This window comes from Algicola sagamiensis DSM 14643 (genome assembly GCF_000374485.1).
GTDB lineage: Bacteria > Pseudomonadota > Gammaproteobacteria > Enterobacterales > Alteromonadaceae > Algicola > Algicola sagamiensis.
In genome coordinates this window covers 85,322-142,992 of record NZ_KB894491.1, presented here as the reverse complement: position 1 = coordinate 142,992, position 57,671 = coordinate 85,322, and the positions used below count along the sequence as shown (strand labels likewise).

Annotated in this window: 49 protein-coding genes and 1 tRNA gene (2 of these 50 running past the window's edge); 22 read left to right on the top strand and 28 right to left on the bottom strand. The window is 43.0% G+C overall.

Features of this window, described 5'->3' with window-relative positions; all coding sequences use genetic code 11:
* The 5 genes from C505_RS0100605 to C505_RS0100585 form a co-directional block, all read left to right on the top strand.
* A protein-coding gene (locus C505_RS0100605) for a CoA-acylating methylmalonate-semialdehyde dehydrogenase (RefSeq protein WP_026317628.1) crosses the window boundary here: on the top strand, positions 1-216 show its 3' portion. Its footprint begins 1,275 nt before the window's first position; 216 of the gene's 1,491 nt are visible here — the last part of the coding sequence; the start codon falls outside the window, past its left edge; the stop codon is at positions 214-216.
* Between the two features lie 10 nt (positions 217-226).
* Positions 227-1,384: an acyl-CoA dehydrogenase family protein gene (locus tag C505_RS0100600; RefSeq protein WP_026317627.1), complete on the top strand. Its 1,158-nt coding sequence runs from the start codon at positions 227-229 to the stop codon at positions 1,382-1,384.
* Between the two features lie 115 nt (positions 1,385-1,499).
* The gene (locus C505_RS0100595) at positions 1,500-2,636 is read left to right on the top strand and encodes an enoyl-CoA hydratase/isomerase family protein (protein ID WP_018690652.1); all 1,137 of its coding nucleotides are present in this window, start codon (positions 1,500-1,502) and stop codon (positions 2,634-2,636) included.
* A gap of 3 nt (positions 2,637-2,639) precedes the next feature.
* Entirely contained in the window at positions 2,640-3,524 is an 885-nt protein-coding gene (gene mmsB, locus C505_RS0100590; RefSeq protein WP_018690651.1) for a 3-hydroxyisobutyrate dehydrogenase, read from the top strand.
* 32 nt (positions 3,525-3,556) lie between these two features.
* Positions 3,557-4,318, top strand: a complete 762-nt coding sequence (locus C505_RS0100585) for an SDR family oxidoreductase (protein WP_018690650.1) — start codon at positions 3,557-3,559, stop codon at positions 4,316-4,318.
* Between the two features lie 173 nt (positions 4,319-4,491).
* Here C505_RS0100585 and C505_RS0100580 read toward each other — a convergent pair whose 3' ends face one another.
* The 3 genes from C505_RS0100580 to C505_RS0100570 form a co-directional block, all read right to left on the bottom strand.
* A complete protein-coding gene (locus C505_RS0100580; RefSeq protein ID WP_018690649.1) occupies positions 4,492-5,628 on the bottom strand; it encodes an RCC1 domain-containing protein in 1,137 nt (378 codons plus the stop codon).
* Positions 5,629-6,056: 428 nt separating this feature from the next.
* The gene (locus C505_RS0100575; protein WP_157368696.1) at positions 6,057-6,716 is read right to left on the bottom strand and encodes a hypothetical protein; all 660 of its coding nucleotides are present in this window, start codon (positions 6,714-6,716) and stop codon (positions 6,057-6,059) included.
* On the bottom strand, positions 6,713-7,717 hold the full coding sequence (locus tag C505_RS0100570; RefSeq protein ID WP_018690647.1) for a YHYH protein: 1,005 nt from the start codon (positions 7,715-7,717) through the stop codon (positions 6,713-6,715). Before C505_RS0100570 ends, C505_RS0100575 begins: the two co-directional genes overlap by 4 nt.
* Positions 7,718-7,938: 221 nt before the next feature.
* On the opposite strand from C505_RS0100570, the gene C505_RS23330 reads away from it, so the two are divergent.
* Positions 7,939-8,553, top strand: a complete 615-nt coding sequence (locus C505_RS23330; RefSeq protein ID WP_018690646.1) for a DUF2799 domain-containing protein — start codon at positions 7,939-7,941, stop codon at positions 8,551-8,553.
* Between the two features lie 144 nt (positions 8,554-8,697).
* Here the strand turns inward: C505_RS23330 and C505_RS0100560 are convergent, their stop codons facing one another.
* Both C505_RS0100560 and C505_RS0100555 read right to left on the bottom strand, forming a co-directional pair.
* Positions 8,698-10,329, bottom strand: coding sequence for a tetratricopeptide repeat-containing response regulator (locus tag C505_RS0100560; RefSeq protein ID WP_018690645.1), 1,632 nt, complete (start codon positions 10,327-10,329; stop codon positions 8,698-8,700).
* Between the two features lie 84 nt (positions 10,330-10,413).
* Positions 10,414-10,498 (bottom strand) — tRNA-Tyr (locus tag C505_RS0100555).
* 108 nt (positions 10,499-10,606) lie between these two features.
* On the opposite strand from C505_RS0100555, the gene C505_RS23325 reads away from it, so the two are divergent.
* Positions 10,607-11,140 carry a VC2046/SO_2500 family protein gene (locus C505_RS23325; protein ID WP_018690644.1) on the top strand — a complete coding sequence of 178 codons (534 nt, stop codon included), beginning with the start codon at positions 10,607-10,609 and terminating at the stop codon, positions 11,138-11,140.
* Here C505_RS23325 and C505_RS0100545 read toward each other — a convergent pair.
* Positions 11,121-11,579, bottom strand: coding sequence for a YchJ family protein (locus tag C505_RS0100545; RefSeq protein ID WP_018690643.1), 459 nt, complete (start codon positions 11,577-11,579; stop codon positions 11,121-11,123). The two genes, C505_RS23325 and C505_RS0100545, sit on opposite strands and share 20 nt — an antisense overlap.
* 286 nt (positions 11,580-11,865) lie before the next feature.
* On the opposite strand from C505_RS0100545, the gene C505_RS0100540 reads away from it, so the two are divergent.
* Both C505_RS0100540 and C505_RS23320 read left to right on the top strand, forming a co-directional pair.
* Positions 11,866-12,831 carry an LNS2 domain-containing protein gene (locus C505_RS0100540; protein ID WP_083938179.1) on the top strand — a complete coding sequence of 322 codons (966 nt, stop codon included), beginning with the start codon at positions 11,866-11,868 and terminating at the stop codon, positions 12,829-12,831.
* 118 nt (positions 12,832-12,949) lie between these two features.
* Entirely contained in the window at positions 12,950-13,531 is a 582-nt protein-coding gene (locus tag C505_RS23320; RefSeq protein WP_051090566.1) for a histidine phosphatase family protein, read from the top strand.
* 28 nt (positions 13,532-13,559) lie between these two features.
* Here the strand turns inward: C505_RS23320 and C505_RS0100530 are convergent, their stop codons facing one another.
* The 10 genes from C505_RS0100530 to C505_RS0100485 form a co-directional block, all read right to left on the bottom strand.
* Positions 13,560-14,285: a substrate-binding periplasmic protein gene (locus C505_RS0100530; protein WP_169336979.1), complete on the bottom strand. Its 726-nt coding sequence runs from the start codon at positions 14,283-14,285 to the stop codon at positions 13,560-13,562.
* Positions 14,286-14,391: 106 nt separating this feature from the next.
* Positions 14,392-14,682, bottom strand: coding sequence for a hypothetical protein (locus tag C505_RS0100525; protein ID WP_018690639.1), 291 nt, complete (start codon positions 14,680-14,682; stop codon positions 14,392-14,394).
* Positions 14,683-14,768: 86 nt separating this feature from the next.
* The gene (locus C505_RS0100520; protein WP_018690638.1) at positions 14,769-15,947 is read right to left on the bottom strand and encodes a glucodextranase DOMON-like domain-containing protein; all 1,179 of its coding nucleotides are present in this window, start codon (positions 15,945-15,947) and stop codon (positions 14,769-14,771) included.
* An 87-nt stretch (positions 15,948-16,034) separates the two neighbouring features.
* Positions 16,035-18,059, bottom strand: a complete 2,025-nt coding sequence (locus C505_RS0100515) for a hypothetical protein (RefSeq protein ID WP_018690637.1) — start codon at positions 18,057-18,059, stop codon at positions 16,035-16,037.
* A gap of 86 nt (positions 18,060-18,145) precedes the next feature.
* Positions 18,146-18,961, bottom strand: a complete 816-nt coding sequence (locus C505_RS0100510) for a glucodextranase DOMON-like domain-containing protein (protein ID WP_018690636.1) — start codon at positions 18,959-18,961, stop codon at positions 18,146-18,148.
* A 60-nt stretch (positions 18,962-19,021) separates the two neighbouring features.
* The gene (locus tag C505_RS0100505; protein WP_018690635.1) at positions 19,022-19,888 is read right to left on the bottom strand and encodes a sugar ABC transporter permease; all 867 of its coding nucleotides are present in this window, start codon (positions 19,886-19,888) and stop codon (positions 19,022-19,024) included.
* Complete coding sequence (locus tag C505_RS23315) at positions 19,885-21,801, bottom strand: carbohydrate ABC transporter permease (RefSeq protein ID WP_018690634.1); 1,917 nt, start codon at positions 21,799-21,801, stop codon at positions 19,885-19,887. Before C505_RS23315 ends, C505_RS0100505 begins: the two co-directional genes overlap by 4 nt.
* Positions 21,801-23,030, bottom strand: a complete 1,230-nt coding sequence (locus C505_RS0100495; RefSeq protein WP_018690633.1) for an extracellular solute-binding protein — start codon at positions 23,028-23,030, stop codon at positions 21,801-21,803. The genes C505_RS23315 and C505_RS0100495 overlap by 1 nt, the downstream gene beginning before the upstream one ends.
* Positions 23,031-23,046: 16 nt before the next feature.
* Complete coding sequence (locus tag C505_RS0100490) at positions 23,047-24,258, bottom strand: ABC transporter ATP-binding protein (protein ID WP_018690632.1); 1,212 nt, start codon at positions 24,256-24,258, stop codon at positions 23,047-23,049.
* Between the two features lie 5 nt (positions 24,259-24,263).
* Complete coding sequence (locus C505_RS0100485) at positions 24,264-25,760, bottom strand: alpha-amylase family glycosyl hydrolase (protein WP_018690631.1); 1,497 nt, start codon at positions 25,758-25,760, stop codon at positions 24,264-24,266.
* 514 nt (positions 25,761-26,274) lie between these two features.
* Here C505_RS0100485 and C505_RS23310 point away from each other — a divergent pair.
* On the top strand, positions 26,275-27,786 hold the full coding sequence (locus tag C505_RS23310; protein ID WP_018690630.1) for a helix-turn-helix domain-containing protein: 1,512 nt from the start codon (positions 26,275-26,277) through the stop codon (positions 27,784-27,786).
* On the opposite strand, the gene C505_RS20965 is transcribed toward C505_RS23310, so the two are convergent.
* Positions 27,783-28,715 (bottom strand): ABC transporter substrate-binding protein, encoded by a 933-nt coding sequence (locus C505_RS20965; RefSeq protein WP_018690629.1) that lies wholly within the window; start codon positions 28,713-28,715, stop codon positions 27,783-27,785. The genes C505_RS23310 and C505_RS20965 overlap by 4 nt on opposite strands.
* A gap of 280 nt (positions 28,716-28,995) precedes the next feature.
* Here C505_RS20965 and C505_RS23305 point away from each other — a divergent pair, with 280 nt between their 5' ends.
* Positions 28,996-31,200: an ABC transporter substrate-binding protein gene (locus C505_RS23305; protein WP_018690628.1), complete on the top strand. Its 2,205-nt coding sequence runs from the start codon at positions 28,996-28,998 to the stop codon at positions 31,198-31,200.
* A gap of 5 nt (positions 31,201-31,205) precedes the next feature.
* Here C505_RS23305 and C505_RS0100465 read toward each other — a convergent pair whose 3' ends face one another.
* Together C505_RS0100465 and C505_RS0100460 are read right to left on the bottom strand one after the other, a co-directional pair.
* Positions 31,206-32,144, bottom strand: a complete 939-nt coding sequence (locus C505_RS0100465; RefSeq protein WP_245556319.1) for an ABC transporter substrate-binding protein — start codon at positions 32,142-32,144, stop codon at positions 31,206-31,208.
* Between the two features lie 264 nt (positions 32,145-32,408).
* Positions 32,409-33,086 (bottom strand): hypothetical protein, encoded by a 678-nt coding sequence (locus C505_RS0100460; RefSeq protein WP_018690626.1) that lies wholly within the window; start codon positions 33,084-33,086, stop codon positions 32,409-32,411.
* A gap of 176 nt (positions 33,087-33,262) precedes the next feature.
* Between C505_RS0100460 and C505_RS0100455 the strand changes: the two genes are divergently transcribed.
* Both C505_RS0100455 and C505_RS0100450 read left to right on the top strand, forming a co-directional pair.
* A complete protein-coding gene (locus tag C505_RS0100455) occupies positions 33,263-35,293 on the top strand; it encodes a PAS domain-containing sensor histidine kinase (RefSeq protein ID WP_018690625.1) in 2,031 nt (676 codons plus the stop codon).
* Between the two features lie 93 nt (positions 35,294-35,386).
* On the top strand, positions 35,387-36,469 hold the full coding sequence (locus C505_RS0100450; RefSeq protein ID WP_018690624.1) for a patatin-like phospholipase domain-containing protein: 1,083 nt from the start codon (positions 35,387-35,389) through the stop codon (positions 36,467-36,469).
* On the opposite strand, the gene yfbR is transcribed toward C505_RS0100450, so the two are convergent.
* On the bottom strand, positions 36,458-37,051 hold the full coding sequence (yfbR, locus tag C505_RS0100445) for a 5'-deoxynucleotidase (RefSeq protein WP_018690623.1): 594 nt from the start codon (positions 37,049-37,051) through the stop codon (positions 36,458-36,460). The two genes, C505_RS0100450 and yfbR, sit on opposite strands and share 12 nt — an antisense overlap.
* 37 nt (positions 37,052-37,088) lie before the next feature.
* Positions 37,089-38,303, bottom strand: a complete 1,215-nt coding sequence (locus C505_RS0100440) for a pyridoxal phosphate-dependent aminotransferase (protein WP_018690622.1) — start codon at positions 38,301-38,303, stop codon at positions 37,089-37,091.
* A gap of 555 nt (positions 38,304-38,858) precedes the next feature.
* Here C505_RS0100440 and C505_RS0100435 point away from each other — a divergent pair.
* Entirely contained in the window at positions 38,859-39,635 is a 777-nt protein-coding gene (locus C505_RS0100435; RefSeq protein ID WP_169336977.1) for a glucosaminidase domain-containing protein, read from the top strand.
* Between the two features lie 483 nt (positions 39,636-40,118).
* Positions 40,119-41,105, top strand: a complete 987-nt coding sequence (locus C505_RS0100425; protein ID WP_157368693.1) for a hypothetical protein — start codon at positions 40,119-40,121, stop codon at positions 41,103-41,105.
* 143 nt (positions 41,106-41,248) lie between these two features.
* Here C505_RS0100425 and C505_RS0100420 read toward each other — a convergent pair whose 3' ends face one another.
* Together C505_RS0100420 and C505_RS0100415 are read right to left on the bottom strand one after the other, a co-directional pair.
* Complete coding sequence (locus C505_RS0100420) at positions 41,249-42,331, bottom strand: TRAP transporter substrate-binding protein (RefSeq protein WP_018690618.1); 1,083 nt, start codon at positions 42,329-42,331, stop codon at positions 41,249-41,251.
* Between the two features lie 66 nt (positions 42,332-42,397).
* Positions 42,398-43,552 carry a tetratricopeptide repeat protein gene (locus C505_RS0100415; RefSeq protein WP_018690617.1) on the bottom strand — a complete coding sequence of 385 codons (1,155 nt, stop codon included), beginning with the start codon at positions 43,550-43,552 and terminating at the stop codon, positions 42,398-42,400.
* A gap of 149 nt (positions 43,553-43,701) precedes the next feature.
* On the opposite strand from C505_RS0100415, the gene C505_RS0100410 reads away from it, so the two are divergent.
* The 7 genes from C505_RS0100410 (at position 43,702) to ruvB (ending at position 49,695) form a co-directional block, all read left to right on the top strand.
* Positions 43,702-44,028, top strand: a complete 327-nt coding sequence (locus C505_RS0100410; protein ID WP_018690616.1) for an ASCH domain-containing protein — start codon at positions 43,702-43,704, stop codon at positions 44,026-44,028.
* A 142-nt stretch (positions 44,029-44,170) separates the two neighbouring features.
* A complete protein-coding gene (locus C505_RS20955; protein WP_018690614.1) occupies positions 44,171-44,800 on the top strand; it encodes a DUF2987 domain-containing protein in 630 nt (209 codons plus the stop codon).
* A 112-nt stretch (positions 44,801-44,912) separates the two neighbouring features.
* Positions 44,913-46,688: an aspartate--tRNA ligase gene (aspS, locus tag C505_RS0100395; protein WP_018690613.1), complete on the top strand. Its 1,776-nt coding sequence runs from the start codon at positions 44,913-44,915 to the stop codon at positions 46,686-46,688.
* A 77-nt stretch (positions 46,689-46,765) separates the two neighbouring features.
* Positions 46,766-47,509, top strand: a complete 744-nt coding sequence (locus C505_RS0100390; protein WP_018690612.1) for a YebC/PmpR family DNA-binding transcriptional regulator — start codon at positions 46,766-46,768, stop codon at positions 47,507-47,509.
* Between the two features lie 5 nt (positions 47,510-47,514).
* Positions 47,515-48,039 (top strand): crossover junction endodeoxyribonuclease RuvC, encoded by a 525-nt coding sequence (gene ruvC / locus C505_RS0100385; protein WP_018690611.1) that lies wholly within the window; start codon positions 47,515-47,517, stop codon positions 48,037-48,039.
* 13 nt (positions 48,040-48,052) lie between these two features.
* Positions 48,053-48,676: a Holliday junction branch migration protein RuvA gene (gene ruvA, locus C505_RS0100380; RefSeq protein WP_018690610.1), complete on the top strand. Its 624-nt coding sequence runs from the start codon at positions 48,053-48,055 to the stop codon at positions 48,674-48,676.
* Between the two features lie 8 nt (positions 48,677-48,684).
* Positions 48,685-49,695: a Holliday junction branch migration DNA helicase RuvB gene (ruvB, locus tag C505_RS0100375; RefSeq protein ID WP_018690609.1), complete on the top strand. Its 1,011-nt coding sequence runs from the start codon at positions 48,685-48,687 to the stop codon at positions 49,693-49,695.
* A gap of 310 nt (positions 49,696-50,005) precedes the next feature.
* Here the strand turns inward: ruvB and C505_RS0100370 are convergent, their stop codons facing one another.
* The 5 genes from C505_RS0100370 to sppA all read right to left on the bottom strand — a co-directional run.
* Entirely contained in the window at positions 50,006-51,211 is a 1,206-nt protein-coding gene (locus C505_RS0100370) for a hypothetical protein (RefSeq protein WP_018690608.1), read from the bottom strand.
* A 259-nt stretch (positions 51,212-51,470) separates the two neighbouring features.
* Entirely contained in the window at positions 51,471-52,763 is a 1,293-nt protein-coding gene (locus C505_RS0100365; RefSeq protein WP_018690607.1) for a coiled-coil domain-containing protein, read from the bottom strand.
* 302 nt (positions 52,764-53,065) lie between these two features.
* Positions 53,066-55,657, bottom strand: coding sequence for a dermonecrotic toxin domain-containing protein (locus C505_RS24635; RefSeq protein ID WP_018690606.1), 2,592 nt, complete (start codon positions 55,655-55,657; stop codon positions 53,066-53,068).
* A 210-nt stretch (positions 55,658-55,867) separates the two neighbouring features.
* Positions 55,868-56,884, bottom strand: a complete 1,017-nt coding sequence (ansA, locus tag C505_RS0100350) for an asparaginase (protein WP_018690605.1) — start codon at positions 56,882-56,884, stop codon at positions 55,868-55,870.
* Positions 56,885-57,018: 134 nt separating this feature from the next.
* On the bottom strand, positions 57,019-57,671 hold the end of the coding sequence (sppA, locus tag C505_RS0100345; protein WP_018690604.1) for a signal peptide peptidase SppA. The gene runs 1,246 nt beyond the window's last position; only the last 653 of its 1,899 coding nucleotides appear in the window; its start codon lies beyond the right edge, outside the window — the gene reads right to left on this strand; the stop codon is at positions 57,019-57,021.

Genomic DNA, 57,671 nt, shown 5'->3' with positions numbered 1-57,671 from the left:
CATGAGGTTGAAGTTGGACAAGTGGGCATCAACATTCCAATCCCTGTGCCGTTACCTTTCTTCTCCTTTACAGGCTGGAAAGGATCTTTCTACGGTGATCAACATGCGTATGGTAAACAAGCCGTTCGATTTTATACAGAAACCAAAACGATTACTGCACGCTGGTTCGAGGATGATATTGCTCACGGACCTAATATGTCGATTCATTTGAAGTAAGGAAATGACGATGGATTTTAATTTAACTGAAGATCAGCGCGCCTTCGAGGAGACTGCGCGCCAGTTCTCTGAACAAGAATTAGCCCCATTTGCAGCAGAGTGGGACAAAAAGCACCATTTTCCAAAAGATGTCTTACAAAAAGCCGGGGAGTTGGGCTTTTGTGGGCTTTATGCGCCAGATGAGGTTGGAGGATTAGGCTTATCCAGACTGGATGCTACGGTTATCTTTGAACAATTGGCAATGGGATGTACGACAACCACTGCAATGCTGACGATTCACAATATGGTGGCATGGATGGTTGCGACCTGGGGGACGCCAGTCGTCAAGGAAGAATTTGGAGAGGCTTTAGCAACAGGGGAAAAGATAGGCTCGTATTGTTTGACTGAGCCAGGATCTGGCTCTGATGCAGCGGCACTTCGCACCACTGCAAAGAAAGAAGGTGATCACTATGTGATCAATGGCTCGAAAATGTTCATCTCTGGTGCGGGTGATACGGAAGTACTGGTGGTAATGGCGAGGACAGGCGAAGAAGGCCCCAAAGGTATTTCTGCCATTGTTGTTCCTGGTGATGCTGAAGGTGTTATCTATGGAAAACCGGAAGAAAAAATGGGATGGAATGCACAACCAACTCGTCTTATTACGTTTGAGAATGTGAAAGTTCCAACTTCTTTCCGACTGGCAGATGAAGGAGAAGGGTTTAAACTGGCGATGAAAGGATTAGATGGGGGCAGAATAAATATCGCAACCTGCTCCGTTGGCACGGCACAACAGGCCTTAAATCAATCCCTTCAATATATGCAGGAACGAGAGCAATTTGGGAAGCCACTTGCAGCTTTCCAAGCGCTCCAATTTAAATTAGCAGATATGGCAACAGAGCTGGTTGCCGCGAGACAAATGGTAAGGCTGGCCGCATTTAAACTGGATCAGATGGATCCGGAGGCAACAGCCTATTGCGCGATGACAAAGCGATTCGCAACTGATATTGGTTTTCAGGTTTGTAATGAAGCATTACAACTTCATGGCGGGTATGGATATATTCAGGAATATCCATTGGAACGTCATGTTCGTGATGTCCGAGTTCATCAAATCCTGGAAGGAACCAATGAAATTATGCGCCTGATCATTGCGCGTCGTTTATTACATGAAGCAGCAGGTGAAATCCGCTGAACATGCATCTATTTTCTCTTTACTTGGCTCGGCATGATTATGTCAGAGGATGCAAGTGAACGGTCATTTATTTTTTAAGTCTGAATGAGATGGATCGATAAGGTAAGGTATAACAATGACAGATGTGGTTTTATTTGAAGAAATCCAGACAGAACAAGGTAAAATCATCGGCTCAGCAACACTCAATTCAGAAAAAACGCTGAATGCGCTCAGCCTAGAGATGATCCAACAGCTCCACCCAAAGCTACTTGCATGGCAGGAAGACCCGAATGTTGTGATGGTACTCTTACAGGGTTCAGGTGAGAAAGCCTTTTGTGCTGGTGGAGACGTTGTTTCCTTGTATCAGGAAATGAAAACACACGAAGGTGCTTATTCGGAAAAAATCGAAACGTTTTTCACTCACGAATACCAACTGGATTACTTGATCCATACCTATGAAAAGCCCATCCTGCTTTTGGGGCATGGCATCGTCATGGGTGGTGGGTTAGGACTCATGGCAGGGGCGAGCCACCGTGTTGTTACCGAACGTTCTCGCATAGCGATGCCAGAAATTACCATTGGACTTTATCCAGATGTAGGCGGAAGTTGGTTCTTGAATAAAATGCCGACTGGATGCGGACTATTTCTAGGATTAACGGGCGCCCCGCTCAATGCATCAGACGCCAAGACATTAAAACTCGCTGATTTTTTTGTTCCTACATCAGAAAAAACAAACCTTGTTGAGTCTCTGAAAACGTTAAACTGGGGGGACACGATTGCGCTGAATCACCAGAAGTTATCCGATCGTTTACGTGAGATTGAGCAGAATAACTTACGTCAGTTACCTCGCGGAAATTTATCGCCACACATGAATATGATTGAATCGATCACGACATATGATCGACTTGCTGAAGTTGTGGATGCGATTTTATCGTATCAGACGGAAGATGAATGGTTTCTAGGCGCGCAGAAAACACTGCAACATGGTAGTCCGATCTCAGCACATATTCTTTATCGGCAAATGGAGTTTGGTGCAACGAAGACCTTGGCTGATTGTTTCAGAATGGAATTGGGCCTATCGGTCAATTGTGGAAAGTTTGGTGAATTTGCAGAGGGGGTTCGTGCGTTGCTCATCGATAAAGATCGAAATCCGACTTGGACTTATCGTACAGTCAATGATGTGGATCCAAAAGTGATCGATGAGTTTTTTGTCTCTCCATGGGATGAATCTTCTCACCCACTCAAGAAACTTGGCATTCGAGAGGAGAACTAAGTCATGGCGTCAATCTATTTTATTGGTCTAGGTCACATGGGTGCTCCAATGGCACAAAACCTGCTCAAAGCGGGTCATGATGTGACGGTTTTTGATTTGAATGTCAATGCCATGCAGCAGCTGGAAGACATGGGGGCAGCGACTGTTTCTTCGATTGAGCAAGGCGTAGAAGGCGTTGATTTTATCATTTCAATGCTCCCTGCTGGGAAGCACGTGAAAGCAGTGTATCTCGGTGAAGAAGGACTGGTTCATCATATTGATAAAAAATCGCTGGTCATTGATTGTTCTACAATCGCGAGTACAGATGCACAAGCGGTTGCGACTGTGTTGCAAGAAAATGGGATCCGTTTTATTGATGCACCCGTATCCGGTGGTGTTGCAGGTGCTGCTGCTGGCACACTTACATTTATTACAGGCGGAAAGTCGGCAGATGTTGATCAAGCGCAAGTAGTATTGAAAAGTATGGGGCATCATGTTTTTCATGCAGGTGATGTGGGTGCAGGCCAAATCGCAAAGATTTGTAATAATATGTTGCTGTCTGTGTTGATGATAGGGACTTCTGAGGCGCTGCAACTTGGTGCAGATCACGGCCTAGATCCGAAAGTCTTGTCAGAAATCATGCGCAATAGCTCCGGTGGAAACTGGACGTTAGAAAAGTACAATCCTTGCCCGGGCGTTATGCCTCAAGCCCCCTCTTCAAATGAATATCAGGGGGGATTTATGGTTGATTTGATGGCGAAGGATTTAGGGCTTGCAATGGAAACAGCGCTCAATAGTGGTTCAACGACGCCAATGGGGGCACTGGCTCGTAGCTTTTATACGCAGCATCAGCGCGCAGGTCAAGGTGAAAAAGACTTTTCAAGCATTTTCGAGCTATTTCAAAAATAGATTCTAAAAAGTTTTAAAAAGAGAATGAAAACATGCAAGTAAAGGATAAAGTGATCGTAATTACAGGTGCAGGGCAGGGATTAGGTCAGGTGATGGCCATCGATCTTGCGCGTGAAGGTGCCAAAATTGCGATGATTGATGTCAACGAAGAGGGGCTTCGCGCAACCAAAGAGTTGATAGATCATGCCGATGGACAAGCACGTTGTTATACCATGAATGTTACAGATGAAGCTGCTGTCGAGTCGACATTTGAACAAATCACCAATGACTTTGGGCATATTGATGCGTTAGTCAATAATGCGGGAATTTTACGTGATGGTTTGTTCATCAAAGCGAAAGCGGGTGAGATCATCAATAAGATGTCGTTGGAACAATTTCAGTCGGTGTTAGATGTGAATGTCACAGGGGTCTTCCTGTGTGGCCGAGAAGCCGCAGCACAGATGATCAAAAAAGAGCGAAAAGGTGTGATCATCAATATGTCTTCTGTGGCACGTGTGGGTAACTTTGGTCAGACAAACTATTCTGCATCAAAAGCCGCTGTTGCTGCGATGACGTCCACTTGGTCAAGAGAGCTTGGTCGATTCGGGATCCGCTCTGTTGCCATTGCTCCTGGAATGATGCGTACAGCAATGACAGAAGCAATGAAGCCTGACGCTCAGGAAAGGCTCCTAAAAATGACACCAGTTGGGCGTTGGGGTGAAGCATCCGAAATCGCTCAAACCGTGAAGTTTATTCTAGAAAACGAATATCTCAATGGCCGTGTGGTCGAGATCGATGGTGGGATCTCGATGTAATGGTTTTTACTTCCCCCCTTTTTATCTCTATAAAAAGCCCGTGAAGGGCTTTTTTTCAGTATTTTATCTGATTATTGAGGGCTTCATCATATAAAAATCTACGTAAAGAATGAAAAGCGATGATGGGTTCTGTATGATGAAATGATATGAATACCCTCACGTTGATTGATGAACTACATCACATTTTGTGGCGTTTTCTGCACTTGTGTATTGCCTAACCCAAGCTGGCCGTAGACATTGTCTCCCCAACATTGCAGTGTGTCGTCTTCCAAAATAGCGCAAGTATGGCTTTTACCCAGCGCGATTGTTTTAGCATTCATTCTGAGTTGTACAGTCCTTGGTTGTGACTGACTTTCTGTATTCCCGATTCCTAACTGTCCATATTCATTATTTCCCCAACATTTTACTTGGCCATTGTCTATCTGCGCACAAGCATGTGTATGACCAAGTGCTATCTGCTTAACGGTTCCGCTTAAATTTAGTGTCTGAGGGCGGGCTTTTATTTGCATATTTCCTAAACCTAATTGTCCATATTGGTTATTGCCCCAACATTGAACGCTGCCATCAACGAGTAACGCACAGCTAAATTCTTCTCCAAGTGATATTTGCTTTGCCTGACTTCCTAAGGTGACAACTTGTGGCAATAAATACGCATGATTATCTTGTCTACGACGGTTGGGGAAGCCTATCCCTAATTGACCAAAATAATTATTTCCCCAACATCTTACTTCGCCTTCATTGGAAAGCGCACAAGTATGCTTACTTCCAAGTGCAATTTGTTTGATATTAGTCTGCGTGTTGACTCGAACTGGGAGAAAGGAGGGTCTTGTTGTTCCTGAGCCTAATTGTCCAAAGAAGTTATCCCCCCAGCATTTCGCGTGGTCTCCTTGAAAGGTCATACAAGCATGGGCACTCCCCATTTGAATCGCCTTTGGGTTATTTGCTAGCCTTAACACCTTTGGACCCAGTAATCGATAAAGTCCGCGGCCTAATAAATATCTGCTGTTTTGCCCCCAACATTTCACTGTATTTCCTTCAAGCAATACACAAGAGTGGTCTCCTTTTGCTGTGAGCTGTATCGGGTTGTTTGTGATATTTAGGCGTTGTGGTCTTGTCGAACCTCCCTCCCGACCTAATCCTAATTGTCCTGAGACATTATCCCCCCAACAATAAACTTCATGATTTGTTAATACGCCACAAGTATGCGCACGACCAAGAGAAACTTGCTTCCAGGTTCTTGATATTTCTGCGCTCACATTCGTAATACTGGTGAATAGTAAAACGAAACATGATAATCGAAGTGCATACATCACTCTTATTTACTCCTAAAAATTGAACAGTTAAAAATCAGGTCTCACGTTATTGATATGATTTTATTCATATAAAAGCGAAAGCAGTTTTACATAAGCCCAAGGTTGAGGTGTGCAAAGGTATTTCTTGAGATTAAAATCATTGGGAGAATCAATCGCTTTCTTGACATGGGAATAGCCTGAATTCAAAAAGAGGCTGCAAGGTACACTGTACCTAAAATGTGATCAATAAGAGATAGCCTGGTCAGATGAGCTATTTATGTCGAAAATATTCAATACTGATCTTAAGTCCTCAATTTAATATCAGAGAGTCATGTGTATACAAAAGCCTAACAAATCATTCTATGGGATTCTTATGACCGAGGATCCCACATCAAGATTTATTGGCGCCAATGATTGCATTTGGTTCTGAGTCGGGAAGACTCGCTTTACCAGCCTCTCAGCATTAGCCGTAAGGTTTTTTGAAAACCGATCAAAGTAAATAATAAACAAATCCCCAAAAGCACAAGTAAATATGGGTGCTCATCTTCTGGCTCAGGAAAGTTGGTTTCTTCAGTATATTCATCTACATCGGCCAGTTGTTTGATTGTGCCATCGGCACTAATTTCAATGACTGCACGATAGCTTTCTTTTGGTTTGAGTAAGATAGTCCGTGCGCTTGTTTTTGATCGCACTTTAAAAAAGTGGGTGTGGTGTTCAATCTCTTCAAAGGCACTGATTTGAATATAAAGCGGTTGATCTTCATGGATGGTTTCGACATCAAACCAAATATCTGTTTGGTGGTTGCCAATTTTTGCATGACCATTCATCAGTTTGAGTGACTGTCCTTTTTGTTGTAATGAAATCGATAATGTTAAATATGCGAGCAGTCGTTTTCGATAAATCTCTAGTTGAGCATCGCTTTGGGCAAGTTCTTGAATGGTCTGGTTCAATACGCTGGAGACAGCCGCTTGGGAGAAATTACCTTCAAGTCGCCATTGCTTATCCTGATAACTCAGCGTAAACATGGATACTTGTGGACTGTGTGCTGACACGCCAAAACACAGCATGACGCAGAAAATGGTGAATGGTAAAAGCGTTCTAGTCATCGCATCGGATCATAATGAATGTTAAAAGATAAAGCGTTTTTTGCAGGATAGCCTTTCAAGCAAACAGGGGTGTTCGGGGCCTTGGGGTTTAAAGCATGGTAATGGTAAACACCTTCTGGAAATTCTGCGGTGACTGATCGATGGCCGAAGCATTCATCAAGGTTTTCAGGCTTTTTTCCTTCTACATCCTGTTTTGAATATATTGGATAGCCATCTTTGGCCCAACCAATCATGGCCGTCGCGCTCTGTTCTATTTTTACGCAGGTTGTGCTGGTGACTTCATGGGTGTCTAATAAATCATTGATTGCCTGCGGGATCATATGCCAGTGATAGTAACCAGCAGGAGCAACATGCCCACCACAAGGGTCTAAGGCAGGAATATTCCCACCTTCACGCTCTGGTGGGCCTTCAATAACAGAAGGTGCGGGACCATCGATTGGGATCCCATGAAAAGTAAAACCGATATATTCAATCATCTTAATGGGTTTTGCTTTGAATCGGTTGACTGGCAAGGTCGGTAATAAGTAAGTGAGCTCGATTTCTTCATTTTCCGGAGCATCTAGACAATAGGCGAAATCTTCTGAGTAGTCATTCAGTCGGGATGCATCAGCGATTCGAATATTGCCGGAGTCATCGACAATATCAAAACCATCGTTTTCCATGGAAGTAAACAGGGTGCGGTCCATCGCTTTTAGTCCAGGGTTGGTTGGGCCGTCGTAGACGCCAAGGCCACCGACTTCGTCTAAATGTTCTGGGCAAAAGGGTCCTTTCTCGACCATATTTCCTTTAAATGTGAGTTTGTGGCAACGTGTCTGAACACCATTTTCTAATTCACAATCAACTTGAGTAACATCACCAATAAGCGCGCCTGCACCTAATTGTTCTACATTGAAAGGGAGAGGTGTTTGAAGTGTTTTGTCGGAATCCGGTGAAGCGATATCATGGTCATTACACGCGACGCAAAAGAAGAGGGAATAGCATGAAAGCATCAAATGTCGCATTAATTTTCCTGAATTCAATAGTGTAATTATTGGGAACATTATGATCGTGATGGGATTCATTCAATGCTTTTTACAAATATTTTACCTTTATAGGGATTTCATCATGAATGACAATTTTTTTGTATTTGTTCATTACACATTCAGCTTCATTGGATAAAATACAGAGGTATTCAAAAAGCTTGGAATGTGCAAGGCACAGTGACTCGTAGTAGGAATTTAGTATGAAGAAATTATTTATTATTTTACTCCCGTTTTTATTCACAGGTTGTGCGACCTTATCAGAGAATGAATGTCGTGTTGCAAATTGGCAGACCATCGGTTATAACGACGGTAGTCAAGGTTATGCGACGAGTCGGATTTCAGAGCATACATCTGCGTGTGCTGATTATGGTGTGCGTCCTGATCTCACTTTATACTTGCGCGGCCATGAAGAAGGCGCAAGGGCTTACTGTACACCACATAATGGTTTTGATGCTGGCCGCGCGAATAAAGCGTATGCGGGCATTTGTTCTCAATCGCAGGAGCCATCATTTATGCAAGGCTACCGTGATGGTCAAAAGGTTTATTCAGCTGAGCAAGAGTTAAACAATATCCGCCATCGTATCACAACACTTGAGAATGATAAAAAGAAGCTCCAAAAAGATATTGATCAAAACCAGACAAAGATTATCTCGAATGAAACAGGGATGAGTGAGCGTGCGAATTTATTGTACCAGAATAATAAATTACTGGACCGTCAATCACATATCGACCATGAAATTGGGATGCTAAAACAAAAAGAGCAGTTCCAACAAAATGAAATCCGCCACCTCATGCGTCTTGGAGGACGTTACTAACAGGATGTTCGTTGATTTTTGAAGTGGGGAAGTCCCCGCTTTTTTATCCACAATTTCTGAGGATAAAACTTGCATAAAGTGAGTATAAAACGGGATAACTTCACTTCTAATGATATGTTATCCACTTTTAGATGAATAAGGATATTAGGCAAACACTTTGTCAAACTCAGCTTTGAGTTCTTTATACCGCTTCTGATGCTCTTCTGGTAATTCAATCCCATCGACAATCCCAAATGTTGCTTTACACTTTTCCTGCACTTCAGGTGTTTTTTGTTTTTTATCCTGCTTAATTAATTGCATGATCGCTTGGATCAGGTTGAGTGCAGCCCCTGTGTTCATCGGTGCTAGCTCAAGGGCTTTATCGAAATCTTCAATCGCTTCGATATAGGCACTTTCTTTGTAGTTATTGATCCCATGGGATAAAGCGGCATTAAATTGCTTCATTTTCTCTTTACACTTTTCCATATTTTCTTCAAGCAAATAACTGCCTTGTTGTTCGTGGAACTCTGGCGGCAGATGCTTTGTCATTGCTTGTGCTTGTTCAAATTCTCCAAGGTTGAGCAAGACAGAAATACAGTCAGGTAAAAGCATGGTTGGAATCGGCAGGTCATTATTCTGCTCGTTGGACATGACGCCAGCACTGTAAAGTGTCTTTTTAGACTCTTGAAGTTTTCCAGTAATCGCTTGCATACGTGCTTGGCAGAGCTGTTCGAATTGCGAATAATTGAAGTCTTTGTAATGTTGCTCGTCTTTTTTACATCGTTGCAGCGCCAACTTGAATTCTTGGAGAAAATTACCTTTATCACGACTGTCTTCAGAATGCTCAACGGCATCAAGAATACTCCTCATATATTCCACGAGGTAATCTGGTTCCTGACCTGTGATCCGTTTCGTCATATCCATCATTGTGGCGCAGGCGGTGACGACCAGATCGTAGCGGCCATTTTCCCGAGCAACATCACAAAGCATATGTTGCCTGTCGATAGAGTAGGGGGAAAGATCAGCGGCATGTTTAATTTCTTTGAGGGCCTCGGCAGGCTTGTTTTGCTCGATGTAGTTTTGTGCTTTGATATCGTAGGCATCGACAACCATTGAATTGTGAGACAACACTTCTTCGCATAACTTTAGGGATTCATCATAGTGATCTGCGTCTCTCTCAATTCTTGCCATCGCTAAGAGTGCCCAAGTAACACGTTTCTTTTGCAATTCGTTAGAGAGTATTTCTTTCGCTTTATCGGCTTTATCATGTTTGATAAAAATATCGGATAAGAGCTTGAGACAATGCTGGCGGTATCGGGAGTTATTAGTGGCGACTTGTTCGCAGGTAAACGCGATTTTTTTTAGGTTTCCGGTTTCTATGGCGCTAAAGACTGGTGCAAGTGCTTTTTTTCGGTCATACACTTTTTGGACGCGGCTTTTGAGCAAACTTTGCGAAAAAGGCTTGATCAGGTAATCATCGGGTTGACACTCGACAGCGCCGATCACCATTGGACGACTGCTATCACCAGTGACAATGACATAAACACTCAAAGGCTTAAGTAGCTGTTTATTGCGTAAATCTTCGAGCAATTGTCTGCCATTTTTACCTGGCCCAAGGTTGTAATCGACAAACAGCATATCAAACATGGTTTCATTGCACTTTTGCAGTGCCTGTTCGCCTGTAGATGCGAATTGGATCGATTTTGCACCAAGGTTTTGGAGCATCCCCTTGATCATCAGTTGGAAAGGACGTTGATCATCAACGACAAGAATGTTGACTGTCTGATAATTCAGCAATCAATGTCTCCATGACAAAATTAAAAAGATCTGGATACATTCAATTGTTGATGGAAGTTGAGGAATATTCAAGAAGAAAAGAGATGGTGGAGGGGGCAGGATTCGAACCTGCGAAGGCTGAGCCGTCAGATTTACAGTCTGATCCCTTTGGCCACTCGGGAACCCCTCCGAAGTGGGACGCATCTTATCAGAAGAGCGAACGATGTAAAGAAAAAAATTAAACTTTTTGCTGAAAATGCCGAAAAAAGACTATAAGCCTTAAAAACGAGTGTTTTTCATGCAAATCAATGCCGTACTGACCCATGAACTACAGCTAAAAAATAAACTCAATCAATTATTACAACAAGAACAACGGGCCGATTTTGCTTTTCTTCTTTCACTATTATCCTGGAATGCGAATGACTTTTCTGCATTTCGTTTACCTCATACCGAGATAGCCGCTCAAGATCAGAATACAGAAACCCTTCGGCAATCTTTAGAATTAGGGGAAATCATTTTAGGCGCAAAGCATCCAGCGGATTTTTCTCGAGGCGCAAAAGTTGTTCGAGAATTAGCTCACGGTACAGCGGCGATGAAGCTGCAACTGTATCTGTCGAATTCTCCAATCCATTATCAGGATGATCCGTCTTATATCGCGCCAGAGGTGTTATCCAATACACAAATTCATGCGCTGGATAAATATCATCAAGAAAAAGAAAAGCGCCAGCTACGGGAGAAACAGCCTCATCAATACCCAGATTTATATGAGGTGGTCAATGATGCAAAAGATTTTCTATCGGAGGAGCGCTCACTCAACCGTGGCATTTCTTGAATTTCTTTTGGCTCCCACATGGGCAGGGATCATTGCGCTGGATTTTTGTTGATTGTTCTGGAAAGAGGTCACCATTAACATAAAACCAGTGCAGCCCTTCTTTTCGAAAAGTAGAACGCTCATGAAGTGTGTGTAACTTATCTTCCCAAATATATTGAGCGATAAACTCAACTATTCCCTGTTGGGATTGATAAGTGCTCTCAATCACGTTGAGAGAAACAAAAGCAACTTGCTCTGCCCAATCAAGAATTTCATGCTCAGCATGTTGCTCTCTCATCTCTGGTGCATAAGTCGCATGAATGTAAGCTGCATTTTTTAAAACATAAGCGGAGTAGCGAGAGCGCATTAATGCTTCAGGGGTCGTCGCGAGTTGTTGCTTTTCAATCAAAGGCTGACAACAGACATGAAACGATTGATGAGAGCAACATGGGCATTGCATGGGGCTTATCCTTCAAAAGTCACTATTATGCAAGATTGGCTGAAAATTCTAAAGTCTAATGTCAGTCTATTCCTTTGTATTCAGAAGAAGGAGAAAAATGGCTGTTAATTCTCATCAAAAACAATATAACAAGTCTTTTTTGCTAATCAATTAATTTTACAACAATGGAATTTATTATTGATTAAGTTAACATGATTTTTGCGTTTCATGATTTTGAATCAACCGTATCTGAAACGTTAGCCGTTGTCCAAAAAATATAAAAATCTGAACAGCAATAGGAAAGAAAATGAGAACACTACTTTATTGTTTATTGTTAGGGATGATACCTGTCGCAAGTCAGGCGACAACATGCCCTGACTATACCGTTTATCAATCAGCACCATCCTTTGAACATCCAGAGCAAGAGTCTTTTCAACACTTTTGGAATGAATGGTTAAGCTGGGATCAATCATTCCATATGCTTCATGACGTTGTGGTTGGTGAGTATGAATCAACGACAATGACCGCGAAGTTTGATTATGGCGGTGTCTTTCATAAGGACTTGGAAGATGAGTATATTCAAGCATATATTTACGGCACCAACATGCCACATTGGCAACCGCTTGGCAGATATAAAACGAACTCTGACGGAATTGCAGAAGTAGAATTACCAGGATTACCTGCTGGGCAGTATCGAGTGAAGACTGTCGTGATGGGGGATCTTACGCAAGCGGAAGGTTATATCACAGTGCTCGATAGCACAAGAAAAGCCGTTGTTTTTGATATTGATGCCACTTTAACAAAATCGAATGCAGAACAGATCAAAGATTATCTGGAACTTGAGTTAGCGGAACCGAGACCTGGTGCGTATCGTTTGGTTAAGGAATATATGGAGAGAGATTACCAGGTTATTTTCCTGACTGCCCGCGTTTACTGGTATAGCAGCGGCACAAGAAACTGGCTCAGTATGATGGGATTACCTGAAGGCATATTACGTTTATCTCGAAATAATGGAGACAGTTTGTTCCGTCCTGCTCAGTATAAGGCTGAATTCTTACAGGATATTCAATCAAAAGGTGTAGAGATTTACCGTGCGTATGGTAATGCTACGACGGATGTTGAAGCATATGCACAGGCTGGGATCCCGAAAGAAGAGACCTATATTATCGGTGAATATGCTGGCTATGAAGATACGGTCGCAATAGAAGAAAGTGGGTACTTACAACACATTCAAGATGTTGTGTTATCGACACCAGTAGCTATATGTGAGTAAGTTGCGAGTAAGCGATGAAATACGTATGTCGATATGGAAAGTCGGCATACGACAAATTTTTGTTGGATACGCTATAAGTTAAATAAAACAATGACAAAACAGGGATTAAATCTTGCCGATGAGACACATTTACATTGTGACCCATGGGGAAGCTGAACACCATGTGAAGGGACTCATCGGTGGTTGGACTGACTTTCCTCTCACAAAACTAGGTGAAACCCAGGCGCACCAAACGGGTGAATATTTGGCGACGCTTGTGGATGAGACACGAGCAGAAATGCATTCTTCAGATTTATTGCGTTGTTGTCAGAGTGCACAGATTATTTACCAACATACGCGTGCGCATTACCATTTAACATCAGAACTTCGAGAAATATCTTTTGGCCGTTTGGACGGGAAACCCAGATGTGAAATTCAGAAAAACGATGTTTTTCCAACACAAGAGCAAATTCAATCCTGCCAACTTCGTATTGAGAAATATGTTTCTTATGTGCTTGAACATACAAAAAATGATTTAATCTTCATCACCCACGGTTATGCCATGAACTTTGTATTGAGTACTGTCATTGGGCAAGAAATCAGTGCGGACAAACCATTTGTACTCGCAACGCCTTCCAGTGTGAGTTGTATTCATGATGATGGCGTCAATTGTAAAATTCAGCAGTTGAATCAGGTCGGACATTTACATGCGGTCGTATAATCACGAAAATGATGGTTTGAGATGTTCGTTAGTAAAATAAGTGATGCTTTTTGAGGATTTTATCATATTCGCCAGAATTCTTGAGTGCCTTGAGCCCTTGATTAAAAGCTTTGAATTTTTGCTTTGCATTTTTTGTTTTTTTGGAGATCACAAGGTATTGATGGACGACTTCCATGGGTGGAGATAACGGAGAAATATCTGATTGGTATTGCTTTAATTCATTGCTCAGAAGGTAGAGAGCCAATTGCTTATCGGTAAGAAATAAATCAATGCGCTTTTCACCCAGCATAATTAAGCCATGCTTATCCGATTTGACATCCAATATGTTGACTTTTATGGAATTCAGTTTCGGTGGAAATGTGTATCCCTTGACAAGACCAATCTTATATTTCGTGAGGCTTTGAACGTCTACTTTTTCCATTGTGACGAGTGAATTATTCTTTAATAGTGTAATTTCATTGGGAGGGAGTGGATCGGAATAATAAAGCCATGCTTCTCGCTCAGCGCGATACCAAATCGTATATAGGCCATCGACATGCCCATTTTTAACATCTCGATAAGCCCTAGCCCACGGAACAAGCCGGTTGTTGACACGGTAACCCGCATGAAGAAATGCTTTGGTAACCAGCTCACTCAATGGCCCTTGTTCGGGCTGGCTTTCAGAGTAATAAGGTGGATAGTCTACATAGACCAGTGATACGGTTTGCGTCTGTGTCGTGCTTAGTAACAATAGGAAAGAAAATAAAATATTCACGCAAAAAATCATTCATGCTGTTTAATCACTAACAGTGTAACAGATAAATGAAAGAAGGCCTGTTCAGGATATCAGAGGGTAGGGGATGTATGCTTGAAAAATTCAATCAATAAAAGATTTGGATCATGATCATGCCAAAAAGAATGGTGAGGATTTTACTGGTGAGCACGACAAGTATGATATCTGGCCAAATATCAGCTTTGCTGAAATAACGTAGTAGATAGAATAATACAATAAATGAGAGCGGCCAGCCAAAGACGGGGACAGCGCTGGTCAAGCTGGAAGCACCAGCAGCAATCGAAGTCTGCTTAAAATCAATTTTGACATCTGTCAACAGGCTGGCAAACCAAAGCATTGCGCCTGTGATCAGAATACTGATAAATAGAAAGAAGAACATACAATACTCTCTTCTGACACAACATTTATCGGGTGTATCAATATAATTGTAGCCTACGCGAATTTTCCCCTGCATAGGCTGGCTTTTTATAGTTCGTTTAAAATGCGTTGCCGTAAATTGGTGTACTCGTCGTGACTAATTAACGCTTGATCTTTCAATGATTTTAACTGTTTTAATCGCTCAGCAATTGAAAGCGTTGCTTTTGAAGTCGTTTTCTTCTGCTGATTGGGCGCTTTCTCTTCGGCCTGTGTTTGATGATTTGCTGTACTGGCTGGACGAAAGGTTTCTTGAATGAGGACCTCGACCTCTGCAATTGTTTTTTGATGTTTTTCTTTCGTGGCTTTTGCTGCTGGTTTTGGTTGATACGTTTCGCCATTCAGACGAATACCGCCAATCGTTGCAAAGCGCTTATGATCAAATTGATTGAGCATTGTTTGTTGTGCACTTTGTGATTGACCGAGCACATCGATGACAGGGGACTGTGTTGGATCACCATGATGACCGACGCCAACTTCATTCCGTCCAGCGCTTTGCTTGACACCCATGGCATACATACGATCGTCATTCAACCCCGTATCAATATCTGCTGCTGTGAGGACCGCGGTGATCCCAATATCATCAAGCAGTGGGCCGATAAACTGTTTTGGAATGTAAAAATGAACTTTTTTTCCACTGACCTGAATTTTATGTGGAAAATAATAGAGCTTGTCTACAGCCTCGGAGACTTCTTCTTGTGCTTCTGTGAGGAGTTGTCCGAGGTATTTGCCATTTTCTTGATGAAAACGCTCATTGATTTGCTGGAGGTTAAATGACTTGAATTCTTTGCGTGCTAACTTTGGACGTGGTGTGAGGACAATCACTCGCTCCCAGGCAAACTCAGGTGCAATATTCACTTTTCGTCCTGGCAGCGCCATACGAAACCCATGCTCTGGATTGGCATCGAGATCAATATACAAGTCTAGGTTGAAGGTAAAAAAGCCGTGCTTAGCGAAGATATTCATCGGATCGCCACCCACATCGGATAAAAACAAGCTTGGATGAGTCGGCGCTTCTCGGAGTGTCAGCGTAAATTTATACTGGTTCTTTTTCTCTGAAATCTTTAGGTTGGTTATATCCAAAGAGCCTGCTGGGTAGGCATCATTATGCGGATAAATGAGTTGTCCACTGCCTTTATCATCAAACCTAGGGTCTGAAAAAACATGATCTTTGGCTTGGAGCGAAAAAGCGGTTGCAAGCGCGAGGAATAGGAGTTTGTTTTTGATCATAGTTTCACCTATACAACATGTGAAAAGTTATCATCCATGAAAACAAAGGCTGGATCAACCAGCCTTTGTTTCGTGTGCTAAACGCAATTAAAATTTCACTTTGACGAATGCTTTCATTCGATAGTGGCTAAAATCGACTTCGTCAGTTGAAATCGCGCCTAATGCTGTCTGGACTGAGTCACCCGTTGGGTGCATTTGGGTGACATGACCTTGCGCATCTACTGTGTAGAATTCAGGGTCATAGGTTCCTTCAATCCATTGTGCATTTAAGCCTAGTTCAGCGCCTGAAAGGAAGTAGTTCATCTCAACACCCAACTTGGTCTTTTGATGTTGCCCTGTCGCGTATTCGAGCCAACCTGCATCTGGCTGCGTGTCCCACTCTTCAGCTGTTGCAGGTTTTGCATTGACTGTTCCATCTTTTAAATCTAATCGATAGTGCTCAATAAAAATTCGAGTGTGGAGATCCTCGTGGAGTTGGTATCCAGCTGAAACAGTGTAGGTATCATATGAAGCTTCCCGATCATCGCCATTCGTATGAGCTACCTGACCATGATAAGCATCATGTAGGTACTTCTGAGCTGTGACGCGTTTGTCCTGATCGTTGATATGTTTATATTTTGCTTTAAAGTCGATACCTTCACCAATATCAAAAGTATGGCTCGCCTTCAATACATAGATTTGTGTATCGCGATCTTGATAAGCACCGTAAGGTGAACGGGTATCTCCACCGACGCCCCAATTATGGTTGTTATCTAAAACAGGATAAGCACAATTTGCTTTACTTTTTTCACCACATGCTTGCCAGTTCGTACTGTAATCAATATAAGTGAACTCTGCTGCAAGCTCCCATTCTGCGATTTCATATTTTGGAAGAATCGTGAGTCCACGCCAGCCAAGGACAGAATACGCAGCAGTTTCATCAAAGTCGGTAAAATCATTGTCGGCATTGATAGCAACGACTTGATGCGTTTCACCATCCCAGCCTCCGTAGCCGACACCAGCGTTTTGTGCACCATTTGCAACGTTTGTATTAAAGTTAGGTCGTGACCATTGCCATGTGCCATCAAAACCTTCCGTTGCAAGTACATCTTGCTCACGACGCGCAGCCATGATGGACTGATAGTCACTACCAATATCAAATAGTTCAAAAGAGATTGAAAAGTCTTCAACAAATACTTCGTCTAAATCGATATTGACCTTCCAAGCATTATCCGACGAGTCTTTCGATAGAATAGGAGACCATCGAGCGCAGGGCTGAATCGTGTCACAATTTCCAAACAGCAAGTTTTCGTTCACATCCAACTGAGAATGATAAAATGCAGCAGAAATGGAAGCATTGTCAATTCCATAATAACTGGATTTTATACCTGACACGAAGTTGTTATAACGCATCAGATCCGCTTGACCATCTCGAACATCATGATCATTTTTATCAATCTCATGATCGTCCACATAATCAATGATGGTTGTAAAGTGGAGAGAATTCATAGCCTGCCATCGGATCTGACCAACCCAGGCTGCGTCTTGTGCATGATACTCTCCAGTGTTAAAACCAGGGCCAGCCCACAACTTTGGTAGAGAAACTCGAGCGAAGTCCCACCGCAGTGTTTTATGGAGCGCGGAGCCTTGCAAGTGAATACCGGAGGCGTTATCTCGGTCGATATAACGAATTTTACCAACGGTGAATGGATCGAACATTCCCCAATCATTCGAACCAATCGTTGCGGAATCCAGCCAGTCATATCCAGGTGTTAAACGAACCCAAACACCACGAACTTTAAGATATTGTGCAGACACCGGATCGTTTTCGTCATCACCAAATCCACCATAGTTACTCCAGTAATTTTTACTGAAACGTCCTTTCAGGCGTCCGCCCATTTCGACTTGTTTGGAGACTTGAGAGCGAAACATGAGTTCGAATTCAATACCCTGACCTTGATCCCCACTACCGTTTTCTAAGTTGTTGTAAAGACCATTTTGGAGGCGGCGATCACCATCTAAGAATTTTGCATAAACACTGCCGAACCATTCGATGCCTTTTTGTTGTTGGGCGAGAGCTGGGAATGTCAGTGTGGATCCAATCAGGACCGCAATTGTTGTTTTTTGAAACATCTTTATTCCGTCCATACTTCCCCCGAAACAATCTTGAAGATCAAGTTGTTACGGGGACAAATTTCGTTTTTATTGTTTGTTGGAAATTAGAGGGCTTTGATCATCTCAACTTGCGCCATTTTCAGTGATTGACCTTCTTCCGAGCATTGGTAGGTGAGCTGTTTATGCTGGGCCGCGGCTTCTGACTTATCCCCTTTTGCCTGACCTGCGAGCATATCAATGACATGTGGATCGCAATCCATATCATGACCACCGCCAAAACGGTGTTGCCCTTCATATTCGTTGATACGGCGGGTTAAAAGGTCAGTTTTTGCAGGGAACCCTTCGTTGGATTGAACGACGACTTGATAGTGCCAGCTTTTCGGGGAGGAAGCTGCGATATCTTTTAAGTCGACTTTCGCTGAGATTTTTTTGCCTTTTCCTTTGGTTTTGTTGGGCACAATGATCGCATCTTTGAACTTTTCAGCTTTAATTTTTGCTTCACTGGTGACCCGTGATTTCTTCTGAGGGGATAAAATAACGACCTTATCCCAAGCATGTTTGGGATCAAAGTTGATATTCAACCCAGGCAAGCCTTGCGTAAAACCACTGCCAGGTTTGTTGTCAGTATCAATAAAGACAAAGACCATTTGTGTTGAAAAACCGCTTCCCATAGCCCATACATCTTCTAGTTTGCTATTCATTTTTACTTCAAACGTCCCTTTACCTCCGGATGTTTTCAGTTTGAATTCTCGCAAGTCGAAAGCGCCTGGTTTATAAATTGCTGCCGTTGGGTAGATAACCGCACCGTGACCGTTGTCATCTCCAGCAGGATCTTTCAAGGTCAATGTTTCTGCTTGTGCTGTATAAGCGCTGATGCTCAAAAGAGCAACCAAAGTTTTTGTCATTGTTTTCATTGTCATACTCTCTCTCATTTATCCTTTTACACATTAATCCTTCAATTCATTTCGCTTTCGATACAGTTACCCTTTGACGCTACCTGCGGTCAGCCCAGAGATCAGATACTTTTGCAGATAGAGGAATAACAGAACGACTGGAAGAGACACGATAATTGCACCCGCCGCAAAATAACCCCATTGGGAAGAAAATCCGCCTACGAAGAACTTTAAGCCAACAGGCGCGGTATACATGGCCTCATCTTCCATAAACAGGGATGCCAGAATGAATTCATTCCAGCTCGTCATAAAGGAAAATAGGGCGGTAATTGCAAGTGCCGGGCGTGCCAGTGGCAGGACGATCTTCCAGAAAATCGTTGCAGAAGATGCACCATCCATAATCGCTGACTCTTCTATTTCCTTGGGGATCGTGTCGAAATAGCCCTTCATCATCCAGACACAAAACGGAATCGCTGTAGTGGCATACACTAAAATCAAACCAAAATAACTATTCCCCAGCCCAAGCCACTTTGTCACGATGATATACAGTGGGATCAACATGAGAGTCCCAGGGAACATCTGCGAGACCAAAAACATCATCATCCCTGTTCTTCTCCCTGGAAAGCGAAAGCGGGAGAATGCATAAGCGGAAGTACACGCCAGAAAAACACCGAGGATGGTTGTCATGGCGGCGACAATCACACTGTTGAGCAACCAGTCAAAAAATGGCTGTTGGGTAAACAGGTCGACGAAGTTCTGGATACTGATTTGCTCTGGCCAGGGAAGAATCGCACGTAAGCGGTCCCAAGCAGTTGGGTCAGCCGGAATATTCGCAAAACTAATATTCTGTTCTCCAGAAAACGCAATGGAGAAGACCCAGAGAATTGGATAAATGGTCAGAAGACAAAAGCTGGTTAGGCCAACATGTAGACCAAAGTGCTTCGGTAACCTCATGCGTTAGCCTCCGTTGCTTTACTGACTTTGTTTTGGAAAATGCCGTAGATAAACAAGATGGCAAAGATCACAACAGAATAGGCTGCGGCATAAGCGTACTGATATTTTTCAAATCCAATTTTATAGGCTTGTGTCAGCAGGATTTCGTTACTGCCAGCAGGTTCGCCTTGGTTCACCAAATAAATGACGTTAAACATGTTGAATGTCCATACGACAGATAATATGACGGCAGGAATAATCGTTGGTTTGAGTGAGGGCAGGGTAATATAACGAAACTGTTGCCAGCGATTCGCGCCGTCGATTCTTGCCGCTTCATACATATCAGAAGAAATTGACTGAAGACCACCGAGTAGCACCACCATCATAAATGGGAAGCCAAGCCAGACATTCGTCATGAGCACTGTCATAAATGAGGAACCTACATTATCGAACCAAGCGACTGCGTTCCCTCCAAAAAGTTGGATCAGTTGATTCACAACTCCAAATTGCTGGTGGAACATGCCTTTCCAAATCAGGGCGGTGATGTAATTTGGGATTGCCCAAGGCAAAATCAGCAACACACGATAAATGGCTTTGCCTTTTAATCCTTCTGTATTGAGTGCGAGTGCCAGTATCAGGCCAATCAATACACTGAAAAAGACATTAGTGACTGTCCAGAAAATTGTGAACAATAGCGTCCAATAAAAGTTCTGATAATTCACCGACCACGCTTCACCATCCGCTGCGACCACATTAAAATCCCCGAGGATGCTGACATAATTACCAAAACCGATCCAACGTTCGCTGAGTGGTAGGCTTTCGTTAAACAGGTTGGTATCTGTGAAAGACAGCATGATCCCATATGCAAATGGAAAAAATACCAAAATAGTCATACCAATGATGGCTGGCATTGCGTAGCTATAGGCTTGTCTATGTTCTTTGAGTGTTGCGATAGTTCGGCTCGCAGCGCCACTGGCGATAAAAACAAGGAATAATAATGACAGGCCTCCAATGAGGACAAAGAAATTTCTGAGCTGTGTCATGGGCCTTGCCAAATAGTCCTGAATCGCATGTTGATTTAACGTCAGCTCCGGTGTGATCCACCCAAGTGGCCGTTCATAAATATCAACCAATAAGGATTCCGCAGCAATTGCTCGGTCCTTCGTTTCGTGTTGGGCCAGAGATAACATATGTGATGCACTATCGATTGCTTGCTGTTCGAAACGATGAAAGGTGGAAATGCTGTAAAGTCCCACGACAAGAATAAAAAAGCTGCTGGCTGCAATCACTGTATAGCGACGTTTTTGAGGGATAAAAAGCAATGCGATAGCAAGCAGCCCGAGACCTGTTCCGACATAAGCCAAAAATTGAATATCAGATTTGGGTGGTTTTGGCCGTTCTATTTTCAGGACTAAAGCTGCACTGACTTTATTTTTTAGATACAGTGGAAAAGCCAGTTGCAGTGTCTTCTCTTCCCAATTTGAAACGATATGTGCTTTCCGAAAGGTATTTTCTGTACGGTTTGTGCTGACATGTCTAGCCACGGATTTGGCTAAATCATATAAATATCGGGTGTCTTTGCTATAGCGTTTCGGCTGGAATTCACCGCTTTTTTGCATGATATCCGTATGAGCAACAATCCGTTTGGAGCGATACCCGGGCATCTTTTTTATCCCGGCAACGGTAATGGATTGAATACCTACATGTGTTTCGAGCCATTTTACGAGTAACGGCTGAAGGTTTTTCTTTTCCTGGATATGCTGGCTGATCATTGGTCCAAGGACTTGACCTTGAATGGACCACTGCTGTATCTGTTGTTTGGCAAACTGCTGCTGTCGGTACTCAGATGCAATCCACTGGCTGAAGAAGAGTGACACGAGCAAAGCAACAGCAAGCCCGAAAAGGGCCTGCTTGCTGAGCGGTTGACGAAGCATTACTGAGACTTCCTTAACACTTGAATATCTTTCAGGGCAAACTGCTGTGCCTGATCCATTGCTTTGTCAATCGTTGTTGTTTTTTTCACGATTTTGTTTAAGGCGGTCGGTGTATGAGACCAGACGATTGTCATCTCAGCACGGTTTGGCATTGGTGTTGCTGTTTTCATTTGGTCGTAAAACCCTTTTAATATTGGGTTGTTCAGTACACGTATATCTTCATAGACGGTTCGATTTGCTGGGAGCTGCCCGCCTTCAAGCGCCATGGTCAGCCCGACATCTTTTGTGGTGAGATATTGGATAAAATTAAAGGCTTTTTCCTGATACTTGGACTTTGTAGAAATATAAGCGCCTTCAACCGATAACCAAGGTTCCATTGGTTTCCCTGTTTTTGTAATGGTTGGGAGTGGGGCAATGCCCACATCAATATCATCTTTCACTTCACCCAAGAACCAAGGGCCAGAAATGACCATCGCAGCTTTGCTTTTGTTGAACAGGGAAGTAATCAATGCATCAGAAGGTTCTTCCGGTAAAAATTGTCCATTTTCGTACCAATCCATCATGTAAGACAGGGATGCTTTGTTTTCTTTGCTGTTAAGGACAGGGTTGGACTTCTCGTCAAATACACGACCGCCAAAAGCATTCATGATAGGGACATGAAAGTAAAACTTATTGTACTTATATGCTAAACCAAATTGCCCAGCGGCTTTGTTCGTATGCTTTTTGGCAAGTGTGATTAACTCTTTATCTGTTTTCGGGGGTGTTTTTATCAGTTTTTTGTTGTAAATCAGCGCCGTACTTTTAAAGTTGAGTGGAATACCATAAATTGTATCTTGATAGGTGAGGGCGCTGACTAACTTTTCATCCACATTTTCGAGTGTTTCATCTTCTATAAAAAAGTCGATGGATTGAATGATCCCAGACTCAATCCAGCCGCCTAAACGATCTTGGGAAAAAATAAACACATCCGGCCCTTTGCCACGGGGCACTGCGGCTGTAATTTTATCTGCATAAGCATCATGTGGGACAGCAAGGGGTTTAATTTTGACCCCTTTACCAGCCATATCTTGGTTATATTGTTGGACGACTTTCTCAAGGGACGATTTTTCAGCACCGCGATAGGAATGCCAAAGTATCAGTTGATCGTCTGCTGCTTGCAAAACAGCGCTGAAGGCCATCATTGAGAGACTCAAAGCAAGGGTTGTTTTTTTGAATGATTTTTGCAACATGATGTATCTCCTTAAATTAATTGCCTTGGCTTTCAAGACTGAGGACATAATTTTGTTTTGCGGTCGGGCTTTCTTGTTCTTGGGATGTTTGAGAATCAAAACGAGATTCTGGAAGACGGTGCTCCGTATTCGGGTCGAATAAATGGATGGCTCGGGTATCGAATGTAACTTCGTAGTGTTCGCCGAGAAGCCCCATCGTTGGACTGTTTTTAGGTTTGATTTTGGCGAGGATTTTATCGCCAGAGCCGGGCTTGTTTCCGTCACAAATTAAATGGACAATTGCTTCGTGACCAAGGGTTTCGACCATCTCTAGTTTGCCAAAGATATGGGCAGGGACATCCCAATCATCATGTTCATGGAGTAAACCGATTTTTTCTGGACGGATCCCCAGGATCACTTCACCACCATCAAACTTTTCTGTTGCTTCTCGCCACCGTGATGGTGTTTTGATCTGAAAGGATGCGTGTGTCAGGGTTTTTCCATGATCGGAGACTTTGACTTTCATTAAATTCATCGGTGGAGTGCCGATAAAGCCTGCAACAAACGTATTTTTTGGGAAATTGTACAGTTCCATAGGCGAGCCGAACTGCATGATATGCCCTTTGTTGAGCACTGCGATTTTATCCCCCATGGTCATTGCTTCAATTTGATCATGGGTGACATAGATCGAAGTGGTTTTAAGCTGACGGTGGAGCTTGCTGATTTCGGCACGCATCTGCACGCGCAACTCTGCATCCAAGTTAGACAATGGTTCATCGAAAAGGAACACACTCGGATTGCGAACAATCGCTCTGCCCAGTGCAACACGTTGTCTCTGTCCACCAGAAAGTGCTTTGGGCTTTCTTTCTAATAATTGAGAGAGGCCCAGCGGTTCAGCAACTTCTTCAACTTTTTTGTCGATCTCTGCCTGTGGCATTTTTCTGATTTTAAGACCAAACCCGATATTTTCACGCACAGTCATGTGTGGGTAGAGCGCATAACTTTGGAAGACCATTGCGAGATCACGGTCTTTTGGGGCAAGATCGTTTGCACGAACATCGCCAATCATAAGATCACCGTCCGTGATACTTTCCAGGCCTGCGATCATTCTTAGTGTGGTTGATTTACCACACCCTGAAGGGCCGACAAGAACAACGAACTCACCTTGTTCAATGGTCATATTTAAATCTTCAATGACGGAGACGTCTTCGTATCGTTTACTGACGTTCTTAAATTCAATACTTTTCATAATAATTATCCAGAAACTGCTTTCGCTGGCGTAATGATCTGAAAGCCAAGCGCTGGGATCGAAAGCGTGAGCTGATTTTCTTGAAATTGAATCTGTGTTTGGGTCACGGCATCCATTGCTTGTGCTTGCCAGGTTGCTGGTGCTGGAAGCGTGACAGAAATGGCTTGGCCGCGATTTGCAACCACCCAAACGGTCTCTTTTTGCCAGGTTCTGGCGAAAATAAGGAGATCACCTTGGCTATAAACTTCCTGATAGCGGCCGCGAGACAGCGCCTTATGAGACTTTCTTGTCTGAATGAGTTGTTGATAGTATTGGCGCATGGACTCATCGCGATGTACGCCTTTACCGGGAAGGATATCCTTTTCCCCCCAAGGCATATTTGTGCGATTGTATGGCCATTCACCTATCTTTCTACCGACTTCTTCGCCATAGAAAATCATCGGAATACCAACGGTTGATAGTTGAAGACCTGCGGCAAGACGAAACTTCTCTTTATCGTCCTTCAGTTGAACAAGTCCGCCTGTGACATCATGGCTCGATAGGTATTGAGATAAATGATATCCGGAACGGACTCTGTGGCGCTTTTTGAGGTATCGGCTGTAGGCGACAGTTCGGCCACGGCCTTCAACCCATGAGAGGGTATTGCCTTGAAAAGAGAAATCAAAGCCAGCATCCATTTCATCGGATCGAAACCAAGGGTCCAGGTTACGATAATTGCCGCCCCAGACTTCACCGAGTAGAAAAAAGTCATTGCCCATTGTATTTCGGGTGGCTTTCCGGTGAGCTTGCCAAAACGCATGGTCAACATGCTTGACTGTATCGAGTCGGAATCCATCAACGCCAGCAGCCTTTGCATGCTTCAATTGTTGTTCAATGAGGTAGTCCGCGACGTGGGGTATTTCGGTACGAAAATCCGGTAGGCCGCTTAAACACTTTGTGATGGCATCTTCACCACAATGGTTGGCGAGTCTGACCCAGTGTCTTTGGTCAGGCCTCATGGCGTATGAAGACGCATAACCTGGGTGATTATAGACAACGTCCAAAAGTACCTTGATACCATGCCGGTGTGCTAAATCAACCAGTTCTTTCAGCTCATCGGCGTGACCAAAGCGTTCATCAATTTTACTGAAATCCTCAGCCCAGTATCCATGATAAGCGTAATCTTCGAATCCAGCACCTGTGACTGGCCCTGGGATATTTTTCACTAAAGGATTGAGCCAGATAGTGGTGACTCCTAGTGACGCAATCTCATCAAAGTTGTCGATGACTCCTTGGAGATCACCACCGTGAAAGTGGCCCTTTTTTTGGATGTCGACCTTTTCATTATTCCCTGAATCACCATCAGCAAAACGATCAACCAGCACAAAATAAATGATATCGTCCGGCCACGCTTGCTTCGTGACGGGCGGTTTCTCTACCTGGCTACAGCCATTCAAAATACATAAGGCTGCTGCTGTTGAACAAATTCTGCGAATTGTCGGTGTGATCGCTTGGAACATCATCGCTTGTTGTATCCTCATCATAAATATGCAGGGACATCAATCCTGAGATTTCGCATACCTATTCCGGATTAAAAAATTGAAAAAGCCGAGTGTGCGAAAGCGTCAAGAGGTTGCCACCTAAGAGCCTGTTTACTTTTTCGTAAACCCTCAAAATGATGAAAGATCAACAGGCTCTATATGATTCCCTGGCAGTTTAATCGTGCTTGGCATGTCATTCATTGTCGAAAGGCGACATTTATCATGTTGGTTTACGCAATTAGGTTGACACACCAAATGTTTAATTTTTTTAATTACTTCTTTTAAAACACTGGGTTATACGAGAGTTTTTGTGAAAATTCAGTGGTGCAGGTTTTCACGATGATCATTGCTTTAATGTGACGTAAGTTATCATGGATCCAAACGCTCGCCAATGACTGCTATTTCAATCAGATCGACTTTTTATTTCAATCAAACGATAGGCCATGTAAACTCTTTTTTGATTTCAGACCAATTGATTCGAAGAAGTACTATCAGAATGAAATACCCGCTTGAGTCAGCTTGTATCCAACACCTTGAATCTATCCATACCCTGATCCAGGATAATCGATTTCCACTACAAGGTGGTGGTGATTATCATGTTATCCAAGGACTTCGTCTTTTGGATTATCTCTTAATTTCAGCGCCGACCTTCCGTCGAGGGATTGGTCGATGGGCACGTCATATCGCTCTGATGATGTTTCATGTGAAAGTCCAATTGCATGAGTCGAGCAATGAATTCAGTATCACACTTCAGGCGCCTGGCATTGATGGCGAAATCATTGAGCACCTCCTGTTGTGGTTGTACCATCGCCAAAAAGGCTTTCATTCGCAGGAATTTACGGCAAACCGAATCGAGCATCAACACAAAGCGCACTGGATCTCCGCCGATCAGGTCAAACGGAGTTGGGGGAAAAATGAAGATCGTATTATCGTCGATGTTCGTGTGTTGGATTGTACGTATCAATATGTGCTGCCGAATATCAGTTCGATTATCAAATCCTATGGAACGCACTTGGTGAAAGAGTTGGAAGGAAGTCGTCATCCTGTCGAGTTACTGAAAAAAGAAATGATCCGAAAGTTGCCCCAAGTGCCCACGTTGAATGATACAGCAATGGCTATGAATGTAAGTCCTCGCTCACTTCAGCGCACTTTGCAATTCTACCATACAAGCTTTCGAAGCTTACTCAATCAAGCGCGCCACTTTATGGCGCTTCGATTACTGGCGAATCAACAAATCAGTGCTCATGAAGTGGCACTTGCTCTTGGATTTAAGGAACAAAGTAGCTTCTATAAAGCTTTCAAGGAGTGGCATGGATGTACACCCGGCGAATATCGCCGTTTGATTCGTCAGGGTGCGCTCAAGGCGACAAATGAAGTTGAGTTGTTAGCAGCTTACAATTTCGAAGGGCGACAGAAACAACAATTTGCAAAAGAAAAACAAGTCACAATCCTTGTTGAAAATCTTGCTTTTTCAAAAACAGTCAATGTGCTTTGTGAAGATGAGGATGGGATCTGGCGAGAATATCCAGCAACGTTTAGCAGAATGGCTGATGAAGGAAGAGAAATATGGGCTACTGGCAATTTACCTGTATCAGAACCGTTTCGATTTGAAATTCGTTACCGGGTCTCAGGGCAGGAATTTGTGGATGATAACCATGGACAGCGTTATCAATTGAAACAAAGCGATGGCGTTTTACTTGCTGCACTGCCTGTTTATAACTATTTTTTCCATCGCATGCTGTTACCGACAGTGGGTGAGTCAATCATCGGCTGCTGCCATGTAAGCGCAGATATTCATGCAGATAAGGTTCGTATCCATTATTCCCATGATGATTGGAAAACGAAAGCATTTATTGATGCACAGCAGATGGATAGCCACGATGAGGCAAAGACAACAACATGGCATTATCAGTTTCCTGTCTCAGGAAATGCAGCCTTTTATATCGAAGCGTTCAATGGCGAACATCGCTTCTTTGACAATAATTTTGGTCATGACTTTCTCGCTTAAACGCCAACACGACATTGCTTTGGGATCCAGTGTTGTGCGGATGGAAACTTTTTCAACCATGTGGATGCAGCTTGCTCTTCAGACATGCCATCCGTATCAACTAGTGCTGCTGCTTCAGAGATCATTTCACTGTTCATCGACATGTTTTTGAGTAAGTCATAAGCGCAGGGCCAGAGTGTTTTAATTTCAGGCCATGCCGCTTTTTTTAACCAGCCATTTTTAGGGGAGCCGCAATCATGAATATGTTTTGGATTGACACCCCAACTCGGCTTACTTTTACAGTCTGGATGATAAGTTGGGAACTCGATAAAATTGCCCGAGAGCCGTGTTTGGGTCCAATTGGGCGTCCAGTTTAAGAGTACGATTGGCTTTTGGGCTTCTTGGGCGCTTGAAAGTCGTTTCCAGAGGACTTGATCGCTTTTTACCCGCTCGATGGTAAAGTTAAGCTGGAGGGCTCGGATACGGTCAGGATGATTATATAACCAATTCCCAGTCAAAAATACACCTTTATTCCCTGACGTTGGCGTACGAAAAAGGGCAGCGCATTTTTTGAGTGCTTGCCAATCAGGGAGTCCTGGACAGACTTTTTCAACATATTTTGGATACCACCATTCTTCTCTTGTTTTCGCTGCATGATCACCAAGATCCAAAATATGCCCTGCTTCAACCAAGGTTTGAAAAGAGCTGAGAGCAAAGGATTGCCATACTTCGACTTGAAAATGGACAACACCACTTTTTAATCCTCCCCATTGGTCTGAAGTGAGTATATCTTGATACCTGACAGGGATGTCCATTTGTTGAATCAATTTTCCGGTTACTTTTGAGAGAACACGTTGGCTAGACCAATCATTGAGAGCAATGACGAAAGCGTCAGGTGTACTTTTTGCACTAAAAGCTGCAAGCCAAAGAGCCAAGAAAGTGAGCTTCATACATATTTTATTCAGTGAATGTGTCTCATGAGTATAGCCTTATCATTTTTAATAAAAGCGACAAGTGAGATTTATCGATGTGAAAATGAAAACAAGAAAGATCAATCGCGATTCGATAAGCAAGCTCCATGATACTTTCTGCTATGATAAAAATGTTTGCCCTTTGCTTTATCAATTTGTCTGAATGTCGAGATCTATACCTCAATTATTATGGTCAGTTTTACTTTTTTTCTGTGCACATGTATTTAGCGCGGAGCCTGTGGTTTTACATCTAAAATGGATGCACCAGTTTCAATTTGCTGGGTATTATGCAGCGAAAGAAAAAGGCTTCTTTCAAAAAGCTGGTTTTGATGTCACGATCCAACAGCGTAATATTCAATCGACGCCTGTTGAAGAAGTCATCAGTGGGAGAGCACACTTTGGTGTTGCCGACTCAAGTATTGTCTTGCAACGATTAAAGGGCGATCCCGTTGTCGTTATCAGCACAATTTTTCAAACCAGCCCACTCGTATTTATGAGTCTAAAAGAGAAAGGTATTAAAAGCCCTTATGATTTGGCTGGGAAGCGGCTGATGTTTCAACGCTCCATTGATGATGCTTCTTTAATGGCGATGCTGCAAATGTTTCATTTGAAAGAAGAGAACTATGAGTTTATTCCGCATAACTTTGATAACTGGGCGTTGGAAAAAGAAACCGCAGATGTAATGTCTGCGTATCTGACTGACCAGCCAAACCTATACCAGTACAAGAATATTGAAGTCAATATCATCGATCCAACCAGTTATGGAATAGATTTTTATGGTGATCTTTTATTTGCGCATCAAGATGATGTTCAATCGGATGTCGAGCGGATCCAACGATTTGTCAATGCCGTTCATTTAGGCTGGCAGTATGCGCTGAATCACCCTGAAGAGATAGCGACACTCATACTCGATAAATATAATCCCGAGCAGACGCTGACCAAATCACAATTACTCGCCGAGGCCAATAGTACGAAACAAATTATCAAATACGGTCAAGTGAAACTTGGGACAATTTATCCAATGCGATTCTACCGAATTGCAGATACCTACAAAGAGCTTGGGCTGATAGAAGAAAATAAAGTCCTCAGTGGTCTCTTGTTATCCGACTACGAACAGGCGTTGTTTAAGGTTGATCGTCGATTATTCTATGTACTTGTGACAGTGGCATTGGCTGCTTTTGTTTTTACAGCTTCTCAGGTTTGGTTCAATCGCCGGTTAAAGCGCGTTGTTACAGAGAAAACTGAGGCATTAACGCTTGCAAATGCTGCACTAAGCAATAATTTGAGCTTGGTTGAAACGATGAATGATGAGCTAAAAGAAGCTAAGAAATTGGCAGAGCAAGCGAATGAGGCAAAGTCATCTTTTCTTGCCAATATGAGTCATGAACTCCGGACACCGATGAATGGCGTACTCGGAACCCTTCAGATTTTGCAGCAGACCATCATTTCACCGGAAAAAAAGCTCATCATTTCTAAAACACTGTTTTCTGCACGATCACTGCTGACAATTGTGAATGACATTTTGGATTATTCGAAGATTGAGGCAGGAATGCTTTCGATCGAAAGCGTGCAGTTTCGATTTGATGAACTCGTTCAGCAAGTCATGTCTGATATGGCTTCAATCGTTGAAAGTAAGGAAATCGAGCTGCGTTATATTCAGGATGAATTGTACGAAGAAGGCTGGATCGGTGACCCGGTGCGGATCAAGCAGGTTCTCCTCAACTTGGTCTCCAATGCTGTGAAGTTTACCCATGAAGGCCAAGTGACAATTTATGTAAAGAGCCGAATGGTGATTGGTGAAGGAGTTCAGCTCAGTTTTAGTGTAGAAGATACAGGGATTGGTATGAGCGAAGAACATCTGAAAAGGTTGTTTTCAAGGTTTGAGCAGGCTGATTCATCCACAACCAGAAAATATGGAGGCACGGGACTCGGAATGGCGATCACAAAAAATCTAGTCGAGATGATGGGGGGAAATATTTCAGTTTTCAGTTGTCCAGGGCAAGGAACGCAAATGGATGTCAACTTACCTTTAGAATCAGTAGATGTGCAGCCCATTGAGAAAAGAGGTGGGGGAACGCTACTTGAACCGCCAAATTTAGAAGGGAAAGTGATCGTTTTGGCTGAAGATAATGAAGTTAACCAGATGGTTTTTGATGCGATGATGTCAGCAACGAATGCGACAGTGAGAATTGCAAGTCATGGAAAGCAAGCATTGGAATTTATTGAAGCTTACAAGCCAGATTTGATTTTTCTAGATATTCAAATGCCGGTGATGGATGGATGTGAAGCGATGCGGCATATCCAAAAGCGTTGGCCAGGCATACCCGTGGTGGCATTAACCGCGAATGTGATGGTAGAAGATATTCGCCATTATAAAGAGGTGGGCTTTCATTCGCATTTAGGAAAGCCAATTGAGATGAAATTACTTTATGAAATATGTGAAGCGTATTTAGGTCGTGTATAGCAAAATCATTGATAATCAACCAAACAGTCTTTCGGCAGCCAGGCTTGCGACTCAGGAAACTTCTTGAGCCATTGAGACACCGCTTGCTCTTCACTCATGCCGTCCCCATCAACAAATGCTGCTGCTTCTGAAATCATGGCATTTGTGAACTCCATCCTGAGTACAAAACGATAAGCACAAGGCCAAAGCTTTTTCACGTATGGCCAGGATGCCTTTTTGAGCCAGCCATTTTTCGGATTACCGCAATCATAAAGTTGTTTTTTATTGACGCCCCACTGTGGGTCCGTTTCACATTTTGGATGAAATTCTGGAAACTCTACGAACTTTCCTGGGTAGCGTGCTTGGATCCAATTCGGTGTCCAGTTGAGTAGTAAAATAGGTTTTTTTTGTTTGACGGCTGTATCGAGCCGTTTCCACATTGCCTTATCATCCTTGAGGCGTTCAATGGTAAAATTGAGTCCGAGTGCTCGTATCCGATCGGCATCTTTGTATAGCCATGGACCGGTGACATACACGCCTTTGTCACCGGATACTGATGTTTTAAAGATGGCAGAACAGTGTTTTAAGGCTTGCCAGTCAGGCAGCCCAGGGCACATCGCTTCTACATGCTCTGGATACCACCATTCTTCTCGTGTCTTCGCTTGGTGTTCTCCTAGATCGAGCACGTGCCCAGAATTAACCAGCGGACTCCACGAGCTTAAGGTAGAAGATTGCCAAATCTCAATTTGCAAATGAACAAAACCGCTTTTCAGCCCGCCCCATTGATCTTTGGTTTTGATATCTTGAAACTCGACTGGAATGTCCATTCTTTGGAGTAGTTTGCCAGTGACACGGGATAATACACGCTGGCTGGACCAATCGTTCAGAGCGATGACAAGTGCATCGGGTGTTTTTCCATGGGATGCGAATGCTATCCATACAGTCAATAGCAACAGGTATTTCAAGAGAACTCAAACAATAAAACCACGGGTTTCAATAGTATAGATAATCTTTCGCAAACCAGAAAATTCTGGTATTTCACAGGAATACCCCACTTTTCTTTGTTAAGCACTGATTATTTGGTGTAAATCCTCTTTATTCAGGTTAATAAAAGAAACATGAAAAGGATCTCGCGACACTTTCAGCGATCGGCTCATTGAGAAATCGCTTTCAGGCTTCACAAGAGTTCACTTGGTTCACCTGAAATAAATTTGAACAACAAGTTGTGATTAAAAATAATAACCGATGCCAATGGTGAGTACAGGGTAGAGGTCAAACTCATTGAGATCATTTTGGACATTCTGTTCTTCTTTTTTCAAATCAGATTTGAACTCATCTGTATCCACAGAAGTGCCAGTCGCAGTAAATTTTACTCGGGGTTCTCCAGAGAATAAAACGCCAAGTTCAAAGTTAAATGCAAAGCCAATGGTTTCCGGGGTTTTGCTCCATCCGAGTCCAATGTAAGGCGCTGTACTGTCAAAGTCCATGCTGCCTCTGAGCGAGGTCACTTCTGTGTTGGTATATGTTTTATCACCAATCTTATATTCCGAAGCCAATTTTGCCTTGGCGGAAATCTCGTTGCCATTGTTATAAATTCCAGCAGCGATGAAGAACATTCCTTCAAATGGATGATAGTTGGCAATCACGCCAAAATTATCCCAATCCAGATCAAATTCGTAATCAATATCACTTTCTTTTTGGTCGGTATCAAACCCAAAAGTATTGTAATTCAGGCGCACTTTAAAATATTTGTTGATCGATGCGGTACCTTCCAAACCGATACCAAGTGTACCGAGCTTTCCTCCGACACCCCAGGTGGTCTCTGCGAATGCAGGCTGTAGCCAGAATAAACTCAAGGTGAGCGTCAATAGAATCGTGAAACGGTGAATCATTTTTATCGAGCGCATATTTGTGTTTCCTGAAGTTGTTTCCACTGCGGCAACATTGATTGTAGGTATAACGTTAAATGAAAACAAATGGAGGCTTCGACAAAATTATTTACGAACAAAAATGGAGTGGTGATGATTCTTAGGCCATTATTAAGCAATAAGTTTGAATCAATGTATTCTATTTCGGTACGCCTATGAACTGGAACCCAGCGAACAGTGTTCTTGGAACCAGATTATTAAAAGCCATACTTTTGTTCAGCTCTCTGATCACGCTTATTATGACTGCGGTGGTTCTTTTTGCAGATTATCGTCGTGATATTGCTGAAGTTGAATCTGGCTTAGATCAGATAAAGGCGAGTTATTCCGATAGTCTGTCGCTTGGGATCTGGAGTTATGACACGTCTCAAATTGATAGTATTTTAAAAGGCATTTTAAACTTTCCTGCTGTTGAGTATGTGACGTTAATTTCGGAAGAAGCAGAATATAAACAAGGAAAAATCCCCGATGGAAAGGCATTTCAGGTTGAAACATTTCCGTTGACCAAAACTCGTGATGGGATCCAATACAAGCTGGGCGAAGTTCATGTTGCGCTGAACTACGAAAAAATTTATGACCAATTAAAAAGTAAAGGCTTTTATATTCTTGGTACGCAATTCTTGAAAACGGTGATTGTGTCTTTATTCATCCTATTTATGGTCCACCAATTGATCACCCGTCATCTTGTTGATCTCTCAAAATATGCAGAAGTATTGGGACCGGAAAACTTGTCAGGCCGATTCAGTTTAAAACGAAATGATAGTACGAAAGATGAGTTATCAACCGTTGTAAAATCGTTAGATGAGTTAAGAGTACGACTCTCAGAAGATATGCAAAAAAGGCTGGAAGCAGAAACTCGACTGTTGGAAAGTGAAGCTCGACTGAATGTCGCTTTGCAAGCAGCAGAGTTAGGTTTGTTAGAGTTTAAGGGAATGAATGAAGACCCATTCATGAACAGCCATTTTATTCTTCAAGTGCAAGGAAATGAACTGGATCCTTTGAAGCAAATCGCACACGGATGGTTTAGTAAAATGGACATGAATGAACGTGTGGATTTGAAGCAGTCTATTGAGGATCTGAAGTCGGGTGGGGTCTCTCGGTTTACCAAGGATATTCGGATTGAAAATGAAGATGGTTCTTCAACATTCTTTACCGTGATGGCGGTGAGTCGTGAAGTCCGTGGCCAGGAAGAAAATAATGTTCTCATGGCTTTTTTGGATATCTCAGAGTCGATTCAGATCCGGAACCAGATCAATCAAATCAACGAATCTCTGCAACGACAAGTTGAGGATAAATCAGAACAGCTGACGGTCTCGCAAAAGAACTTACAAATGACTTTGGACAGGCTTTCGAATACGATTGATGAGATGAAAGGGATGCAGAACAAGCTTGTCATGAATGAAAAAATGGCAGCCGTTGGTAAATTAGTTGCGGGCCTTGCCCATGAAATGAATACGCCTTTAGGAAACTGTTTAACGTCGATTTCAGGCGTTCAAACGCTTGTTGCGCAACTTCAGGAAGTGCTGGCGAGTAAATCCGTTAAAAAGTCAGAAATGGAACGAATTGTCAAAACTGTGACAGAGTATACGGACATCTCTTTGGCAAATATTAATCGTGCCTCAGAACTCGTTAGAACCTTCAAAGAGCTATCAACAGATGATAGTGGAGAGGACCTCGGTGAGTTCGATATCACGGCAAATATTAGAGACTTGGTTGGCACTTACCAAAATACCTGCCGCAATAAGTATATTCGCATTCAATTGGAGCTTCCTGATGAACTCTCAGTCATCACATTTCGAGAGCCCCTCAATCGCGTGCTCAGCCACTTACTGGAAAATGTGATCGCCCATGCTTTTGATAAAGACACACAAATGACTCGGACGGGAGAAGAAAAACGTCTCACGATTGGGCTATCAGCAATCAGCAATCATATCCGCATTACGGTCAGTGACAATGGCCATGGCATACCAGAAGATGAAGAAGGAAGCTTGTTTGAAGCGTTCCATACCACAAATCGCATGCAGGGAGGGATCGGGCTGGGTTTGTATATTTGCTATAACCTGACAACACAGGTGCTGAAAGGGCAAATTGACTATAAAACCAAGCAAGGTGAAGGAACAACCTTTACTCTTGAGATCCCAAGGGAACTAGAATCCAGTATTGCAGCTGAGGCAGAAGCTTCATCCTGAGGTTTTTTTCGTCATAAAAAAGCTGGTTTTCCAATCGTTTTTTTCTGATTATAATCCGCAAAAAAATTTGGAATGTCGTGGATTGAGATAAAAATGAAAAGCTTGACGATCTATTTAGGCAAGAAAGCAAAAGCACAATTAGCCACATCTGGGATCTCGCCGGACGATGTTGGTGCTTTCCTAGGCGCATCAGGTGGCCCCAAATGGTTTGTATTATCCGGTTTAGATCGTGTCATTTTTCCCGAATTTCTTAGTCAAAGAACACAGCCTATTCAGACGATCGGTTCTTCTTCAGGTGCTTGGCGAGTTTCTTGTTTTGCCCAAAGTGACCCGGTTGCAGCGGTGGACAGACTAGCTGAGGTATACTCTGAACAAGTTTACAGTGAACACCCAACGACGCAAGAAGTGACAGAATACAGTAAGCAGATGCTTTCTTATGTGATCCCAGATGAAGAAAGGCAAGTGATCCTCAATCATCCGCTTATTCGAACGAATATGATTCTGGCAAAAGCAAAAGGCCCAATGCGCTCAGATAAACGAGGGTTACAATTGCTTGGATTGGCAATGGGGGCGCTGAGTAACATTGTGCATCGGAAAGGGCTATCTTGCGCATTTGACCGCGTATTATTTCATTGCCCTGGACCGCGGCCATCTTTTCATACGCTCGATGATTACCCGACGGAATTTGCAGAACTCAGTGAGTCGAATATCCGAGAGGTGACGTATGCAAGTGGTGCGATCCCTTTGCTATTAGAGGCGGCGAGAACCATTCAGCAGCATGGACAAACCTATTACGATGGCGGGATCATTGATTATCACTTTGATGCGCCATTTGCGCGTGTATCGGATAAGTTGGTGCTATACCCACATTTCTTCCCTAAGATCCTGCCGGGGTGGTTTGATCGCATGTTGCCCTGGCGTAAACCGCAAACATCGCAGTTTGACAATGTTGTGATGCTCGTGCCTTCACCAGCTTTTGTTGAGTCGTTACCATTTCGAAAAATCCCTGACCGCAAAGATTTTCAAAAAATGGATAATCAAACACGTTTAACCTATTGGAAGCGGGTGATTGAAGAAAGTGAACGGCTGATAGAACCATTTATGGCCTGGTTGGAACATCCAGATGACTCGACAACATTTGATATCCGCGACATCAATGTGATCTCAAATCGCTGAGATCTCATCGAGGCTTAAATGAAAACTTGGGATAAAGTGATCCAGAAAATAGTCCACTTCTTGCGATGAGTAGTCTTTCAGTCTCTCCATGACCCGTTTTTGTGCATGTTGAAACTCTGAGTTACCCGTTGCTTCTTCTTCTAGCGTCTTAATGTAAGCACATAGATTGTCGGCGGCTTTGAGTAGCCGATGTTCCTGCTCTGTGAGTTGTCCATTCGGTGAAAGGAGCGACGAATATGTATCTTGTAGTGCTTCGGGGAGCATATTGAGCAAAGTTTGCTCTGCATGTTGCTCGATCCGCTTATAAGCACTAGATATCTCATCATTAAAGTATTTCACAGGGGTAGGTAAATCCCCTGTGATCACTTCTGAAGCATCATGGAACAACGCTGCTGTTGCGAGCATTTCTGGTCTCGCTATACCGCCAAAAATTTGCTGATTAATCACACCAAGGCAATGGGCAACGATGGCGACCTGGTGAGAGTGTTCCTGGACGTTTTCCGGCATTGTATTTCTCATCAATGGCCAGCGTGTGATCAACTTCATTCGAAACAAGTAAGCAAAAAAGTGGCTTTGGTCCATGATGCGCTCTTTGTATATGCCTGAGTGGCATGTTTGTTTATTGGCTATAACTGGCGAGAAACTGCTCCAGTTGATTAATTGCGTACTCCAAATCATCCATGTGCGGTAAGAAGACCAAACGAAAATGATCATGGCTTGGCCAATTAAACGCACGCCCATGAACCATAAGGACTTTCTTTGACTTTAAGAAGTCTAAGATAAAGGCTTCGTCATTGGAAATATTAAACTTTTTTGTATCAATTTTAGGGAATAGATACATGGCGCCCTTTGGTCTCGTACAACTTAATCCATCAATATCGTTGATCCGTCGATAGGCATAATTCATTTGGTCACAAAGACGTCCGCCAGGGACAACGAGTTCATCAATGCTTTGATATCCACCCAGAGCAACCTGTATCGCGTGTTGGCATGGGACATTGGCACACAGGCGCATGGAAGCAAGCATTTCCAATCCGCTCAGATAATCTTCTGCTATCCACTTTGCCCCTGAGATCACCATCCAGCCTGCACGAAAACCTGCAATACGGTAATTTTTTGATAAACCGCCAAAAGTAACCATTAAGACATCATCGGCTAAAGAGGCAGTCGTAATGTGCTGTGTCGCGTCGTAAAGGATTTTATCGTAGATTTCATCAGAGAAAATGATCAGATTGTTTTCCCGAGCGATTTGAATCAGCTCGAGCAGGACTTCTTTTGGATAAACGGCACCCGTTGGGTTATTTGGATTGATAAGCACTAACGCTTTTGTTTGTGGTGTAATTTTTTGTTTAATATCATGAAGGTCTGGGTACCAGTCACTCTGTTCATCACATATATAATGGACGGCTTTACCACCAGAAAGATTCACGGCAGCTGTCCATAAAGGGTAATCGGGCGCTGGGACTAAGATTTCATCAGAATTATTCACTAAGCCTTGCATCGCCATCACGATCAGCTCACTGACCCCATTGCCGATGAAAATATCTTCGACATCAATCTCAGCAATACCTTTTTGCTGGTAGTACTGCATAACAGCGACTCGGGCTGAATAAATCCCTTTGGCATCTGAGTAGCCTTGGGATGTCGGAAGGTTATGGATCACGTCCTTTAGGATATCATCCGGTGCATCAAACCCAAATGGGGCGGGGTTCCCAATGTTTAACTTCAGAATTTTATGGCCTTCTTCTTCAAGGCGCTTCGCTTCTTTTAACACGGGACCACGAATGTCATAACAAACATCGTGCAACTTGTTCGACTTTAAAACCCTTTGCATGACTTATATTTACTCAAGGAAAAAAACAATGATTTATCAAATGGAGATATGATGTTTTCGAATGAAAGCAGACTCCTGAAAAGGGGTGAGTAGATTGAAAACATATATTTCGCTATAATCCGCCTCCCAACCAAAGTGTTGGGAAGGGTTAGATGGTTGTAACACTGAGCATCGAATAAATCAAGCAGAAGAGGGTGTATCTGAAGGATGCATTCTTGGATCGTAAAAATTTCATCGAAATTCCCCCAAGGTATAAGAACTATTTACTACAATAGAACTTATTCATACGAAGAATACAAAGTGAGGGGCGATGGGGAGATTATGGGTGCTGTACACTGTTGTGTGTACTGAGAATAACAATTCAGTTCTCTCGAATTTGAATTGCACAGACCTCTCGTTTAGCTGCTTACACCATTTATCCCAATGATAAGTCGGAACGAATCAAGATCATCTTTTGAGCCGTATGTAGATGATGTTGCTTGGCGTAAAAAGAAAAATAGATCAGGAATTTGTATGCCTAAATTGATTTCTTTTGGGTTTAGGGGAATGTTAATCATGATTGTCGTGTGGGCTATTTTTTACCCATTTTTCATGTCGAAATCACATGTTGCACCTATAGAACTGGTACCACAGGTTGCAAAAGTACAGCATGACGGGATGCCATACCCGTTAAGGATCAAACCAGAATTCAGGGAGATAAAGAGTATTGAAGAACGGAAAAAAGCATTCCTCGATTATATGACACCAGCGGTCAATGATGTAAATGCAACGTTGCGCCAAAAGCGCCAGCAATTGGAAGGCATTATTTCACGTTATGCATCGTCAGGTTTTCTCACAATGGAAGAGCGTGTGCAGTTGAATCACCTGGCGAGATATTGCCAGAAAGACTCAAGGGACATGGACTTGGAACAAGTGATGGCACTTCGCTACTGTGTCGATGAAATTCCAGCCCAACTTGTATTGATGCAAGCTGCGAACGAATCAGCGTGGGGAACGTCTCGATTTGCAGTCGACGGTAATAACTACTTCGGCCAATGGTGTTTTCGTAAAGGTTGTGGCCTCGTGCCACTTGAGCGAACTTCGGGGAATTACGAAGTTGCGAAATTTGACTCACCAGAGGCAAGCATTCGCTCCTATTTCCGTAATTTAAATACGCATAACGCCTATCGTTCACTGCGAGCAAAGCGTCATGTGCTACGAGAATCGAACCAAATAGTCACAGCTCAGGCATTGGCACAAGAACTCTTCCGCTACTCACAACGCGGTTACGCCTATGTTGATGAAATCACCGCGATGATCCGCATCAATCAAAAATACTTTGAAGATGAGTAGGTATCCATTTGGAGAGTAGGAAAAGCCTACTCTCAAGTCCGATCAAGTCCATTTCTTTTGTAATCCGCAATCAGCTTGGTTCTGTGCCTTGCCTACTCCTTTAACTTGATAGTTAACGCCAACCTCCATTTCAGCCAAATATTGTTTTTGATCCATGATATCTAAAATTGATCCATGACATCGAAGACCAAAAAGCCGATAAGTTGATTGTGATACCAAGGTGACACCATCCAGTTCAACTCTTTTTTAGGCATACCAACATCATTGGGGCTGGTTTACCCAATTTTTTCTATCTTCTCGTGAGCGTTTAAAAGCTAAGAAAAATTTGGGCTTAAAGAGGATGGTTTTGTAAATCAAATTGCCAGAACTCTTTTATTGTGCATTTTTTCATTAATAAAAACCGAAAAAGGGGACGTGAATTACTTTGTATGCTGTGTTATTTTGGGTACAAGTAAATGTTGTACTTACTTCTAGGATGTAATTATGAGGTCTAGAATTTTTGAATCTGAATTTGTGAGACATAATCTTTTAAGTATTTTCTCTTCTTGTCATGGCGACAAAGGAACATTTTCTACAAATAATTTGGGCCTTTGGGGTGTATTCTTAAAGAATATCCAAGTAGACCACCATCGTTTCAAGCATATTCAACATACGCTTCTTGAATGTAGTTTCTTGAATGTTTCATGCGAACTTAATCAAGCGGACAGTTTACTTTCTTCTATTCGGTATGATGAAAGTGTTCATTCATCGGGTGACTGTATAATGGTCCCATGTTTGAGAGAGTCAGATAATCAATGTTTGTTACAACAAGGGTTTGTGTGTATTCCTTCATTTTTTAGCTGCAAAAGCTATTTGACGGAAGGGTGGGAGTCAAAGCTGCAACAATCGATGAGTAAGAAGCACTTTAAAGATTTTAAACGTGAGATCCGACGCGTTGAGGAAGTTTATGAAACAAAGTGGATCAACTTGAAAGAGTTAATCCATGAACAAGAATTGTTCAAACGTTCGTGCGATATTTATATGCAAAACGCTGCAAAATTCGAAAGTTCAGCAATACACTATTCTCAGGATGTATTAGAAATGATAAGTAAGACATCATTTTCTGAGAACTACTATTTTGCGCTTACTTTTAAGGGGGCTGAGTTAGTTAAGACACTACTCTGTTTTATAGACCATTCTGAAAAATACATTGCAGCGCTTGTGCACGGGATAGACTATCAGATACCAAGGGAGGGGAGGAACCTGTATAACCATATATATCAATCTGTATATAAATACATGGAGGAGAATGGTTTATCCATTTTTGATATGGGCAGAGGCTTTGTAGAACATAAGCACCGCATGGGGGCTGATATTATTGAGCCATTATACACATATATTCAGCCAATCTCTGAGGAAGCTTACGATTATGTGGATACACTTGCGAGTGCCTCAATCGGGTTTGATCAGCAATATCGACATTTAATGTAAGATGCATTGTGGTGCATTATCATGCAGTGGATCCCTTTTCACCTTGAACTAAAATGCACTTGCCCAAATCCTGCACCACTTTACTTTGAGTCGTTAAAAACGCCTAAAAAGCCTAAAAAGCCTGAGCTTCAAAAGGTATACCCTCACGGCACAGAAGGGGTCTGAGCATTGGTTGCTGAATTGGAAATCTCAACAACCTGCTCAACTACTTTTCTACCCCAAACTGGATTACCATAACCGATATTCTCGTAGTACTTTTCCCATAACTTTTGGCTTGCTTTGACCCATTTTTCTTTATCTTCAAGGTCTAAAATGGTCATCTTCTGTGCTTCGAGCTTTTTGCGAAATGCCTCGTTTTTTTGTTCTATCCATTGCCACTCATTGGCTGCTGATTCCTGACCCGCTTTGAGAAACGCTTGGCGTAGCTTGGGAGAAAACTGTTGGTAGGTTTTTTCATTGATTAAAATGGGTCCAACCCAAAGGAAAGGAGCGGTCTTTGTGACATATTTTTGATTCGCTTCCCAAAATTTTGAGTAATAAATGACGTTGTAAGGGTTTTCTTGACCATCCACCACACCTGCTTTGAGCTTTGCAAACGTTTCTCCCCAGTTGAGCGCAATGACTTGTGCCCCAAACGCGAGGTAGGTATCACGCATTAGACGATTTCTCGGCGTCCTGATTTTAAGCCCCTTGATATGTTCAATCCGCGTGACGGCGCGTTTTGAATTGGTCATCTGACGATAGCCGCCAATGAGCCAACCCAGTGCTCGGATGCCGTGCTTTTCAATAAGAACCTGATTGATATCACGCATCATGAACTGACTTTGAAATAGTGTCTTCGCTGCTTGTATTTCTGGAAAAATGTAGGGAAGCATCAGAAATTCCAGGATCGGTGCTTTGAGCGAGGCATTTCCAGACGCGATAACGGTCACATCCACAACCTTACCACTGTGTGGGTCCTTTTTGCCGCTCATCACCAGATTCATGTTGACCTCTTCTCCATGAATTGCAGGAAATTGTTGAGAACCGCGATAATGAACATCTGCAATGACGTCTCCTTCAGAATGCTGTTTTAAACGTTCTGCAAAATCCATGAGCGTGGTCACGTGGAGCGATTCTTTGGGATTATCTGTGCTGCAAACGAGCCGGGTTGGCTCGGCATGAATGTAGATTGAGAAAGCCAACCCGATAAAAAGAAGAACCACACAGAGTTTTGCTGGAAACATGTACACGCCAGTTCATGAATAGACATAGGGCTTTTTTAAGATTAGAACACTTGCTTGTATCTGGGATCATTGTGATTTGGATAGTGTTTTGTTGATCTGCTGTTTGAATTTTTGAAATTCAGCTGAACGCATAAAACCTTCTAGGTTTGAAGACGTCTGGAACTCTTTGAGCGTGAGATTAAATCGTTTCATGATGAACTTGGTGACGCGTACCATCTCGTCATATTTTTTTAGTTCTTGAAGGAAGCTCAACTGCATTTGATAGGCTGACTCATCATCTGGCTCCATGTTGATATAAATGAGGATGTTTTTCAAAGCATTTTCGATATTATCCATCAGGTAATAGGTCGTTGCTTTAAGCATATACACCCCTGCATCCTTGTGGGCAAACTCACGAGAAAGTACGTCTAATATTTGGAGGACAGGTTTGTAATCGCGTTGCAGGTAATAGTAATCCATTAAAATGAGGCCAGCCCTAGGATCTGCGCCAAATTGAATGGCAATATCATTCAAGATCATTTGATACAGTGGGTCATGGTAATCGAGGTTAAAACGCATCAACGTACTCATCGCAGTCCAGTTCTTTTTATAACTACGACTTAAACTGGGGTAATATTTCTTCAGTCCAGGAATATCATGATTTCGAATAAACTGCGCGATGATGGTTAGATCTTTCTGAATACTATCATTGGCGATGACTTCATAGTTGTTACTTTGACTCAAAATGAGGCTGAGAATACGAATGCTTTCAGTTTGAAACTGCCCACTGAGATAGTTATAAAAATCAATGATCTGCACTTTTTTTGTGCTTGTACTTTTTGCAATTAATCGAAAATAATTGACCCCCGTTTCTTGAAAACTGACTCGAAAGTATCCTTCTGCGCCCTGAGGAGAGGGTTTCATGTGAAAAAATCGAATCTTTTTATTTGATGGCATGCCAAAGATATAGACGGAAGGCGTTTCTTTATTGATGCGTTTTGTCAGGCTGTCATAAAATCCAGGTGAGACACTGATGCCAGAAAAGCCACGATCCAGATGAGCCTTCATATCAAAAGCCTGATTGAGTGCTTGAGACTTTCCATGGGTATTCATCTCTTGTTCAATCTGTTGAAATAGAGACAAAAAATGGGAGTCAGCATCTGCTCGGGCACAATATACAGCAAAGGCCAACTTGTAGCATAAAACCACAATCACGAGATGAAGCCGTGGCAAATGTGACATGACTTTTCCAACAGTCAAGCAGGTGTTTAGTCTCAGTATACGTCTTGCGAGGCGTTGGGGGTAGTGAAGATAAAAGGAAAAGGGTACTTAACAGGGACGCCTTTTTTATGCGATGATACCGGGTAAAAATGATAATGTAGAGAAGCGCAATGAATATCATTGATTTCAATGCAAGAAACTTTGCAAAACTCAAACAGGGGAAGACGACAACCGTACGCTTAGGGGATGTGGACGTTGTAGAAGGAGCCGCAGAGTTGATCTGCGAAGATGAGACACTGATTTATCAGGCTGTTGTGTCTAAGGTGCAACAAGCTTTTTTTGGTGACTTAGGTCAGGAAGACGCACAAACGGATGGATTTGGCAGTGTGGAAGAATTGAGAGAAGAGCTACAGCGTTGCTATCTTCGACCCATTCTAAATAGTGAGCCAGTCACGGTGATCCACTTTCATTCAGTACAGGAAAAGTCCGGGGCATGATGCCCCTTTTATCATTTGTACAGCTTATTATTCAATTCAAACTTTCTCTCTTTTGATAGTAAACAAAGCACCTTCACCTCTTTCGACAATGTTTGAAGCCTGATAAAATCGCCCCTCATCTTCTTTTGTATCAAGAGATATCATGAAACACATTTTTAAGAACATGCTCGTACTTGTTGCGTTGATGGTTCCAACTGCTTCTCTCTATGCGAAGCCTGTTTATCTTGGTTATGACGGCTTTTATGACCGCCTCAAGGTCTCCAATAAAAAGGACTACCCTGATGTTCGTATTGGCTTTTATCTCATAGATGAAGATACAAGACAGCCATGTCATATCAAAGAAGGCAGTATCCAAACAGAAAAATCCAGCCAACCGCTTGTCGTAGGTGAAGAAAGTGAAATGCTTGTTCCGTTTGATAAGCAGCTGGATAAAGATAAGGCCATGATCATTGTAGAAACCGAGCAGTATTGTGTGTTGAAGATGCAAATTGAAGCGCAGGGTCAACATGGCAAGCGTGTTTCAGCAGAGCAATTGAAGCGTATCCAGTCCCAAATGGCTGACATCTTGGATGATCTATCAGGATTTATCGCATCCTTTTTTACACCAGATGTCACTGGTGTTCGTTTGGTTTTTGCAAAAAAAGAGCATAGCAAACAAGCAGGTATACAATGTGATGGCATGAAGTGCAGTGTCAATGCAGAGCAGCTGGCGAATAATGTCACGCTTTCCTTTGACCAGGAGATCGTGCAGATTTTACCACGCATCGAATAACCGTTTTGGTTTGAGTCTGTTCGTCCCGTGACATTAAGGCTCAGATCGCTATAATTATCCGTCATTTGATTTAAAAGATTTGGATGGTTCGACCATCGTTTGGGAATACACAATGCGAACTGTATATTGCGGACAGGTAGAAAAGTCCCTCGTAGGGCAAGAAATCGAATTATGCGGCTGGGTTCATAAGCGCCGCGATTTAGGTGGACTCATTTTTATTGATATGCGTGACCGTGAGGGGCTCGTTCAGGTTTTCTTTGACCCAGATTACGCAGATGTATTTGAAAAGGCGAACAGCCTTCGTAACGAATTTTGTATTAAATTGACTGGTGAGGTTCGCGCACGTCCGGATCATCAAATCAACAATAAGATGGCAACCGGTGAAGTTGAGATTTTAGGGAAGAAGCTTGAGATCCTGAACCGTGCTGAGCCGTTACCGCTGGACTTCAATCAAAATAACAGCGAAGAAAACCGACTGAAGTACCGCTATCTGGACTTACGTCGCCCAGAAATGACCGAACGCATGAAGTTTCGCTCTAAAGTGACGAGCGAAGTGCGTCGCTACCTTGAAGATGCGGATTTCCTCGATATCGAAACGCCAATTCTAACCAAAGCAACACCTGAAGGCGCGCGTGACTATCTCGTCCCAAGCCGTGTTCATAAAGGTGAATTCTATGCATTGCCACAATCGCCACAGCTGTTTAAACAGTTGTTGATGATGTCTGGGATGGACCGCTACTACCAAATCGTGAAATGCTTCCGCGATGAAGACTTACGTGCAGACCGTCAGCCGGAATTCACGCAAATTGATATCGAAACAACCTTTATGTCAGCGAAAGACGTGATGTCTGTGACAGAAGGCATGATCCGTCATTTGTTCCAAAAGTTGATGAATGTAGACCTCGGCGATTTCCCAACGATGACTTACGCAGAAGCAATGCGTCGTTTTGGATCGGATAAGCCGGACCTTCGAAATCCGATGGAGATGGTGGATGTTGCAGATTTGATGGCTGACGTTGAATTTAAAGTTTTCTCTGGTCCTGCCAATAATCCAAAAGGCCGAGTTGCTGCACTTCGTGTACCAGGCGCTGCAGACAAAATCTCCCGTAAAAATATCGACGAATATACGAAGTTCGTAGGCATCTATGGCGCGAAAGGTTTGGCATGGATGAAAGTGAATGACAAAGATGCAGGTATGGATGGGATCCAGTCACCAGTCTTGAAATTCTTAAACGAAACGGTTGTACAAGGCATCTTAGACAGAACGCAAGCGCAAACTGGCGATTTGATTTTCTTCGGAGCCGATAAAGCAACCGTTGTTGCTGAATCAATCGGTGCACTTCGCCTGAAGGTCGGTGAAGATCTAGGCATGGTTGAAGATGCATGGCGACCACTTTGGGTCATCGATTTCCCATTATTTGAAGAAATCGATGATGAAGGTGGCTTAACGGCAATTCACCACCCGTTCACAGCGCCAGTTGGTGTAACACCAGAAGCGCTGAAAGCAGCACCAGCAGAAGCATTGTCTGATGCTTATGATATGGTCTTGAATGGTGTTGAATTGGGCGGTGGTTCAGTCCGTATCCATGACAACGCAATGCAGCAGGTTGTTTTTGAAACGCTTGGAATTAACGAGCAAGAACAGCAAGAAAAATTCGGATTTCTTCTAGATGCTTTGAAGTATGGTACGCCACCACATGCAGGTCTTGCATTTGGTTTGGACCGCCTTGTGATGTTGATGGTGGGTGCAGAGTCCATTCGTGATGTCATGGCATTCCCGAAGACCGCGACCGCTTCTTGCCCATTGACGGATGCCCCCGGTCCTGCGAACCCTGACGCCCTCAAAGAGCTTGGCATTGAAATTGTTGCCAAAGAAGACGCCGAATAATAAATTTGAAATCAAACATCTAGACAAAAAAAGTAAAACGGCGCAGTCTCTGCGCCGATGATGAATGGAGTAATCTCATGGCAGGTCACAGTAAATGGGCTAACATTCGCCATCGTAAAGCAGCCCAAGACGCAAAACGTGGAAAAATTTTCACGAAACTGATCCGCGAACTCACCGTTGCAGCCCGTGCTGGTGGCTCTGATGCGGATACCAACCCACGTTTGCGTGCGGCAATTGATAAAGCATTATCCAATAACATGACCCGTGACACGATTGAGCGTGCAGTCAAACGTGGTGCAGGGGAGCTAGACGGGCAAGAGCTTGAAGAAATTGTATATGAAGGTTATGGACCGGGTGGTGTTGCGGTCATGGTTGAATGTATGTCCGATAATCGTAATCGGACGGTCAGTGGTGTTCGCCATGCATTCTCGAAGTCTGGCGGTAACCTTGGCACTGATGGCTCAGTTAGCTATTTGTTCAGCAAAAAAGGCGTGATCAGCTATGGTGAAGGTCTAGACGAGGATACAATCATGGATGCAGCATTAGAAGCGGGTGCGGATGATGTTGTGACGAATGATGATGGTTCGATTGATGTTTTCACAACACCAGAAGATTTCGGTACAGTGAAAGATGCGCTGGATGCTGCTGGTCTGGAATCCGTCAATGCGGAAGTTTCATTGATCCCATCCACAAAAACTCTGGTCGATGCGGATACAGCACCGAAGTTGATTCGTCTCATCGATATGCTGGAAGATCTGGATGATGTGCAGGAAGTTTATTCAAATGCAGACATTCCAGAAGATGTGATGGCATCACTTTAGGGCACATGAGCATCATTCTTGGGATTGATCCCGGCTCTCGTGTGACAGGTTACGGTGTTCTTCAACAACGAGGACACCGTTTCGAATATCTCGGCAGTGGCTGTATTCGACTTGGTGATGCGCCTTTACCGGAAAGACTGCAAGTGATCTACAAAGGGATCACAGAAATCATTCAACAATTTTCCCCTACAACATTCGCGATAGAGCAAGTCTTTTTGGCCCATAATGCGGACTCTGCACTTAAACTTGGCCAAGCCCGTGGTGCGGCGATTGTTGCAGCGGCCAACGCTGGACTTCCTGTGAGTGAATATTCAGCTAGGCAAGTAAAACAAGCTGTGGTCGGAACAGGGGCTGCGGATAAAAAGCAAGTTCAGCATATGATCACATCCATGCTCAAACTGGCTGCATCACCACAAGCTGACGCGGCAGATGCGCTCGCTGTTGCTGTATGTCATGGACATAGTCAACAAAGCCTGATGAGTCTCGCAGGTCAAGCACGTAAAGTCGTTCGTGGACGCTTACGACGATAAGAGGAAATAAAAAATGATAGGAAAACTCAAAGGCACCATTGAAGAAAAACAAGCGCCTGATTTACTCTTGGATGTCGGTGGTGTTGGTTATGAGATTCAGCTACCCATGACCAGTTTTTATCAACTCCCTGAAGTAGGTGGGCAAGTTGAGATATACACGCACTTTGTTGTTCGTGAAGATGCACAATCTTTATATGGTTTTGTCGCAAGACAAGATCGCCAGCTATTTCGCGAGTTACTCAAAGCTAATGGTGTTGGGCCAAAACTGGCACTGGCGATCCTTTCAGGACTGACTGCGGATCAATTTGTCACCTTGGTACAAAATGGTGAAGCAAACAGTCTGACTAAGTTGCCTGGCATCGGCAAGAAGACTGCTGAGCGCTTAATTATTGAATTGAAAGATCGATTGAAGAACTGGTCTGCGCCACTGCTGACACCATTCACCGATGCTGTGCCAGTCGATATGGTGACCGAGTCGCCTTTGATTTCTGTCGCTGATCCAACGGAAGATGCAGTCAGTGCGTTGATGGCGCTCGGCTATAAGCAAACGCAGGCACAACAAGCAGTGAAGAAAGTCGGGCAGGATGGCCTGTCCAGTGAAGAGCTGATCAAGCTTGCTCTTAAATCCATGCTATAAGAAACGTTATGATTGAAGCGGATAGACTGATACAACCCCAGGCAACGATGGATGATGAAGTTATCGATCGTGCGATCCGGCCCAAGTTTTTAGCTGAATATACGGGCCAGGATCACGTTAAAGCACAAATGGAAATCTTCATCGAAGCGGCAAGAAATCGAGAAGAAGCGCTCGATCACCTTCTCATTTTTGGTCCACCAGGATTGGGTAAAACAACGCTCGCCAATATTGTTGCAAATGAACTCGGTGTAAACATTAAAACCACATCAGGCCCAGTGCTGGAAAAAGCCGGAGACTTGGCTGCAATGTTGACAAACCTAGAACCAAATGATGTGCTTTTTATTGATGAGATCCATCGCTTAAGCCCAGTTGTTGAAGAAGTATTATATCCAGCGATGGAAGATTATCAGTTAGATATCATGATTGGCGAAGGGCCTGCCGCACGTTCGATCAAGTTAGATTTGCCTCCGTTCACTTTGGTGGGTGCAACAACCCGAGCAGGTGCATTGACATCGCCACTGCGTGATCGATTTGGGATTGTGCAGCGTTTGGAATTCTATTCCGTGGATCATTTATCAAGCATTGTGCAACGTTCGGCTGATTTCTTGAATTTACCGATGGATGCAGAAGGTGCCTGGGAAGTCGCTAAACGTGCTCGAGGTACCCCACGAATTGCCAATCGACTGCTTCGACGTGTCAGAGATTATGCTCAGGTAAAATCAGATGGCTCAGTCACGAAAGACATTGCAGCGGCGGCGTTGGACTTGGTTGATGTCGATCCACAAGGGTTTGATTATATGGATCGCAAACTTCTATTGGCGATAATGGAAAAATTTATGGGTGGCCCGGTGGGGTTGGACAACCTCGCCGCTGCGATTGGGGAAGAAAAGGATACAATCGAAGATGTGTTAGAGCCATATTTGATTCAACAAGGCTTTATCCAAAGAACCCCGCGCGGACGAATTGCCACACCACGTGCTTATCTCCATTTTGGTATTGATTTGCCGAAGACTGAATAGTCCAAAAACAAGGATGCTGATGTTTGATTATCGTGAAACCACTACAATGAGCGGCAAAAAGCAGACAAACATCAGCATCCAGTGGCGCAAATCGTATCATTTTTGTGCTTGTCTTCAATGAGTAACTAACGCCTCCAAGTCTTGCTTTATACATAAGCCATCTCGACCATTTATTCTATGAGTGTGAGTGCCGATTGTCATCTAGTTAAGCGACAGGTGGCGTATGATGTGGTTATTGAAAAAAGCCATACATCAGAACGATATATGGCTTTGGAGTGAAGTGTGAGTGATATAAATGAATTACTCGAAATTAGTAAGTTGCACGCCAGTAGGTTTCGATATCACGATGAGGATACAGATCACGCATCACTAAATTTGTGACATGCACCACAAGCCCTGGACGGTTGATGGCATCATTTGCGTGCAATATTGGATGTAACATTTCATGAATAGTGGCCCGTGTAGAAAGTTTGATTTCAATCTCTCCTGCAAGTCCAGTATTTGTCGTCAGGTCATCAGGGATTGCTGCAGTTCTGACGAAAAGAACTTGATTATCAAAATCAGCGGCTGGTCCTGGTAAATCAAATTTATTGTCCTTTTCCGTATATGAAGCAACAGTCCAAGGCGCGTATGGAGAAATAATGTGGCCTCCTTCGACACTTCCTGTTTTCTTTTCAATTTCTTCTATATCTCCCGTGGAGACAGCGATACGGTAAGCGATCGCATCCTGAAAAGTTGCAGAGCGTGCTAAGACCTGGTGGTAGTATCGAATAATTTGATTACGATTCTCTTCAAAAAATTCACCAGCCACTTGCCTTTGATCTATTTTTGCTGTTTCCAAGGCTTGCTGAGCATTTTCAAATTCTGCTTGATACTGGTCAACAGTAGATTGTGGATCGAGCATCTCTGATATTTCTAGGTTGTCTTGTGCTTCTTGCAGTTCTTTGGAGCGTTGTATCACGAGGTTTTGTTTGTCTTGCAATATTTTTGGAAGCCTTACAAAGGCGTTTTCATCTTCATGCAATCGTTCTAGCGCATTGAGTGTTTGATCAATATGTTCTTGCTGTACTTCAAACAGGCTTGCTTTTTGAGCTTCGAAAAGTACAGGGTGCTCTCTACGCCACTCTCGACCAAGCGATAGCATTTTCTCGGAATCGTGCAGGGAATCCCAGCTAACATTGTATTGCTGAACAAAACCGCGAGGGAAGTGTTCATAGTTGAGCTCTCTAAAACTAACCCGTGCTGCATCTTTTGCTTCGCCAAAGCCTGGTGTTGCTGGATAGGAATCACATGGTATACATAAGTCTCTAAAGATATTGATTGGGCTTTGATCAGGATCTTCTAAAATAGGCGCTCCATTTGAGCGTTCAGCGAGTGCATCAAGGTCTAGGTAGAAAGAACTAATACCGGGAGAATCAGGGAAGATGATCCGATCATCGGCAATCGTTTGTGTGCTAAATAAACTTGCAACCGCGAGAGAGAGTATATGGGAGCGCTTTAATTTTTCGTACAACATTCTTATCTCCAATTTGGAACTAATATATTCTGTAATGTGTTTTTTAATATGAAGTGTTTACTTCGAGAAACATCCTAACTTGAATGGGTTATGAAAATCACGTTGAGAATAACGATGCGCTTAATCGGAAAATTGCATGAAATAAAATAGAATCTTTTGATGTATGAGGGATCCATGCTGTCACCGTTAAAAAAAGTCGTACATCGAGACGATGTACGACTTTGGAGTGAAGTGTATGTAATATGAATTGAGCGTTTTCTTAGTAAGTTGCACGCCAGTAAGTTTCGATGTCACGATCTGACCAAAGGTCACGGGCAACGAGGTTTGTGACGTGGACAACGAGACCTGGGCGACCTGCTGCATCAGAAGCAAATAGAACTGGATGCATCATTTCATGAATTGTGTGTAGCGTTGCTTCAACAACAATCCCGCCAACAAGTCCTTGATATGGGCGAGCACTGCCTTGGACACCATCTGTTCTTACACGGATCTCTTTGTCGTTAAAACTTGCTTCTGGACCAGGGATATAAATCTGACCGCTATTGTTAAAATAGGTAGCAACGCTCCAAGGTGCATCCGGAGAAATTTTTATGCCCTCAAAGTCACCTGTTTTCTTTTCAACTTCTGCGATATCGCCACTTGCAACGCCAAGACGATAAGCGATTGTATCTTGGAAGTGGACTGATTTCTCAAGTAGGTTATGGTAACGAGCGATAATTTCTTCGCGATTTTTCTTAAAGAAATCACGGCCACCTGGGAAAGTTGCTTTGAGATCGGCAATTTGGAATTTTGCAGAATTGACTTGCCTTTCTAGGTTTGCTTTTTGATTGTTTAACTCCTTTTGTTGCGCTTCTAACTGCGCTAGCTCATCGATGAGGTCTAATGAGTCAAGTATATCTGCATTGTCAAGGGCTGTTTCTTTTGCTTGGATCGATTGTGCGACGGTGGCTAAATCAGAGAGTATTTTATCAAGTTCAGCTTGTTTTTCAGTTTCAATTTTTCCAAGTTTTACAAATCCGGCATCTAAAAGATCACCTAGCTCTATAGCACGTTCTTCATGAATAAAAAAGAGGCTTTTTTTCTGCGCTTCAAATAACTCTGGATACTTTTCACGCCACTCACGTCCCAAGGAAAGCATTTTTTCAGCATCATGAATCGATGCCCAACTTACATTGTAATGACGTTCAAACCCTTTTGGAAAATGTTCATACTTGAGCTTAGTAAAACGAACAGGTGCTTCGTCTTTTGCTTCACGATACCCCTCTGTTGTTGGGTAGGAATGATAATCGTCAGAGAAAAAGTCAAGCTCTTCTCCATTTGCCCGTAAGGCTAAATCTTCTAAGTTGAAGAAGAATGAACCCGAAGGTTGTGTGTCAGGAAAGATGATTTCTCTTGGGTCAGGTTGCTCAGCCGAGAGAACAGTACCTTGGCGAGGCGCGATTTCATCAGGTAAGAAAATTCTCTTTTGATCAGTTGCTAGCGCTTGCAGGCTTGAAACACTCAGAATTGTTACTGGGATAAGGTGGGATAGTTTTAATCGTTTTTTTAACATCGGTATCTCCAAAAAGAGTTCCATAAAAATATAAATAAATCATTGTATTGAATGCTCAGTCATCTGACCGGCCAAAACATCCTAGCGTAAATAATTGGTAATTTGATGTTAATTTTTTTGATCTATTAAATAACTTTTTTGCATGAAATAAATATAGCCGATTAACAATTAAGCAATATGAGTCTTAATCTATTGAAAAATAACGATAAAAAAGATTAGAGATTTAAAGAAGTGAAAGTGCCTGTATTAGTCAATACAGGCATAAAGTAGTAGAAATAATTATAAAAAACAGGGTTTTAGTTCTATTCTGATACAGAATAAGAAGTGATTTCTTCTTCATGCCAGAATAAATCATGGCGATTATTGTAGCGTTCCGCAAAAGACATTTCAGGACTGAGTTGGTATTTTAAGGTTGCTTTCATTTTTTCAAATGCAGCTTCTGCAACTTCTGCTGATGCTTTTGCATGTGGATTGATCAGTAATTCTGCGGTTCTTGCATCTGGTGATTCTTTGATGATTGCAAGATCAACCTCCGTATTATTAAATGGGCCGACAGCAAACATGATGTCTTCTGGTGGTACATTCAATGTGGCAATTTCATGTAAAGTAGTGCCACGTAATGACGTATCGACAGCAACACCACCATCACTGAGTTCAATGGCATACACATAACCCCGTTGATTGTGAATTGCATAACTTACGGCAACGGATTCACTGGTACTGGTTGAAACCACGCCGCGAATCGCTTTAGTATGCTCAGCGAGGGTGATGTACTGTACTGGTGTGATCCGTCGGTTGAAACCACTGTGGAAGATCTCATCCGGAAGGCGTTCATCACCACGAAATACGGTGATGCCTTTCAGCTCAGGTTGATATTGTCGATAGAAAGGAACGGTTTTTGCCTCTTCCAATGCCTGCGTATTGAGGCGATGTAGCGCCTTCACATCATTCAGTTTTGCATATGGGTCGACGCGCATTTCCAACTCAAGAAAATCGCGAGTAACATCATCCAGTCGACCTCCCATTTGTGCATAACCAGAGCCACCCATGCCAGGACGCTTTGGTAAATCCTCTGGAAGCAGGATCTCTGAGCGGTCTGGCGTATCTGGCAACTGACTTTCAGTCACATCAGAACTTGCGACTTCACTACCTGCCACATCGGAACCAGCAGTGCTTTCTGCCCCACCGCGCAATCCACCTTGGCTCAGCCATTGTACATCACCTGTTTCCTGGTCAATGGTGCGCATCACTCGTGAGTTTGACAAGATACGTCCACTGACCGGATCAACTTCTTTATACATACCAAAGCCATCTGCTTTGAGCAGCGTTGACTTTGGTGTATCTGTCAGGCGAACACCAAGTAATTCCTCGCCTGTTTGGGGATGAATGACAATTTTTGGTGTATTGGTAAAAGATGCGATTTCGGCCTCAGAAACCCCTTCTGCCATTGCAATGCCAGAATGAATTGAGTTTGTCGCTGTTGTTGCTTCTAATGAAGTCGTGACGCGACGACCAAACTTTGCAGCAACAGGAATGACGGCAGTTGCTGCGACAAGCGTGGCATTCACCGCAGTCATTTTTGTGCCTTCAAGCCGCTCAGCAAGTGTATCGCCATTGATTGATTTATCGATAGAAAGGCCGAGTTGTGTTGCTCCCATTGCTAAGGTTAATGGAATACCTAGCTCAGGAAGAATCACATCAATGACCGGGAACACATTAAATACGCTATAGGTTGTGCTTAAAATATAGTCTCGCTCAGCCTCGCTATTGGATTTGATGACTGTATCGCCATCACTGGCCATTCTCGCTTTTTTAATTTCTGTCAATCGTGCGAAAATATCACCATTGATGGTGTTTTTCTTCATCATAAGATAGGACTCTTTCCACGTGCCAGTGGCAAGTCCTTCTAAAGCAGAATTCACACCAGAATAGCTCTTGCCATCTTGACGGTCATAGAGGCTAAAGTGCCTAGCCATCGCTTGACGGGTTTTTTTCGATTGAATAGCTTTATGAATGATCTTCTTGAGTTGTCGTTCGCTGTGATATGGAATAAAAGGTTGGGCAGCGCCAGGAATATACATTAATCCCGCTTGGTGACCATTTTGCTCAATGAGTAGAATATCCGTTGAATAGTAACCGTAAATATCAAATCGATAGACGTGAATATCAGAGGAGCGGTGGTTTTTAATGACTGTATTCGCAAGTTGATATTGTGCTTGGGAAAGCAGGCCCTGCTGATATTGTTGATAGGCTGAGAATGCGAAGCTGTCTCGCATCAAGTGTGTGTACTTTTCACCGTGGATTTTCCAAAATTCTTTCAGCGCTTTCGTATAAGCAGCCTGGACATCAATATTGTAATAGGCGATATCCCAGAGTTTTGATGAGAGAAGGCGCTCTTCATTCTTCTCATAATATCGCTTTGCACCCATGCCTTGCTTATACACGCCAGTATAGAGATCGATCGTACCAGGGCCAGAGTCACGGAACTGGTTGAAGACGTTGAGCATCACCGCCTGAGTCAACGTATAAGAACCGACAGGTTGTGTAAAGTGCTGCCAACCGTTATAGGTTCTTGGGCTATTTACTGAACCAGCGAAGACGTTGTAGTAGGTTTTGTCAGGATCAATCCATGCATATCCATGTTTAACAAGCTGCTCTTTTACAACTTTTGATGCGACAGCCTGTGGATCAGGCATGGCTTGGACAATTTCTGCATGATCTTTCGCAAAGTGTGCTTTCCAGGACTGACCATAGATGGCCTGAACAGAAGATTCGAGGCGGCTGTTTTCGACGAGTTCAATATTATTGTTTGTCGTATCAGCGTAGGTAGGTTGATACGCGCAAGTGACGAGTAATGCAATCTTGCTCATTGCGAGCAGGTTTAACTTCTTCATGCTTTTCCTTTGTTGGGAGTGATTGGTCTTAAAATTTTTGTCTTTAAAAAACGGTTTTCTTTGAAACGTTTGCCTTTAAAAACTCTGTAAGACTTAGAATTTTTTTAAGGGCAGGCAGTGTAACGAAATTAAGCAAGGATACAATGAAAGATAGGTCTGACCATTTGGGCAGGAAAATGAAAAAGGCACTCTGGTGAATGCCCAATTCAATTACTGTGTGGTCATTTCGCCACGGAGCGAGCGTTGGAGTGCGCCTCTAATTTCTTCTTGTGAAAGCGTGCTGCTTAAGAGGAAATGAAGTTTTGCTAGACAGGCCTCTATGGTCATATCAGTGCCAGAAATAACTCCCGCATTGGCAAGTGCAGTGCCTGTCGCATATCCAGACATATTGACACTACCATTAAAACATTGTGTCAGATTCATGATGATCACACCACGATCTGTTGCTTCGCGCATCAATGTCAGTAATTTATCATTCTGAGGTGCATTCCCAACACCATAGGTCAGGAGAATCAATGCATTAACTGGCTGCTTCAGAATATTTTCAACAACGGCGACAGAAATACCAGGATATAAGCTGACAACACCAATTGGCTGTGGTTTGAGCGAATGTAATGTCAATGTATTCTGTTCTACTGGAAGCGGGTTTGCATCTGGGTTGAATTTGATTTGAATTCCAGCTTCCAACAAGGCCGGGTAATTTGGGGAGGCAAATGCGTTAAACCCATCTGCGTCTGCTTTTGTACTGCGATTTCCACGAAATAGTTTGTTATTGAAAAACAGACACACTTCAGCAATTGGATAATTGGCCGCAATATAGAGCGCATTCAATAAATTAGTTTGGCCATCAGAGCGTAATTCAGCAATTGGTATTTGTGAACCAGTGATTATGATTGGTTTGGTTAATCCACTGAACATAAATGAAAGTGCTGAGGCTGTGTAGGCCATTGTGTCGGTCCCATGCAGCACGACAAAACCATCGTAGTCATCATAATGGTCCATAATGTCTTTTGCGATGGTTTCCCAATCGGCAGGTGACATATCAGAAGAGTCCAAGATCTCATCGTATTCGTGAATGTCAAACTCTGGCATTTCTTCACGGAAAAACTCATTCATACCACTGACGGTATCTGTTAGGTGTCCTCGGACTGGCACATAACCCTGTTGTGATTTGCGCATACCAATTGTGCCGCCTGTATATGCGATATAGATTTTTTTCTTTTTCATGCTTAATTCATATAAAAAGGCCCGAATGATTTCGGGCCTTATTGTATGCTGACAAGCGGCGTATTGCTACGTTGAAAGAGGATTAATTCACTTCAGGTATTTATCACGTTTATTGCTATGACTTCACTTATCAATTACTTCACTTCACAGAATTCGCAGCGTGCGTAGACACCTTGCGGATCATTAAACTGATTGACAGCTTTCGCTTCGTGCATAAATTGCTGCACGACTTTGGAAGTTGTTGTTTCTTGGACGTAATCGGATTTATCCCAACCGAAAAGTGCATGCGCTTGACCAAATAACTCTTTGATCATTTTATCTCGTGCAGAAAGCTCTTTTTCGATGTACTTCACGTCAAAGTCAGTCAAGCTCGCAAGCTGTGCAGCTGCATCAATCGCGTCATCGAGGTCGCCTAACTTATCAACGAGACCAAGTTCTTGTGCTTTTGCACCAGTCCAAACACGACCTTGAGCAATTTTGTCGACTTCTTCTGGTTTCATCTTCCGGTTTTCAGAGACTAGCTTGATAAAGCGCTCATAACCGTGTTCAACGTTCATTTGAATGATTTGACCCATTTGTGGATCTAAACCACGAAATAGAGGGGCACCACCAAACTCCGTTGTTGTCACACCATCAGTATTGACGCCGATATGCTGAAGAGAATTTTCATAGGTCATGAACATTCCGAAGATCCCGATTGATCCTGTGATTGTTGACGGTGATGCCCAAATTTCATCAGCAGGGGCTGAGATCCAATAGCCACCGGAAGCAGCAACAGACCCCATAG

Excerpts from the sequence above, each read along its gene's own strand:
- C505_RS0100420 (WP_018690618.1), bottom strand. The coding sequence starts at position 42,331 with ATGTTTCCAGCAAAACTCTGTGTGGTTCTTCTTTTTATCGGGTTGGCT.
- C505_RS0100425 (WP_157368693.1), top strand. The coding sequence starts at position 40,119 with ATGAGGTCTAGAATTTTTGAATCTGAATTTGTGAGACATAATCTTTTA.
- C505_RS0100515 (WP_018690637.1), bottom strand. The coding sequence starts at position 18,059 with ATGTTTCAAAAAACAACAATTGCGGTCCTGATTGGATCCACACTGACA.
- ruvA (WP_018690610.1), top strand. The coding sequence starts at position 48,053 with ATGATAGGAAAACTCAAAGGCACCATTGAAGAAAAACAAGCGCCTGAT.
- C505_RS0100520 (WP_018690638.1), bottom strand. The coding sequence starts at position 15,947 with ATGATCAAAAACAAACTCCTATTCCTCGCGCTTGCAACCGCTTTTTCG.
- C505_RS0100505 (WP_018690635.1), bottom strand. The coding sequence starts at position 19,888 with ATGAGGTTACCGAAGCACTTTGGTCTACATGTTGGCCTAACCAGCTTT.
- C505_RS23315 (WP_018690634.1), bottom strand. The coding sequence starts at position 21,801 with ATGCTTCGTCAACCGCTCAGCAAGCAGGCCCTTTTCGGGCTTGCTGTT.
- C505_RS0100435 (WP_169336977.1), top strand. The coding sequence starts at position 38,859 with ATGATTGTCGTGTGGGCTATTTTTTACCCATTTTTCATGTCGAAATCA.
- C505_RS0100370 (WP_018690608.1), bottom strand. The coding sequence starts at position 51,211 with ATGTTGTACGAAAAATTAAAGCGCTCCCATATACTCTCTCTCGCGGTT.
- C505_RS0100595 (WP_018690652.1), top strand. The coding sequence starts at position 1,500 with ATGACAGATGTGGTTTTATTTGAAGAAATCCAGACAGAACAAGGTAAA.
- C505_RS0100510 (WP_018690636.1), bottom strand. The coding sequence starts at position 18,961 with ATGACAATGAAAACAATGACAAAAACTTTGGTTGCTCTTTTGAGCATC.
- C505_RS0100580 (WP_018690649.1), bottom strand. The coding sequence starts at position 5,628 with ATGTATGCACTTCGATTATCATGTTTCGTTTTACTATTCACCAGTATT.
- C505_RS0100415 (WP_018690617.1), bottom strand. The coding sequence starts at position 43,552 with ATGTCACATTTGCCACGGCTTCATCTCGTGATTGTGGTTTTATGCTAC.
- C505_RS24635 (WP_018690606.1), bottom strand. The coding sequence starts at position 55,657 with ATGAAGAAGTTAAACCTGCTCGCAATGAGCAAGATTGCATTACTCGTC.
- C505_RS0100585 (WP_018690650.1), top strand. The coding sequence starts at position 3,557 with ATGCAAGTAAAGGATAAAGTGATCGTAATTACAGGTGCAGGGCAGGGA.
- C505_RS23325 (WP_018690644.1), top strand. The coding sequence starts at position 10,607 with ATGCAAATCAATGCCGTACTGACCCATGAACTACAGCTAAAAAATAAA.
- C505_RS0100575 (WP_157368696.1), bottom strand. The coding sequence starts at position 6,716 with ATGACTAGAACGCTTTTACCATTCACCATTTTCTGCGTCATGCTGTGT.
- C505_RS0100600 (WP_026317627.1), top strand. The coding sequence starts at position 227 with ATGGATTTTAATTTAACTGAAGATCAGCGCGCCTTCGAGGAGACTGCG.
- C505_RS0100390 (WP_018690612.1), top strand. The coding sequence starts at position 46,766 with ATGGCAGGTCACAGTAAATGGGCTAACATTCGCCATCGTAAAGCAGCC.
- ansA (WP_018690605.1), bottom strand. The coding sequence starts at position 56,884 with ATGAAAAAGAAAAAAATCTATATCGCATATACAGGCGGCACAATTGGT.
- C505_RS0100570 (WP_018690647.1), bottom strand. The coding sequence starts at position 7,717 with ATGCGACATTTGATGCTTTCATGCTATTCCCTCTTCTTTTGCGTCGCG.
- C505_RS0100495 (WP_018690633.1), bottom strand. The coding sequence starts at position 23,030 with ATGTTGCAAAAATCATTCAAAAAAACAACCCTTGCTTTGAGTCTCTCA.
- ruvC (WP_018690611.1), top strand. The coding sequence starts at position 47,515 with ATGAGCATCATTCTTGGGATTGATCCCGGCTCTCGTGTGACAGGTTAC.
- C505_RS23310 (WP_018690630.1), top strand. The coding sequence starts at position 26,275 with ATGAAATACCCGCTTGAGTCAGCTTGTATCCAACACCTTGAATCTATC.
- C505_RS0100455 (WP_018690625.1), top strand. The coding sequence starts at position 33,263 with ATGAACTGGAACCCAGCGAACAGTGTTCTTGGAACCAGATTATTAAAA.
- C505_RS0100450 (WP_018690624.1), top strand. The coding sequence starts at position 35,387 with ATGAAAAGCTTGACGATCTATTTAGGCAAGAAAGCAAAAGCACAATTA.
- C505_RS0100485 (WP_018690631.1), bottom strand. The coding sequence starts at position 25,760 with ATGATGTTCCAAGCGATCACACCGACAATTCGCAGAATTTGTTCAACA.
- C505_RS0100365 (WP_018690607.1), bottom strand. The coding sequence starts at position 52,763 with ATGTTAAAAAAACGATTAAAACTATCCCACCTTATCCCAGTAACAATT.
- ruvB (WP_018690609.1), top strand. The coding sequence starts at position 48,685 with ATGATTGAAGCGGATAGACTGATACAACCCCAGGCAACGATGGATGAT.
- C505_RS0100440 (WP_018690622.1), bottom strand. The coding sequence starts at position 38,303 with ATGCAAAGGGTTTTAAAGTCGAACAAGTTGCACGATGTTTGTTATGAC.
- yfbR (WP_018690623.1), bottom strand. The coding sequence starts at position 37,051 with ATGGACCAAAGCCACTTTTTTGCTTACTTGTTTCGAATGAAGTTGATC.
- C505_RS0100540 (WP_083938179.1), top strand. The coding sequence starts at position 11,866 with ATGAGAACACTACTTTATTGTTTATTGTTAGGGATGATACCTGTCGCA.
- C505_RS20955 (WP_018690614.1), top strand. The coding sequence starts at position 44,171 with ATGAAACACATTTTTAAGAACATGCTCGTACTTGTTGCGTTGATGGTT.
- aspS (WP_018690613.1), top strand. The coding sequence starts at position 44,913 with ATGCGAACTGTATATTGCGGACAGGTAGAAAAGTCCCTCGTAGGGCAA.
- mmsB (WP_018690651.1), top strand. The coding sequence starts at position 2,640 with ATGGCGTCAATCTATTTTATTGGTCTAGGTCACATGGGTGCTCCAATG.
- C505_RS0100525 (WP_018690639.1), bottom strand. The coding sequence starts at position 14,682 with ATGTTCTTCTTTCTATTTATCAGTATTCTGATCACAGGCGCAATGCTT.
- C505_RS0100545 (WP_018690643.1), bottom strand. The coding sequence starts at position 11,579 with ATGCAATGCCCATGTTGCTCTCATCAATCGTTTCATGTCTGTTGTCAG.
- C505_RS23305 (WP_018690628.1), top strand. The coding sequence starts at position 28,996 with ATGCACCAGTTTCAATTTGCTGGGTATTATGCAGCGAAAGAAAAAGGC.
- C505_RS0100490 (WP_018690632.1), bottom strand. The coding sequence starts at position 24,258 with ATGAAAAGTATTGAATTTAAGAACGTCAGTAAACGATACGAAGACGTC.
- C505_RS0100460 (WP_018690626.1), bottom strand. The coding sequence starts at position 33,086 with ATGCGCTCGATAAAAATGATTCACCGTTTCACGATTCTATTGACGCTC.
- C505_RS20965 (WP_018690629.1), bottom strand. The coding sequence starts at position 28,715 with ATGAAGCTCACTTTCTTGGCTCTTTGGCTTGCAGCTTTTAGTGCAAAA.
- C505_RS23330 (WP_018690646.1), top strand. The coding sequence starts at position 7,939 with ATGAAGAAATTATTTATTATTTTACTCCCGTTTTTATTCACAGGTTGT.
- C505_RS0100410 (WP_018690616.1), top strand. The coding sequence starts at position 43,702 with ATGAATATCATTGATTTCAATGCAAGAAACTTTGCAAAACTCAAACAG.
- C505_RS23320 (WP_051090566.1), top strand. The coding sequence starts at position 12,950 with ATGAGACACATTTACATTGTGACCCATGGGGAAGCTGAACACCATGTG.